Source organism: Massilia yuzhufengensis (assembly GCF_900112225.1).
GTDB classification, from domain to species: domain Bacteria; phylum Pseudomonadota; class Gammaproteobacteria; order Burkholderiales; family Burkholderiaceae_D; genus Telluria; species Telluria yuzhufengensis.
Genome location: NZ_FOLD01000019.1, coordinates 57,672 through 109,265, shown reverse-complemented (window position 1 = coordinate 109,265; position 51,594 = coordinate 57,672). Strand labels below are relative to the sequence as shown.

At 69.1% G+C, this 51,594-nt stretch carries 56 protein-coding genes (1 of these 56 cut by a window edge); 45 read left to right on the top strand and 11 right to left on the bottom strand.

Annotated elements, in window-relative coordinates; all coding sequences use genetic code 11:
* Window positions 1–70: 70 nt before the first annotated feature.
* The 3 genes from BM031_RS16060 to BM031_RS16050 form a co-directional block, all read right to left on the bottom strand.
* Entirely contained in the window at window positions 71–295 is a 225-nt protein-coding gene (locus BM031_RS16060) for a hypothetical protein (RefSeq protein ID WP_091875572.1), read from the bottom strand.
* Between the two features lie 204 nt (window positions 296–499).
* Window positions 500–949: a MarR family winged helix-turn-helix transcriptional regulator gene (locus tag BM031_RS16055; protein ID WP_091875571.1), complete on the bottom strand. Its 450-nt coding sequence runs from the start codon at window positions 947–949 to the stop codon at window positions 500–502.
* 34 nt (window positions 950–983) lie between these two features.
* Window positions 984–2,189: a metal-dependent hydrolase gene (locus tag BM031_RS16050; RefSeq protein WP_229408941.1), complete on the bottom strand. Its 1,206-nt coding sequence runs from the start codon at window positions 2,187–2,189 to the stop codon at window positions 984–986.
* 170 nt (window positions 2,190–2,359) lie between these two features.
* Here BM031_RS16050 and BM031_RS16045 point away from each other — a divergent pair, with 170 nt between their 5' ends.
* The 6 genes from BM031_RS16045 to ccoS all read left to right on the top strand — a co-directional run bounded on the left by BM031_RS16045 (window position 2,360) and on the right by ccoS (window position 9,849).
* Window positions 2,360–3,925: a methyl-accepting chemotaxis protein gene (locus BM031_RS16045; protein WP_091875569.1), complete on the top strand. Its 1,566-nt coding sequence runs from the start codon at window positions 2,360–2,362 to the stop codon at window positions 3,923–3,925.
* Between the two features lie 93 nt (window positions 3,926–4,018).
* Window positions 4,019–4,990 (top strand): oxygen-independent coproporphyrinogen III oxidase, encoded by a 972-nt coding sequence (locus BM031_RS16040; protein WP_091875568.1) that lies wholly within the window; start codon window positions 4,019–4,021, stop codon window positions 4,988–4,990.
* Between the two features lie 62 nt (window positions 4,991–5,052).
* Window positions 5,053–6,510: an oxygen-independent coproporphyrinogen III oxidase gene (gene hemN / locus BM031_RS16035; protein ID WP_091875567.1), complete on the top strand. Its 1,458-nt coding sequence runs from the start codon at window positions 5,053–5,055 to the stop codon at window positions 6,508–6,510.
* Window positions 6,507–7,283, top strand: coding sequence for a sulfite exporter TauE/SafE family protein (locus BM031_RS16030; protein ID WP_091875566.1), 777 nt, complete (start codon window positions 6,507–6,509; stop codon window positions 7,281–7,283). Before hemN ends, BM031_RS16030 begins: the two co-directional genes overlap by 4 nt.
* A complete protein-coding gene (locus BM031_RS16025; RefSeq protein ID WP_091875565.1) occupies window positions 7,280–9,697 on the top strand; it encodes a heavy metal translocating P-type ATPase in 2,418 nt (805 codons plus the stop codon). Before BM031_RS16030 ends, BM031_RS16025 begins: the two co-directional genes overlap by 4 nt.
* 2 nt (window positions 9,698–9,699) lie before the next feature.
* Window positions 9,700–9,849 carry a cbb3-type cytochrome oxidase assembly protein CcoS gene (ccoS, locus tag BM031_RS16020; protein ID WP_091875564.1) on the top strand — a complete coding sequence of 50 codons (150 nt, stop codon included), beginning with the start codon at window positions 9,700–9,702 and terminating at the stop codon, window positions 9,847–9,849.
* Window positions 9,850–9,886: 37 nt separating this feature from the next.
* Here ccoS and BM031_RS16015 read toward each other — a convergent pair whose 3' ends face one another.
* Window positions 9,887–10,285 carry a TraR/DksA family transcriptional regulator gene (locus BM031_RS16015; RefSeq protein ID WP_091875563.1) on the bottom strand — a complete coding sequence of 133 codons (399 nt, stop codon included), beginning with the start codon at window positions 10,283–10,285 and terminating at the stop codon, window positions 9,887–9,889.
* Between the two features lie 154 nt (window positions 10,286–10,439).
* Here BM031_RS16015 and ccoN point away from each other — a divergent pair, with 154 nt between their 5' ends.
* From ccoN to BM031_RS15980, 7 genes are all read left to right on the top strand, one after another.
* Window positions 10,440–11,888, top strand: a complete 1,449-nt coding sequence (gene ccoN / locus BM031_RS16010; protein ID WP_091875562.1) for a cytochrome-c oxidase, cbb3-type subunit I — start codon at window positions 10,440–10,442, stop codon at window positions 11,886–11,888.
* Between the two features lie 16 nt (window positions 11,889–11,904).
* Window positions 11,905–12,519, top strand: coding sequence for a cytochrome-c oxidase, cbb3-type subunit II (gene ccoO, locus BM031_RS16005; RefSeq protein ID WP_091875561.1), 615 nt, complete (start codon window positions 11,905–11,907; stop codon window positions 12,517–12,519).
* 1 nt (window position 12,520) lies between these two features.
* On the top strand, window positions 12,521–12,691 hold the full coding sequence (locus tag BM031_RS16000; RefSeq protein ID WP_091875560.1) for a cbb3-type cytochrome oxidase subunit 3: 171 nt from the start codon (window positions 12,521–12,523) through the stop codon (window positions 12,689–12,691).
* Window positions 12,684–13,619 (top strand): cytochrome-c oxidase, cbb3-type subunit III, encoded by a 936-nt coding sequence (gene ccoP / locus BM031_RS15995; RefSeq protein WP_091875580.1) that lies wholly within the window; start codon window positions 12,684–12,686, stop codon window positions 13,617–13,619. Before BM031_RS16000 ends, ccoP begins: the two co-directional genes overlap by 8 nt.
* Window positions 13,616–14,992 carry a cytochrome c oxidase accessory protein CcoG gene (gene ccoG, locus BM031_RS15990; protein WP_091875559.1) on the top strand — a complete coding sequence of 459 codons (1,377 nt, stop codon included), beginning with the start codon at window positions 13,616–13,618 and terminating at the stop codon, window positions 14,990–14,992. Before ccoP ends, ccoG begins: the two co-directional genes overlap by 4 nt.
* A gap of 18 nt (window positions 14,993–15,010) precedes the next feature.
* A complete protein-coding gene (locus BM031_RS15985; RefSeq protein WP_091875558.1) occupies window positions 15,011–15,517 on the top strand; it encodes a FixH family protein in 507 nt (168 codons plus the stop codon).
* Window positions 15,518–15,598: 81 nt separating this feature from the next.
* Window positions 15,599–15,991 carry a hypothetical protein gene (locus BM031_RS15980; protein ID WP_091875557.1) on the top strand — a complete coding sequence of 131 codons (393 nt, stop codon included), beginning with the start codon at window positions 15,599–15,601 and terminating at the stop codon, window positions 15,989–15,991.
* On the opposite strand, the gene BM031_RS15975 is transcribed toward BM031_RS15980, so the two are convergent.
* Complete coding sequence (locus BM031_RS15975) at window positions 15,978–16,748, bottom strand: ThuA domain-containing protein (RefSeq protein ID WP_091875556.1); 771 nt, start codon at window positions 16,746–16,748, stop codon at window positions 15,978–15,980. The two genes, BM031_RS15980 and BM031_RS15975, sit on opposite strands and share 14 nt — an antisense overlap.
* 209 nt (window positions 16,749–16,957) lie before the next feature.
* Here BM031_RS15975 and BM031_RS15970 point away from each other — a divergent pair, with 209 nt between their 5' ends.
* From BM031_RS15970 to BM031_RS25160, 5 genes are all read left to right on the top strand, one after another.
* Window positions 16,958–18,781, top strand: coding sequence for a DUF885 domain-containing protein (locus BM031_RS15970; RefSeq protein WP_091875555.1), 1,824 nt, complete (start codon window positions 16,958–16,960; stop codon window positions 18,779–18,781).
* Window positions 18,782–18,862: 81 nt separating this feature from the next.
* Window positions 18,863–19,225: a hypothetical protein gene (locus BM031_RS15965; protein WP_091875554.1), complete on the top strand. Its 363-nt coding sequence runs from the start codon at window positions 18,863–18,865 to the stop codon at window positions 19,223–19,225.
* A 95-nt stretch (window positions 19,226–19,320) separates the two neighbouring features.
* Window positions 19,321–19,749 carry a VOC family protein gene (locus BM031_RS15960; RefSeq protein WP_091875553.1) on the top strand — a complete coding sequence of 143 codons (429 nt, stop codon included), beginning with the start codon at window positions 19,321–19,323 and terminating at the stop codon, window positions 19,747–19,749.
* Between the two features lie 47 nt (window positions 19,750–19,796).
* Window positions 19,797–20,630 carry a metallophosphoesterase gene (locus tag BM031_RS15955; RefSeq protein ID WP_091875579.1) on the top strand — a complete coding sequence of 278 codons (834 nt, stop codon included), beginning with the start codon at window positions 19,797–19,799 and terminating at the stop codon, window positions 20,628–20,630.
* Window positions 20,631–20,853: 223 nt separating this feature from the next.
* A complete protein-coding gene (locus BM031_RS25160) occupies window positions 20,854–21,657 on the top strand; it encodes a hypothetical protein (RefSeq protein ID WP_143084612.1) in 804 nt (267 codons plus the stop codon).
* Here BM031_RS25160 and BM031_RS15945 read toward each other — a convergent pair.
* From BM031_RS15945 to fnr, 3 genes are read right to left on the bottom strand one after another with little or no spacing between them, the layout of a single operon-like run.
* Window positions 21,562–22,467 carry a DMT family transporter gene (locus BM031_RS15945; protein WP_091875551.1) on the bottom strand — a complete coding sequence of 302 codons (906 nt, stop codon included), beginning with the start codon at window positions 22,465–22,467 and terminating at the stop codon, window positions 21,562–21,564. The genes BM031_RS25160 and BM031_RS15945 overlap by 96 nt on opposite strands.
* 59 nt (window positions 22,468–22,526) lie before the next feature.
* On the bottom strand, window positions 22,527–23,279 hold the full coding sequence (locus tag BM031_RS15940) for a helix-turn-helix transcriptional regulator (protein WP_091875550.1): 753 nt from the start codon (window positions 23,277–23,279) through the stop codon (window positions 22,527–22,529).
* A 7-nt stretch (window positions 23,280–23,286) separates the two neighbouring features.
* Window positions 23,287–24,051, bottom strand: coding sequence for a fumarate/nitrate reduction transcriptional regulator Fnr (gene fnr / locus BM031_RS15935; protein ID WP_091875549.1), 765 nt, complete (start codon window positions 24,049–24,051; stop codon window positions 23,287–23,289).
* A 170-nt stretch (window positions 24,052–24,221) separates the two neighbouring features.
* On the opposite strand from fnr, the gene BM031_RS15930 reads away from it, so the two are divergent.
* The 19 genes from BM031_RS15930 to BM031_RS15840 all read left to right on the top strand — a co-directional run bounded on the left by BM031_RS15930 (window position 24,222) and on the right by BM031_RS15840 (window position 40,774).
* On the top strand, window positions 24,222–25,634 hold the full coding sequence (locus BM031_RS15930; RefSeq protein ID WP_091875548.1) for a cytochrome ubiquinol oxidase subunit I: 1,413 nt from the start codon (window positions 24,222–24,224) through the stop codon (window positions 25,632–25,634).
* 2 nt (window positions 25,635–25,636) lie between these two features.
* Window positions 25,637–26,656, top strand: a complete 1,020-nt coding sequence (gene cydB / locus BM031_RS15925) for a cytochrome d ubiquinol oxidase subunit II (RefSeq protein WP_091875547.1) — start codon at window positions 25,637–25,639, stop codon at window positions 26,654–26,656.
* Window positions 26,656–26,784, top strand: coding sequence for a DUF2474 family protein (locus BM031_RS15920; RefSeq protein ID WP_091875546.1), 129 nt, complete (start codon window positions 26,656–26,658; stop codon window positions 26,782–26,784). The genes cydB and BM031_RS15920 overlap by 1 nt, the downstream gene beginning before the upstream one ends.
* An 88-nt stretch (window positions 26,785–26,872) precedes the next feature.
* Window positions 26,873–27,553: a TorD/DmsD family molecular chaperone gene (locus tag BM031_RS15915; protein WP_229408940.1), complete on the top strand. Its 681-nt coding sequence runs from the start codon at window positions 26,873–26,875 to the stop codon at window positions 27,551–27,553.
* Window positions 27,554–27,571: 18 nt separating this feature from the next.
* The gene (locus tag BM031_RS15910) at window positions 27,572–27,808 is read left to right on the top strand and encodes a formate dehydrogenase (protein WP_091875544.1); all 237 of its coding nucleotides are present in this window, start codon (window positions 27,572–27,574) and stop codon (window positions 27,806–27,808) included.
* Window positions 27,809–27,848: 40 nt separating this feature from the next.
* Window positions 27,849–30,671, top strand: coding sequence for a formate dehydrogenase subunit alpha (locus BM031_RS15905; protein ID WP_091875543.1), 2,823 nt, complete (start codon window positions 27,849–27,851; stop codon window positions 30,669–30,671).
* Between the two features lie 38 nt (window positions 30,672–30,709).
* Window positions 30,710–31,393 (top strand): formate dehydrogenase FDH3 subunit beta, encoded by a 684-nt coding sequence (gene fdh3B / locus BM031_RS15900; protein ID WP_218147609.1) that lies wholly within the window; start codon window positions 30,710–30,712, stop codon window positions 31,391–31,393.
* Complete coding sequence (locus BM031_RS15895; RefSeq protein WP_091875541.1) at window positions 31,390–31,617, top strand: hypothetical protein; 228 nt, start codon at window positions 31,390–31,392, stop codon at window positions 31,615–31,617. The genes fdh3B and BM031_RS15895 overlap by 4 nt, the downstream gene beginning before the upstream one ends.
* Window positions 31,618–31,630: 13 nt before the next feature.
* A complete protein-coding gene (locus BM031_RS15890) occupies window positions 31,631–32,731 on the top strand; it encodes a formate dehydrogenase subunit gamma (protein ID WP_091875540.1) in 1,101 nt (366 codons plus the stop codon).
* An 8-nt stretch (window positions 32,732–32,739) separates the two neighbouring features.
* The gene (locus BM031_RS15885; RefSeq protein ID WP_091875539.1) at window positions 32,740–33,189 is read left to right on the top strand and encodes a hypothetical protein; all 450 of its coding nucleotides are present in this window, start codon (window positions 32,740–32,742) and stop codon (window positions 33,187–33,189) included.
* Window positions 33,186–33,758 carry a hypothetical protein gene (locus BM031_RS15880; protein ID WP_091875538.1) on the top strand — a complete coding sequence of 191 codons (573 nt, stop codon included), beginning with the start codon at window positions 33,186–33,188 and terminating at the stop codon, window positions 33,756–33,758. The genes BM031_RS15885 and BM031_RS15880 overlap by 4 nt, the downstream gene beginning before the upstream one ends.
* Entirely contained in the window at window positions 33,755–34,195 is a 441-nt protein-coding gene (locus BM031_RS15875; RefSeq protein ID WP_091875537.1) for a DUF3305 domain-containing protein, read from the top strand. The genes BM031_RS15880 and BM031_RS15875 overlap by 4 nt, the downstream gene beginning before the upstream one ends.
* A gap of 11 nt (window positions 34,196–34,206) precedes the next feature.
* Entirely contained in the window at window positions 34,207–34,737 is a 531-nt protein-coding gene (locus BM031_RS15870; RefSeq protein ID WP_177207784.1) for a DUF3306 domain-containing protein, read from the top strand.
* Entirely contained in the window at window positions 34,734–36,401 is a 1,668-nt protein-coding gene (locus BM031_RS15865) for a 4Fe-4S binding protein (RefSeq protein WP_091875535.1), read from the top strand. The genes BM031_RS15870 and BM031_RS15865 overlap by 4 nt, the downstream gene beginning before the upstream one ends.
* A gap of 261 nt (window positions 36,402–36,662) precedes the next feature.
* A complete protein-coding gene (locus BM031_RS15860) occupies window positions 36,663–38,357 on the top strand; it encodes an AMP-binding protein (RefSeq protein ID WP_091875534.1) in 1,695 nt (564 codons plus the stop codon).
* Between the two features lie 399 nt (window positions 38,358–38,756).
* The gene (locus BM031_RS15855; protein ID WP_177207783.1) at window positions 38,757–39,116 is read left to right on the top strand and encodes a GreA/GreB family elongation factor; all 360 of its coding nucleotides are present in this window, start codon (window positions 38,757–38,759) and stop codon (window positions 39,114–39,116) included.
* A 92-nt stretch (window positions 39,117–39,208) separates the two neighbouring features.
* A complete protein-coding gene (gene grpE / locus BM031_RS15850) occupies window positions 39,209–39,574 on the top strand; it encodes a nucleotide exchange factor GrpE (protein ID WP_091875532.1) in 366 nt (121 codons plus the stop codon).
* A gap of 2 nt (window positions 39,575–39,576) precedes the next feature.
* The gene (locus tag BM031_RS15845; RefSeq protein ID WP_091875531.1) at window positions 39,577–40,494 is read left to right on the top strand and encodes a universal stress protein; all 918 of its coding nucleotides are present in this window, start codon (window positions 39,577–39,579) and stop codon (window positions 40,492–40,494) included.
* A 73-nt stretch (window positions 40,495–40,567) separates the two neighbouring features.
* Window positions 40,568–40,774, top strand: coding sequence for a hypothetical protein (locus tag BM031_RS15840; protein WP_091875530.1), 207 nt, complete (start codon window positions 40,568–40,570; stop codon window positions 40,772–40,774).
* Here the strand turns inward: BM031_RS15840 and BM031_RS15835 are convergent.
* Together BM031_RS15835 and BM031_RS15830 are read right to left on the bottom strand one after the other, a co-directional pair.
* A complete protein-coding gene (locus BM031_RS15835) occupies window positions 40,771–41,397 on the bottom strand; it encodes a response regulator transcription factor (RefSeq protein WP_091875529.1) in 627 nt (208 codons plus the stop codon). The genes BM031_RS15840 and BM031_RS15835 overlap by 4 nt on opposite strands.
* Window positions 41,398–41,401: 4 nt before the next feature.
* Window positions 41,402–42,982 (bottom strand): ATP-binding protein, encoded by a 1,581-nt coding sequence (locus BM031_RS15830; RefSeq protein WP_177207782.1) that lies wholly within the window; start codon window positions 42,980–42,982, stop codon window positions 41,402–41,404.
* 136 nt (window positions 42,983–43,118) lie between these two features.
* Between BM031_RS15830 and BM031_RS15825 the strand changes: the two genes are divergently transcribed.
* The 6 genes from BM031_RS15825 to paeA all read left to right on the top strand — a co-directional run bounded on the left by BM031_RS15825 (window position 43,119) and on the right by paeA (window position 48,529).
* Window positions 43,119–43,724, top strand: coding sequence for a hypothetical protein (locus BM031_RS15825; protein WP_143084611.1), 606 nt, complete (start codon window positions 43,119–43,121; stop codon window positions 43,722–43,724).
* A 108-nt stretch (window positions 43,725–43,832) separates the two neighbouring features.
* Window positions 43,833–44,693 carry a hypothetical protein gene (locus BM031_RS15820; protein ID WP_091875526.1) on the top strand — a complete coding sequence of 287 codons (861 nt, stop codon included), beginning with the start codon at window positions 43,833–43,835 and terminating at the stop codon, window positions 44,691–44,693.
* The gene (locus BM031_RS15815; RefSeq protein ID WP_229408939.1) at window positions 44,690–45,319 is read left to right on the top strand and encodes an N-acetyltransferase; all 630 of its coding nucleotides are present in this window, start codon (window positions 44,690–44,692) and stop codon (window positions 45,317–45,319) included. The genes BM031_RS15820 and BM031_RS15815 overlap by 4 nt, the downstream gene beginning before the upstream one ends.
* 113 nt (window positions 45,320–45,432) lie before the next feature.
* Window positions 45,433–45,942, top strand: coding sequence for an SET domain-containing protein (locus BM031_RS15810; protein WP_091875525.1), 510 nt, complete (start codon window positions 45,433–45,435; stop codon window positions 45,940–45,942).
* An 8-nt stretch (window positions 45,943–45,950) separates the two neighbouring features.
* Window positions 45,951–47,144, top strand: a complete 1,194-nt coding sequence (pncB, locus tag BM031_RS15805; RefSeq protein WP_091875524.1) for a nicotinate phosphoribosyltransferase — start codon at window positions 45,951–45,953, stop codon at window positions 47,142–47,144.
* 80 nt (window positions 47,145–47,224) lie between these two features.
* Window positions 47,225–48,529 (top strand): polyamine export protein PaeA, encoded by a 1,305-nt coding sequence (gene paeA, locus BM031_RS15800; RefSeq protein ID WP_091875523.1) that lies wholly within the window; start codon window positions 47,225–47,227, stop codon window positions 48,527–48,529.
* Between the two features lie 29 nt (window positions 48,530–48,558).
* On the opposite strand, the gene BM031_RS15795 is transcribed toward paeA, so the two are convergent.
* Window positions 48,559–50,148 (bottom strand): methyl-accepting chemotaxis protein, encoded by a 1,590-nt coding sequence (locus BM031_RS15795; protein WP_091875522.1) that lies wholly within the window; start codon window positions 50,146–50,148, stop codon window positions 48,559–48,561.
* A gap of 199 nt (window positions 50,149–50,347) precedes the next feature.
* Here BM031_RS15795 and BM031_RS15790 point away from each other — a divergent pair, with 199 nt between their 5' ends.
* Both BM031_RS15790 and BM031_RS15785 read left to right on the top strand, forming a co-directional pair.
* Window positions 50,348–51,097 (top strand): GAF domain-containing protein, encoded by a 750-nt coding sequence (locus BM031_RS15790; protein WP_091875521.1) that lies wholly within the window; start codon window positions 50,348–50,350, stop codon window positions 51,095–51,097.
* A gap of 87 nt (window positions 51,098–51,184) precedes the next feature.
* Window positions 51,185–51,594, top strand: partial view of a DUF4019 domain-containing protein gene (locus BM031_RS15785; protein WP_177207781.1) — the 5' portion only. 46 nt of this gene lie beyond the right edge of the window; 410 of the gene's 456 nt are visible here — the first part of the coding sequence; it begins with the start codon at window positions 51,185–51,187; its stop codon lies off the right edge, out of view.

Here is a 51,594-nt window from a genome sequence, read left to right as displayed (position 1 = left end):
TACCTGGGCTGGCGCAGGGCGCTCGATGGCGGGCGCGTCACGTCTGCCGAGGGATTGCTGCGCCTGGCAATCAAACCCATCCATAGCAAAAGGTGACAGCGCCAAACGATTCGCCGGCGAGTACGCGCTGCGCATAGGGACCGACCGACTCCCACGCCGCTTTCCACACCGCTTGCATCGGCTGCCCGAGGGCGCTGGCGGCCTTGTTGCCGAGCAGGGGCACGTAGGCGTCGTTGAAGAACAGGCTCAGTTCCTCGCCCCAGGCCAGCGAGGCCGGGAAGGCCGACCCCAGCACGATGCCGAGCGCGGTGCGCAGCGCCGCCGGCCAGGTGGCGATGGGGCCGAGCGGGTGCGTGCTCCGGTCGTGCGCGAGGATCCGGGCGCCGGTGGCGCCGCCGTTGGACAGGAAAGCGTGCAGGGGATCAGCCGGGGTCAGGTCGGGTCCGGTGGAGCGGAAGCGGCCATTCTACCGGAGGGGGCGGCGCAGGCCGGGCAAGCACTAATCGGCGCTGCCGTGCAGGCCGCTGTCGACCACCGCCCGCATGGTCGCCAGCAATTCGGCGCCGCGCTCGGCGCCGAATTGCTGCTCGAAGCGGGCCTGCGCGCTGCGCCAGGCCGGCAGGATGGCCTCCACCTTGTCGCGCCCGGCGGCGCTCAGCTCGATGATGCGTTCGCGCCGGTCCTGCTCGCTGGGACGCACCAGCACCAGCGCTTGGCGCACCAGCGGCTGCAGGTTGCGCGCCAGCGTGGTCCGGTCCATCACCATGCTGTGCGCCAGCTGGGTCACGGTGGCCGGGCGCGGTGCGAGCCTGCTGAGGATCGCGAACTGGGTCACGCGCAGGCCGGAACCGGACAGCACCTGGTCGTAGAACGAGGTGAGGTAGCGCGAGGCCTGGCGCAGCGACGAGCAGTAGCACAGGGTGGCGGGAAGGGACTGGTCGGCATTCATGCCGGCAGTATAGCCTTGCCGTCGCCGGCGTGCGTTACCGGCCCAGCAGGTCGGCACGCGGGTAGCCCCAGGCGGCGACCGGCGCGGGACAGGGCGCGCCGGCGCGGGCGGCATAGGGCAGGGTCGAGAAATTCGGCTCGCCCGGGGCGCCGAAGCGGATATCGGTGGCCACGCCGCCGGCCAGCGACGGCACCCGCGCGAAGCGCAGCCAGGCGTCGACGTGGCAGTTGCTGCGCTGTAGGGCGCGCAAGCCGGCCAGGCTGTGGGTCTCGCTGTGCTTCCAGGCCACCGCAGTGCCGGCGCTGCCCGGGACGCCGCCGAAGCGCGCAGGGCAGCTGGACACCGGCGCCATGCCCGGCGCCAGGCTCAGCACGCCGACGCGCACGCCGTACTGGCCGGCGGCCGGGCCCGTGCTGACGGTGGCGAAGGACCAGCACAGCGGATTGGCGGGGAAGGACGATAGCGGGATGTCGAGCACCCGGCTGCCCGGCGCCGCTTCGGCCAGCGCCGCCCGCACCTGGCCGCGCGCGAACTGGCCGGCGACGGCCTGCACGCCGACGAAGCCGGCGCAGGCCAGCACCGCCGCGTGCAGGCCGGCGCGCGTACCCCATAGAAGATAGGCGAGCGCCACCGCGAGCGCCACCGCCGCCAGCCCCGCGAGCGAGCCCCACTGCAGGTAGCCGGACCAGGTAAACAGGACCGGAAGCCCGGTGAACAGCGCCAGCATCAGCCAGCGCAGGGCGCCGCGCCGCGCCAGCGCCAGGGCCACGCCCAGCGCCGTCCAGAACACCGGCTCGACGATGAACACCAGGTCGCCGTACAGCCAGCGCGAATCGAAGGGATGAAAAGGGTGGACCCCGTATACGTTGAGGGCGTCGAAGGACAGGTGCAGCACCATGCCCAAGAGGGCGGTGCCGGCGATGGCGTGGCGGGCGAGGCGGTCGGCCCGCACCAGCCGCCGCGCGGCCGGCCACAGCAGCCAGGCCAGGGCCAGCAGCAGCGCGACCTGGGGCAGGGCGTACAGCAGGGTATGCGTGTGGCCGCGGTGGTGGATCAGGTAGCCGAGCGGCGCCGGCAAGAGCGGCGTGAGGATCAGGTCAAGGTCGGGGAAATTGCTGGCAAGCAGGCCAGTGAGCAGCAGCGCCCGGCGGCGGGTACGCGCCAGCACCGGGTTGGCGGCGGCGGGCAGGGCCCGTTCGACCAGTTCCCCCAGCGCGAGGCCGACCAGCGAATGTGTCATGTTGTCCATGGCGCCAGATTACACCAACGGCAACTTTTGTCGGAAATCCAGGTTTATGAGCTCATCTGACACAACTGGTTTGGCATCTCTTGATCTAGATCAAAAAATATAGCGGTCCCCAAGGTAGAATCGGGCGCTGAATTTTGCCGTGTGGCAACTAGGAGATTGTTTTGAGAAGTAACTTGCCGGTAACCGGTATCGAGTACCTGATGAAAGAAGGCCAGTCGATCGTCTCGACCACCGACACGAAGGGCCGCATCACCTACGTCAACCCGAGCTTCATCGAGGTCAGCGGCTTTACCGAAGAAGAACTGCTGGGCAAGGCGCACAACACCGTGCGCCATCCGGACATGCCGCCGGAAGCGTTTGCCGACCTGTGGGCTACCTTGCAGGGGGGCGAGCCCTGGACCGGGATGGTCAAGAACCGCCGCAAGAACGGCGACTTCTACTGGGTAGTGGCCAACGTGGTGCCGGTCAAGCAAGCAGGCCGCATCACCGGCTACATGTCGGTGCGTACCGCGCCGACGCGCGCCCAGGTGCAGGCGGCAAGCGCGCTGTATCGCCAGTTCCGCGCGGGCGAGGCGAAAGGCCTGGGGATCCGGCGCGGCGCCGTGGTGCGCCTGGGCTGGCGCGCCCGGATCGGGGCGCTGCGCACGCTGCCGCTGTCGCGCCGCCTGGGCATCCTGATGGCGAGCCAGGCCTTGCTGGTGGCGGGCCTGGGCATGACGGCCGAGAGCCTGGCGTGGAAAGTGCTGGCCGGCGCCGGGGTGCTGGCCACGCTGGCCGCCTGGGCCGAGCTGCAGCGCAGCATCGCCGGCCCACTGGCCGGCGCCACCGAGGCGGTCTATGCGCTGGCCGGCGGCGACCTGTCCCACCCATGCGCCCCTGGCGGCAACGACGAGATCGGCCGCCTGCAGCTGGCGGTGCGCCAGCTACACATCAACCTCAGGGCCATCGTCGGCGACGTGCGCGGCAATGTGGCCTCGATCGAACACGCGACCCGCGACATCGCGGCCGGCAACGGCGACCTGGCCAGCCGCACCGAAGCCCAGGCGGCCAGCCTGGAGCAGACCGCCAGCAGCCTGGCCCAGATCGCGGCGGCGGCCGGCAGCAACACCGACAGCGCGGTGCGCGCCGACGCCCTGGTAATGGCGGCGTCCGGCGTGGCCGGACGCGGCGGCGAGGCGGTCGGGCGGGTCGGTGACACCATGGAGCAGATCAGCGCTTCGGCCACCCGCATCGTCGACATCATCGGCCTGATCGACGGCATCGCCTTCCAGACCAATATCCTGGCCCTGAACGCCGCCGTCGAGGCGGCGCGCGCCGGTGAACAGGGGCGCGGCTTCGCCGTGGTGGCCGGCGAAGTGCGCAGCCTCGCACAGCGCTCGGCCGCGGCCGCCAAAGAGATCAAGTCGCTGATCGAGGCCTCGGTGCGCCAGGTCGGCGAGGGCAACGCGCAGGTGGGCGACGCCGGCCAGACCATGCGCGAAGTGGTGGCGCGGGTCGCCGATGCGGCCGCGATCATGCACGACATCACCGGCGCCAGCCGCGAGCAGGGCGCCGGCATCACCCAGGTGAATGCGGCCATGGCGCAGCTGGACCTGATCACGCGCGAGAACGCGGCGCTGGTGGAGGAATCGGCGAATGCCTCGGCCAGCGTGGCGGCCGAGGCGGAACAGCTGGTGCAGGCGCTGTCGGTGTTCAAGCTCGGATCGCACGTGCTGGCGCGCATTTGATTTAAATCAAGGGTTGCAAGGATATCAATTAATAGACTGGGGTCCGGGCTTGCCGCTTTGCAGTGGTGCAAGGCGGCGCACGCTGGAGGACCCATGCACGCCGCAATCCTACCGTCCCAGGCTGCCCCGACAGGCAGCCGCGCCTTCCTCCACGCGATCGCCAGCCTGCCGGCGCAGGACCGGCGCCCGCTTTCGCTGCGCCTGCATGTCCCGAGCCTGCTTTCCTGCGCCGGCGGCGCGGCCACGCTCGACACCTACCTGGCCTACCTGAAGCGCGAGCTGGCGATGCACGCCGTGCTGTTCGCCGGCACCCGCAGCCTCCGGCAGCTGCGCTTCGACGGCATCGGCGCGGCCGGCCTGTCCAACGCCCAGCTGACCGGGCTGCTGACCCACCTGCGCGCCGGTTTCCGTTTCATGGGCGACGACGGCGCCGACGTCGAAGCGGCGGTCGATCCCGGCGGCCTGCCGCAAGCCAGGCTGGCAAGCCTGCGCCGCCAGGGCTTCAACGCCATCCGCTTCGAGTACGGCGGCGCGCCAGGCACGCACCAGGCGCTCCCGCTGCTGGCCGGCGCCGCGCGCGACGCGGGCCTGCGAACAGTTTGCGTGGCGCTGGCCTATGGCATGCCGGGGCAGGGCGTCGGGCAGCTGCGCCGCATGCTCGACGCCACCCTGGCCGCGGCGCCGGACCGGGTGCTGCTGCGCCACCGCCCCACAGCCGGCGCGGCGTCCGGCGCCGCCGCCCAGCGCCTGCGCCAGCATTGCATCGAGCGCCTCGACCGCGCCGGCTACGCCATCACAGGCGCCGGCCAGTTCGTGCGCGCCGGCGCCAAGCCCGACCCCGCCAGCTTCGAGTACTACCCAGGGACCCACCTGGTCGGCTGCGGCGCCGGCGCCCTTGGCGCGGTCGGGCCGGTGCTGTACCGGAACGCCGAAGCGCTGCGCGACTACTACGCCCTGATCGACCGGGACCAGGTGCCGGTGGCGCGGGTGCTGCAGCGTATGCGCCGTGAGCAGACTCGTCCCTATTTGATGCAAGTCAAGGATTTCCAAGACGCCGATCAATAAACTCCCTGCTGTTCGAGCCGGTTTGCATTTCCGCACACCGGCGGCAGCAGGAGTTGATTGACATGCACGCACCAGCCTTCCCGGCCCCCGTCGTTTCCCTCCATGCCGACCCGGCATGCGCGGACCACGACTGCACCCGCGTCGAGTTCGACGCCGACCTGATCGGCCGGCTCGGCAAGTCGGGCCCGCGCTATACCTCCTACCCGACGGCCGACCGCTTCGGCGAGGACTTCGGCTATCGCGACTACCTGCTTGCCGTGGCCGGCCTGCGCACGCGCGGCGGCGCGCGCCCGCTGTCGCTGTACCTGCACATCCCCTTCTGCGACACGGTCTGCTACTACTGCGCCTGCAACAAGATCGTCACCAGGAAGCGCGAGAAGGCGGCCACCTACCTGTCTTACCTGAAGCGCGAAATCAGCATGCAGGCCGGCCTGTTCGCCGGCATGAACGAGGTCGAGCAGCTGCACCTGGGCGGCGGCACCCCGACCTACCTCAGCGACGCCCAGATGGACGAGCTGATGGCGCACCTGCGCCGCAGCTTCCGGTTCGCGCCGGACGAGACGGGCGAATATTCGATCGAGGTCGACCCGCGCACGGTCTCGGCCGAACGGGTGCACACGCTGCGCCGCCAGGGCTTCAACCGGATCAGCCTGGGCGTGCAGGATTTCGATCCGGAAGTCCAGCGCGCGGTCAACCGGGTCCAGCCCGAGGCCGAGACCCGCGCGGTGATCGCGGCGGCGCGCGCGGCGGGCTTCCGTTCGGTGAGCATCGACCTGATCTACGGCCTGCCGATGCAGACCCTGGACACCATGCGCGCGACCCTCGACAAGGTGGTCGCGGCCGACCCGGACCGCATCGCGGTCTACCACTACGCCCACATGCCCCGCCTGTTCAAGCCGCAGCGCCGTATCCTGGAGGCCGACATGCCCGCCAGCGACACCAAGCTGCGGATGCTCCAGCTGTGCATCGAGCGGCTGGGGGCGGCCGGCTACGTGTATATCGGCATGGACCATTTCGCCAAGCCGCGCGACGAGCTGGCCGTGGCCCAGCGCCAGGGCCGCCTGCACCGCAACTTCCAGGGCTACTCGACCCATGCCGATACCGACCTGGTGGCCTGCGGCGTCTCGGCCATCGGCGCGGTGGGGGCGACCTACAGCCAGAACGTCAAGACGCTCGAGGAATACTACGAGCTGCTCGACCGCAACGAACTGCCGGTCGCGCGCGGCCTGAGCCTGGATATGGACGACGCCCTGCGGCGCGCCCTGATCCAGAAGCTGATGTGCCAGTTCGAGGTGTCGATCCCGGCGCTGGAGCTGGCCTTCCCGATCGTGTTCCGCGACTACTTCGCGCCCGAGCTGGCGCAACTGCGGCAGATGCAGGCCGATGGCCTGGTGCGCCTCGGCCCCGAATGGCTCACCGTCACCGGCAAGGGGCGCCTGCTGATCCGTAACATCTGCATGGTATTCGACCGCTACCTGGCGGCGCGCCAGGACCGCCCGCGCCACTCGCACACCGTATGAGCCTGTCGACCCACGGCATCGGCCTGTTACCGGTCTTCCTGGTCGGCCTGTCCGGCAGCGTCCACTGCGCCGGCATGTGCGGCGGCGTGGTCGGCGCGCTGTCGATGGCGCGCACGCGCCCGCGCGGTTTCCCGCTGCCGGTGCGCACCGTGGCGATGCCCGTGCTCTCGCATCCGGCGCTGTTCGCCGCGGCCTATAACGGCGGGCGCATCGCCAGTTACGCCGCGGCGGGGGCGCTGGCCGGCGGCGCCGCCGGCGGCGCGGCGCTGCTCACCGGGCTCCCGGCGCTGCAGGCGGGCGCCTACGTGCTGGCCAACCTGATGCTGGCCGCGCTCGGCCTGTACCTGATGGATGCCTGGCGCGGCCTGGCGCTGCTCGAGCGGGGCGGGCAGGCGCTGTGGCGCCGCGTCGCGCCGCAGCTGGAGCGGCTCGGGCCCCCGGCCACGCCGGCGCGCATGTTCGCCGCCGGCCTGCTGTGGGGCTGGCTGCCGTGCGGGATGGTGTACAGCGTGCTGGTCACGGCCATGCTGAGCGGATCGGCGCTGGGCGGCGCCAGCGTCATGCTGGCCTTCGGCCTGGGCACCTTGCCGATGCTGGCCGCGCTCGGCCTGGCCGGCGCCAGGCTGCGCGGGTGGCTGGGCCGGCGCGGCGTGCGCCAGGCCTGCGGCCTGCTGGTGCTGGCCTTCGGCCTGCTGGGGCTGTACCGCGCCGTCGCCGGGCTGCCGGCCGGCTGGATCGACGTGTTGTGCCTTGTCCCCGGAGCCAATCCATGAGCGCCGTCCTGTCGCAAGTCGCGCCCCCCGTGAAGGCCGGCGCCAGGCAGTGCTACCACTGCGGTGCGGCGGTCGCGGGCGAGGACCGCTGGCAGGCGCTGGTCGACGGAACGGCGCGCAGCATGTGCTGCCCGGGATGCGCGGCCGCCGCCGAGGCCATCGTGGCCGGCGGCTTCGGCGACTATTACACGGCGCGCACCGGCTACGCGCTGTCGGCCGCCGTCGTCGACGAGGCCGAACTGGCCCTGTACGACGCGGTGGACATGCCGGGCGAGGGCACGTTCAGCATCGAGGGCGTGCGCTGCGGCGCCTGCGTCTGGCTGGTCGAACGGCGCCTGGGCCGGCTGCCGGGCGTGCGCCAGGTCGCGCTCAACGTCGCCACCGGGCGCGTGCACCTGCGCTGGGACCCGGCCCTGTGCCGCCCCAGCGCCATCGTCGGCGCGCTGCGCGCGATCGGGTATGCGGCCGCTCCCTACGATGCGCAGCGCCACGGCGAGCAGCTCGAGCGCGCGCGCCGCACCCTGTTCCGCCAGCTCTTCGTGGCGGGCCTGGCGATGATGCAGGTGATGATGTACGCCGTGCCGGTCTACCTGGCCGACGACGGCACCATGGACGCCGACATGGCGGCCCTGATGGGATGGGCCTCGCTCGCGCTGACGCTGCCGGCCGTGTGCTATTCGGCGCTGCCGTTCTTTAGCGGCGCCTGGCGCGACCTGCGGCGCGGCGTGCCGGGGATGGACGTGCCGGTCGCGCTGGGCATCGCGGCCGCGTTCGCCGGCAGCTGCGCGGCGCTCGTTTCGGGGCGCGGCGACATCTACTTCGACTCGATCACGATGTTCATCTTCCTGCTGCTGGGCAGCCGCTACCTGGAACTGGGCGCGCGCCGCCGCGCGGCGATGGGACTCGATGCGCTGCGCGGCGGCGTTCCCGCTTCGGCATGGCGGCTGCGCGGCGACCCGGCCGCGCGCGACGCCGAACTGGTCCCGGCGGCGGCGCTCGTCGTGGGCGACCTGGTGCTGGTCAAGCCCGGGCAGGCGGTGCCGGCCGACGGCAGCGTGGCCGAGGGCAGCAGCGAGCTCGATTTCTCGCTGCTTACCGGCGAAAGCCGCACCCGCCGCGTCGGCCCCGGCGAGCAGCTGCCGGGCGGCGCCGTGAATGCCGGCCAGGCCATCGTGCTGCGCGTGACGTCGGCGGCGCGCGACAGCACGCTGGCGATGCTGGTGCGCCTGGTCGAGCGGGCCGGCATGGGCAAGCCGGCGATCGCCCAGTGGGCCGACCGGGTCGCCGCCTGGTCCGTGCTCGGCCTGCTGCTGCTCACCGCCGCCGTCTACCTGGCCTGGAACCTGGTCGACCCGGCGCGCGCCTGGCACGCCGCGGTGGCGGTGCTGGTGATCTCCTGCCCGTGCGCGCTGTCGCTGGCCACTCCGACGGCGCTGGCGGCGGCCACCGACCGCCTGCTGCGGCGCGGGGTGCTGGCGGTGTCCCCGCACACCCTCGAGACCCTGGAGCGCGCCACCCACATCGTGTTCGACAAGACCGGCACGCTGACGCTGGGCCGGCCGGTGCTGCGCCAGGTGCTGCCGGTCGGCCCGCTCGACGCCGACCTGTGCCAGCGCATCGCGGCCGCGCTGCAGGCCGAGATCGCCCACCCGATCGGGCTGGCGATTCGCAACGCGATGCCCGACCATGGCCTGGCGGCGCGCCATCTCCGGGCCGAGATCGGGCGCGGCATCGAGGGCAGCATCGACGGCGTGCTCTACCGCATCGGCACCGCCGACTTCGCCCAGGAGCTGGCCGGCGGCATGGTGCGCTCGGCGGCGCCGACCGGCACCAGCAGCGCCTGGCTTGTCAGCGAAGGCCACTGGCTGGCGCGCTTCGACCTGGCCGACGCCCTGCGCGACGAAGCCGCAAGCGTGGTGCGGCGCTTCCGCGACAGCGGCAAGACCGTGATCCTGCTCAGCGGCGACGCCCAGGATGCCACCCAGTCGGTCGCGTCCCGGCTCGGCATCGACAGCGCATTCGGGGGCAAGCTGCCGGCCGAGAAGCTCGCGTTCGTGCGCCGGCTGCAGGGGGAGGGGGCGGTGGTGGCGATGATCGGCGACGGCATCAACGACGCGGCTGTGCTGCGCGGCGCCGACGTCTCCTTCGCCATGGGCCGCGGCGCCGAGCTGGCCCAGGTGCACGCCGACGGCGTGCTGCTGGGCGACAGCCTGGTCCCGCTGGCCGACGCCGCCGACACCGCGCGCCGCACCATGGCCGTCATCCGCCAGAACCTCACCTGGGCCTCGATCTACAACCTGGTGGCGATTCCGGCGGCGGCCAGCGGCATGCTCAATCCCTGGTTGTCCGGGATCGGGATGGCGGCCAGTTCGGCGATCGTCGTGCTCAATGCTCTGCGGCTGCGAAAGGACTGAGGATGGAAGCGCTTTACTTGCTCGTTCCGCTCAGCGTGGTGCTGGTGGCGCTGGCGCTGTGGATCTTCTTCGGGGCGGCGGGGAGCGGGCAATTCGAAGACCTGGAGGGGCCCGCCATGCGGGTACTGGTGGACGATGACGATGCGGCGTGACCGCATCCACCGGTAACCGGCATGCCGCCCCGGCGGCCTACATCGACGGGCCGCGCCCCGTGTGCCGGTCTTTCTCCAGCTGCTCCTGGCAGGCGATGCACAGGCGCACGGTGGGCGTGGCCAGCAGGCGATCCTCGGGGATATCCTGCCCGCAGGCTTCGCAAATGCCGGCCCCGCCGGATTCCAGCTTGCCGATCGCAATGTCGATCTCGTGCAAAAGGGCGGACTCGTGGTCGGCCAAATGCTGCTCTATGTCGCTGAGCATGTCCGATTGCGGCGCGTCGTCGGACTGGCCCTGGTGGGCCAGCGGGGCGATGGCCGGGGCTTCGTCGTCCGGCGCGTCGGTGCGCGAGCGCAGGGTCGCGAGCAGGTCTTCACGCGCCTCGTGCAGGCGCTTGCTCAATACTTCCGATACCGATGGGGAGAGGGGCGGCATGGCGTTCTTCCTGTAGTGGGCTGGACAGCGCGGGCCGCCAGCGTTGCTCGATACCTGAGCTGATGCTGAACAATTTGATTCACATCAAGGATTTTTATAGTTCAAAAACCTACCCTCCTGATTGTCAACCATCAAGAATTTTCAGGAGAGTATCTTGGACAGCAGTCTAGTCTATAACTACAAGATCGTGCGCCAGTTTGCCATCGCGACCGTGGTCTGGGGCGTGATCGGCATGGCGGCCGGCGTCTTCATCGCCGCCCAGCTGGCCTGGCCGGCACTCAATTTCGACATCGCCTGGCTCAGCTACGGGCGCCTGCGTCCCCTGCACACCAACGCGGTGATCTTCGCCTTCGGCATCTGCGGGCTGTTCGCCACCTCGTACTACGTGGTGCAGCGCACCTGCCAGGTGCGGCTGTTTTCCGACCGCCTGGCCAGCTTCACCTTCTGGGGCTGGCAGGCGGTGCTGGTGTCGGCGGCGATCTCGCTGCCGATGGGCTTCACGCGCGGCAAGGAGTACGCCGAACTGGAATGGCCGATCGCGATCCTGATCACGGTGGTGTGGGTGGCCTATGCGGTGGTCTTCTTCGGCACCATCTTCAAGCGCCGCGTGCAGCACATCTACGTGGCCAACTGGTTCTTCGGCGCCTACATCCTGGCGGTGGCGATCCTGCACGTCGTCAACGGCGCGGTGGTGCCGGTGTCGGCGATGAAGTCGTACCCGGTCTACGCCGGCGTGCAGGACGCCATGATCCAGTGGTGGTACGGCCACAACGCGGTCGGCTTCATCCTCACCGCAGGCTACCTCGGCATGGTCTACTACTTCATCCCGAAGCAGGCCGAGCGCCCGGTGTATTCGTACCGGCTGTCGATCGTCCACTTCTGGGCCCTGATCTTCACCTACATGTGGGCCGGCCCGCACCACCTGCACTACACCGCGCTGCCCGACTGGACCCAGTCGATCGGCATGGTGTTCTCGCTGATCCTGCTGGCGCCGTCCTGGGGCGGGATGATCAACGGGATGATGACCCTGTCCGGCGCCTGGCACAAGCTGCGCTCGGACCCGATCCTGAAGTTCCTGATCGTGTCGCTGTCCTTCTACGGCATGGCCACCTTCGAGGGGCCGATGATGTCGATCAAGACCATCAACGCACTGTCGCACTACACCGACTGGACCGTGGCCCACGTGCACGCCGGCGCGCTGGGCTGGGTCGGTTTCATCACGATGGGCTCGATCTACTACCTGCTGCCGCGCCTGGCCGGCAGGAAGCAGATGTGGAGCATGCAGCTGGTGGAAGCGCACTTCTGGGTCGCCACCATCGGCATCGTGCTCTACATCGCCTCGATGTGGATCGCCGGCGTGATGCAGGGCCTGATGTGGCGCGCCGTCAACCCGGACGGCACGCTCACCTACACCTTCGCCGAAAGCGTCAAGGCAAGCTACCCGTACTACGTGATCCGCTTCACCGGCGGCCTGCTGTACCTGTCGGGGATGGCGCTGATGGCCTTCAATACCTGGAAGACGCTGGCCGGTACGGTGAACGTCGACGCCCGCATCCCGCTGCCGCACGCGCCGGCCGCCATGCCCGCCCCGTCCCACGCCTGAACCCTGGACTATCGACATGAAATTTTCCCATGAATGGATCGAGAAGAAGCCCTGGCTGCTGATTGGCCTGGTGCTGCTGGTGATCTCCTTTGGCGGCCTGGTCGAGATCGTGCCGCTGTTCTTCCAGAAGTCCACCACCGAGCCGGTGGCGGGCCTGAAGCCCTACTCGCCGCTGCGCCTGGCCGGCCGCGACGTGTATATCCGCGAGGGCTGCTACAACTGCCACTCGCAGATGATCCGGCCGTTTCGCGCCGAGACCGAGCGCTACGGCCACTATTCGGTGGCGGGCGAGTTCGTCTACGACCACCCGTTCCAGTGGGGCTCCAAGCGCACCGGTCCGGACCTGGCGCGCGTGGGCGGGCGCTACAGCGACGAATGGCACCGCACCCACCTCGACAACCCGCGCGACCTGGTGCCGGAATCGAACATGCCCGGCTATCCATGGCTGGCCGGCGCCAGGCTGAACCCGGCCGAGATCATCCCGAAGATGCGCGCGATGCGCCGCGTCGGCGTGCCCTACAGCGACGCCGAGATCGCGGCCGCGCCGCAGGACCTCGAGGGCAGGACCGAGCAGGACGCGCTGGTCGCCTACCTGCAGGGCCTGGGCACGCAGATCAAGACAAGGAACTGACATGGCTCTCCAACAGATATTCGATAACGCAAGCAGCATCATGACCGTGGTCAGCTTCGCGACCTTCCTGGGCATCGTCGGCTGGACCTACCTGCTGCGCCGCGGCAGCGATTTCGACCAGGCGGCGCGGCTGCCGTTCGCCGACGAGGCGGTGGAGGATGGGCATGGCTGATTTCTTCAACGATTTCTGGCACTGGTACGTGGCGATCATCACGCTGCTGTCGATCCTCGGCTGCGGCATCCTGCTGTGGTCGCAGTCGAGCTACCGGGCCAAAGTGGGCGCCGACGGCAAGGTGGAAACGACCACCGGCCACGTGTGGGACGAGGACTTGACCGAACTGAACACGCCGATGCCGCGCTGGTGGGTGGTGCTGTTCTATCTCACCATCGCGTTCGGCCTGGCCTACCTGGCGCTGTACCCGGGCCTGGGCAGCTATGCGGGCAAGCTCGAATGGAACGCCGCCGGCGAATACAAGGCCGAACTGGCGCAGGCCAGGCAGGAACACGGCCCGCTGTTCGCGGCCTTCGCCGGCCAGGACATCAAGGCGCTGGCGGCCGACCCGCAGGCCCAGGCCATCGGCCAGCGCCTGTTCCTGAACTACTGCGCCCAGTGCCACGGCTCGGACGCGCGCGGCAGCAAGGGCTTCCCCAACCTGGCGGACCGCGACTGGCTGCACGGCGGCGAGCCGTCGGTCATCAAGGCCAGCATCATGCACGGTCGGGTCGGCGCCATGCCGCCGATGGGCGCCGCGCTGGGCTCGGACAAGGACCTCGAGAGCGTCGCGCAGTACGTGCGCAGCCTGTCGGGACTGGCGGCCGACCCGATCAAGGTCGCCTTCGGCAAGCCCAAGTTCGGCGCCTGCGTGGCCTGCCACGGCGCCCAGGGGCAGGGCAACCCGGCACTGGGCGCGCCCAACCTGGCCGACAAGGTGTGGCTGTACGGCGGCAGCCAGGAGACCGTGATGGAAACCATCCGCAAGGGCCGCACCAATACCATGCCAGCCTTCGGCGAGTTCCTCGGCGAAGAGAAAGTACACGTACTGGCGGCCTATGTGTGGAGCCTGTCGAACCCGCCGGTGACGATGGCGGCGGCAAAATGAACGCGCCGCGGGAAACGGTGGTGCGCATGTACGCCGCGCGCGAGGACATCTACCCGCGCGAGATCCGCGGACGCTACGCGTCGCTGCGCTGGGCCTGCGTGTGGCTCACCCAGCTGCTGTTCTATGGCCTGCCCTGGCTCGGCTACAACGGCCGCCAGGCGGTGCTGTTCGATCTGGCCGCCCGCAAGTTCCACCTGTTCGGCCTGGTGTTGTGGCCGCAGGACTTCATCTACCTGGCCGCATTGCTGATCCTGTGCGCATACGGGCTGTTCCTGGTGACGGCGGTGGCCGGGCGGGTGTGGTGCGGCTTCGCCTGCCCGCAGACGGTGTACACCGAAGTCTTCCTGTGGATCGAGCGCCGTTTCGAGGGCGCGCGCAGCGCCCGCATCCGGCTCGACCGCCAGCCCTGGACCCTGGAAAAGCTGGCGCGCAAGGGCGGCAAGCACCTGGCCTGGGGCGCGGTGGCGCTGTGGACCGGCTTCACCTTCGTCGGCTACTTCACGCCGGTGCGTTCGCTCGCCGGCGGCGTGGCGAGCTTCGGCCTGGGCGGCTGGGAGCTGTTCTGGATCGGCTTCTACGCGCTGGCCACCTACGGCAATGCCGGCTGGCTGCGCGAGCAGGTCTGCAAGTACATGTGCCCGTATGCGCGCTTCCAGAGCGTGATGTTCGACCGCGATACCCTGGTGGTCACCTACGATGCGGCGCGCGGCGAACCGCGCGGCGCGCGGCCTGCGGGACGCGCGGGCGACTGCATCGACTGCAGCATGTGCGTGCAGGTGTGCCCGACCGGGATCGATATCCGCAAGGGCCTGCAGATCGAATGCATCGGCTGCGCCGCCTGCGTCGATGCCTGCAACAGCGTGATGGACAAGGTGGAAAGGCCGCGTGGCCTGATCCGTTTCGCCACCGAGAATGCACTGGCGCACAAGCTGTCGCTGGCGCAGGTGCGCGCGCGCGTCCTGCGCCCGCGCGTGCTGGTCTACACGGCCGTGCTGGCGGTCTTCGGCACCGCGATGGCAGCCTCGCTGGCGCTGCGCAACCCGCTCAAGCTCGACGTGATCCGCGACCGCGGCGCGATGGGGCGCGAGGTGGAGGACGGCATGATCGAGAACGTCTACCGGCTGCAGGTGATGAACACCACCGAGCAGCCCCAGCGCCTGCGTGTCGGGGTCGAGGGGATCGCATCGGCCCGGGTGGCCTCCGGCAGCGTGATCGAGATCGGCGCGGCCACGACCCTGGCCGTGCCGGTGCGGGTACGCATTGCCGGTGGCGACGGCAAGCCGGGATCGAACCGGATCGCCTTCAACCTGGCATCCGGGGACGGCGGCGCACTGCAGGTCAGCGAAGACGCCAGCTTCATCGTCCCGAAATAAGACAACAAGGAGTACGACATGCATCCGCAATCCGACGCGCCCTGGTACCGCCACCGCTGGCCGTGGTTCCTGATGATCGGCCCGGCGCTGGTGCTGGTCGGCGGGGTCGTGATGACCGTGCTGGCCGTGAGCCGCCCGGACGCGATGGTGGTGGGCGACTACTACAAGCAGGGCAAGGCCATCAACCAGGAACTGCGGCGCGACCGCGCGGCCACCCGGCTCGGACTGGCATTCGAAGCCGCCTATGAGGCCCGGGCGGGGCGCATCAGCGGCCGCCTCACAAGTTTCGGGATCCCCGTCGCCGCGCCTTTCCACATCCGCCTGGCGCATCCGACCCAGCCGGGAAAGGACCGGGTGCTGGAAGCACTGCCGGACGCCCAGGGGCGTTTCAGCGCGCACGCGCCTTCGCTCGAGCCGACGCACTGGCAAGTAGTCGTCGAAGGCGGCGCGCGCGACTGGCGCCTGGCGGGAAAATGGCATCCGGCTGGCCAGCGTGGCCTGGTCATCCTGGCCGACCAGGGCTGAACAGTGAGAATTGACGCAGTTTCCCTGCCGCGCTACCTGCTATCTTGTCGGGAAGATCCCGACATTCACGCTGGAGAGCATATGCGTCATTCATGTTTTATCGCCGCCGCCCTGTGCGGCCTCCTGGCCGCCGGCCCGCTGCACGCCGCGCAGGAGTCGGGCGCGCCCGACAAGCCTGCCGTTCCCGACTACGAGCGCATCGGCCGCTTCATCTACGCCTTCCACCGCACCGGCGCCAACCCGGAAAAACTCAGGGATCCGCTGGTCGCGCGGCGCGCGCCGCCGGAACTGGCCACGCGCGCTGCCGAGCTTGCCGACAAGTTCGACGCCATCGTCAAGCAGCGCGTCACGCTCCCGGACGACGAGCTGAAAGCGACGCTGCGCGAAGCCGAACTGGTGAGCGCCGCCCTGTGGCGCTGGCGCGAAGGCCAGGCGCAGCAGGAGAGCGCCGGCTGGACCGTCAGTCCGCGGTGAAGCCGCGCCCCGTCGCAGCCCAGTAGATGCCGCCGTACAGGTGGTGCATGAACACCGGGTCGCGCCAGGTCGCCGGCAGATGGCCCAGGGCCGTGTAGAACGCGCGCCCGCCGTCGTAGGCCTGGTACCAGCTCACCGGATGGAAGGCGCCCATGCCCCGGCTCTCCATGCCCGGCCGCCTGGTCTCGGGCCGGTAGGTCGATTCGTCGACCGTGAGCAGGTAGTTCAGCTTTGACGTGGCGGGACCGAACTCGTACCATTCCTCGGTAACCAGGCTGCGCGGCGCGAAGCGTTCCATGCCGGGGAAGTTGCGCTCGCGGACCTGCAGCACGGCCGTCTGCACCGCCGGGTGCACGCGGAACATGTGGCCGACCATCCGGGTGTACCACGGCCAGCCGTACTCGGTATCGGCGGCGCTGTGCACGCCCACGAAGCCGCCGCCCTGGCGGATGTAGCGCTCGAACGCGGCCTGCTGGGCCTCGTCCAGGATGTCGCCGGTAGTAAGCAGGAAGACCACTGCCTGGAACTTGGCCAGCTCGGCGTCGTTCATCACGCGGCCGGCGTCCGCCGTCCAGAAGACCGAGAAGTCGTGCAGCTTGCCCAGCTCCTGCACCGCCGTCACCCCGGCGTGCACGGCGTCGTGGTGCCAGCCGGCCGTCTTGGTGAAGACCAGCACCTTGAACTGTTCGGCATGGGCGGGCAGGGCCGCCATCGCGGCGGCGAGCAGCAGGGAAGAGGGGGTGAAAGATAATTTCATTTGTAGTCTTTTGGTGAAATATTATTTCATGGACGTGCGCGCGACGGCGCTCCAGCATCATAGATCAGGAACAGGCGAGGCTGCCCCTCACTGAGGTCTGTACATACCGTTGGCACATTGTTTATCAGATCTGTTCCGTGTTAGATTCCTCCGCACAAAACACGGCGTGCGACGCCGCCATCGACCACGACAAGACAGAGAGACCATCCATGCCATCCTTCCGCCTGCGCAGCGCCATCGGCGCCCTGTTCATTCCCGCCGCCGTGGCCCTGGCCGCGATGCCGGCAGTGACGATTGCGGCGCCGGTGGCGAAAGCCGCCGCCGCCACGCCGAACAAGGCCTTCGACAGCTGGGCCGAGAAGTTCGCCGACGACTGGGTGCGCATGAACCCGCAGGTGGCGACGTCGACCCAGTACTTCAGCGGCGCCGAGCAGGCCAGGCTGGATCGCGAACTGACCCCGCTCACCAAGGCCCAGCGCCAGAAGATGCAGGCGCAAGCCAGGGCCGCGCTGGCGCGCCTGGACAAGTGGATGGTCGGCCCGCTCGACGACAGCCAGCGCATCTCGGCCGCGGTCATGCGCTGGTCGCTGCAGAACGTGGTCGCCAACGAGCCCTTCGAAGACCACGGCTTCATCTTCTCGCAGTTCAGCGGCGTGCAGGTCGGGCTGGTCAACTTCATGACCACCACCCACCCGCTGCGCAACCCGCTTGACGTCGACAGCTACCTGGCGCGCCTGGAGCAGATCGGCGCCCGCATCGATGAAGCGCTGGCGCGCGCCCGCGGCGCCGCCGCGCAGTCGCTGATCCCGCCGCGTTTCATCCTCGAGCGCGCCCAGTTCCAGGTCGACAGCTTCCTGAAACCCGACGCCGCCGGCAACGTGCTGGTCACCTCGCTGGCCCAGCGCACCGAGAAGATGGACGGCCTGGACCCGGCCGCCCGCAGCGCCGCCCTCGCGCGCGCCGCCCGCATCGTCGAGGAACGCATCCGCCCCGCCTACCAGCGCGTGCAGGCATTCATGCTGGAGCTGCATCCGCGTACCGGCGACGTGGCCGGCATCTCGCGCCTGCCCAATGGCGCCGCCGCCTATGCGCGCGCGGTCGAGAACTTCACCAGCACCAGGCTCACGCCGAACGAGATCCACGAGATCGGCCTGCGCGAAGTGGCGCGCATCGAAGGCGAGATGGACCGCCACCTGCGTTCGCTCGGCCTGGTCGAGGGCAATATCGAAACCCGCATGAAGCAGCTCGACGCGCGCTTCCAGCCGAAAGGCGAGGGCGACCCGCGCCCGGCCATCCTGGCCAGCTATGTCGAGATGGTCAAAGACGCCGAACGGCGCAGTGCTTCTCTGTTCAACTTGAAACCGCGCGCATCGGTCGACGTGCGGCGCGAGCCGCCGCTCACCGAGCCGTCGGCCGCCGCCCACTACTCGCTGCCGGCGCCGGACGGCACCCGTCCCGGCATCTTCTGGGTGCCCATGCGCGGCCCGACTTTCGACATGATCCGCATGCGCAGCCTGTCCTACCACGAAGCCGTGCCGGGCCACCACTTCCAGCTGGCGATCCAGCAGGAGCTGACCGGCATTCCGAAATACCGCAGCCAGCGCATCTTCAGCGGCGGCAGCGCCCACTCGGAAGGCTGGGCGCTGTACACCGAGCGCCTGGCGGTGGAGCAGGGCTGGTACGAAGGCGACGTACCCGGCCTGTTGGGGGCGCTCGGCTCGGAACTGTTCCGCGCCCGCCGCCTGGTGGTCGACACCGGCCTGCACACCAAGGGCTGGACCCGCCAGCAGGCGATCGACTACGGCATCGGCGCCCAGGAAGTGGAGCGCTACGTGGCCTGGCCGGGCCAGGCCAACGCCTACATGATCGGCATGCTGCGCATCATCGAGCTGCGCGAAAAGGCGAAGAAGGAACTGGGCGCGAAGTTCTCGCTGCCGGGCTTCCACGACCTGGTGCTGGGCGCGGGTTCGGTGCCGCTGGACGTGCTGGGAGAGCTGGTGGAAGGCTGGATCGCGCGCCAGAAGAAGGCCTGAAGAAAAGCGGGCGGTGTGGGAATGCGTGAGCCTGTGGCGGGCGCCGCTCTGGTATCGTCTGCGCCTTCGACCGGAGACACCATGAAAAAAACCATCGCCACCGCCCTGCTGGCAGCTGCCGCCACCACCGGCTGGGCCGCCCCCGCGGCCCCGCCCTTCAGCGTCACGACGCGCCTGGGCATGTCCACCACCACCTTCTCCTGCGAGACGGCGGCCAAGGCAGCCTGCCATTACCTGATCCTCAATTCGCTGTGCCAGGAAAAGCTGGTGGCGGGCGGTGCGAAGGAACGCAGCTGCCAGTACACGCAGGCGGTGCCGCCGTTCCAGATCAAGGCCGGCGAACGCAAGACGGTGGCGAACCTGCCCGCCGACTACGTCTACACCATGAAACTGGGAGCAGACCCGGCGCCGCAGGACGTGCTGCGTTCGCCGGTCCCGCACTGAGGCGCGCCCGGATCGCCGTTGCCCCGAGGCGGTTTTGACCCTACACTGCTGTTCCACCCGCAGCATGTCATGAGCGTCTTCTCCAGGAGCACAGCATGGAAACTATGGAACTGCACCGCGGCCGCCTGATCGACCACATCCAGCTGGTCGTGCGCGATTTGCCGGCCTCCCAGAAATTCTACAGCGCGATCTTCGAGGTGCTGCAGGTGCCGCTCGGCGGCACCGGCGACAGCTATTTCTGGTTCGACGAGCTGTTCGTCTCGAGCGTGGACAGCGAAGCCGCGCTGGGCGTGCCCACCGGGCGCCACCATCTGGCCTTCCAGGCGCGCGACCAGAAGATGGTGGAGGCCTTCTACCATGCCGCGCTGGGCGCCGGCGGCAAGGACAACGGCCATCCGGGCGAGCGCTCCTATCACCCGGGCTACTTCGCGGCCTTCGTGCTCGACCCGGACGGCAACAACATCGAGGCGGTCTACCACGGCCAGGCCACGCGCAGCGCCCCGTCGGTGAAGATCACGTTCTGAGGCCGGTGGCGCAGCCCGGCGGCGAAAGCCGCTATACTGCGCCGACCATGCGCCTCCAGCTTTTCTCCGACCTGCACCTCGAACGCTACCCGCACTTCGTCCCGGCGATCCGGGACGATACCGACGTAGTGGTCCTCGCCGGCGACATCGGCTCCTACCAGACCGGCTCGCGCCTGGAGACCGACGAGTTCGGGCTCGGGCGGTTCTCGCCGCTGCGGCCCGGCGCGCCGCGCGCGCGGGTGCTGTACATCCCGGGCAACCACGAATTCGACGGACTCGAGTACGACGAGGCCTGGCTGCGCCTGCGCGCGACCTGCGACCGGCTGGGCATCGAATGGCTGGACCGCGAGACCCTGGTGATCGGCCACGTACGCTTCATCGGCACCACCTTGTGGAGCGACTTCGACGCGCTGGCGGTGCAGGAGACGAACCTGACGAAGCTGATGCAGCGGCGCGACAAGGCCTTCCGCGCCGCCAACTACTACCTGTCCAAGAACACCACGCTGAAGAACGGCGAGCCGGTGCTGGCCGAAGGCATCCGCGCCATGTCGCTGGACTGCCAGGAGTGGCTGCGCGGGGCCCTGGCGGCGCCGTTCGAGGGAACGACGGTGGCGGTGACCCACTTCGCGCCGTCCCTGCAAAGCGCCGACCCGCGCTACGGCCTCACGCCCGGCACGGCGGGCTTCTGCAACGCGCTCGACGCGCTGTTCCCGCAGGCCGACCTGTGGATCCACGGGCACCTGCACTGCACGAACGACTACACCGTGCGGGGCAGCGAGGGTGGCCGCGACTGGGCCTGCCGCGTGGTCGCCAATCCGCTGGGCTACCTGAGCAAGGGCGAGCAGGAAGCGTTCCGGCCGGACCTCGTTGTCGAACTGTAGGGTGGTCCGGGCCACGAAAGGCGGCTACGCCGACCGCGCGTCCAGCAAGCGCATGAGTTGCTACTTCTCCGTCAATCTTTGAACGCGCGGTCGGCGAGCCGACCACCCTACGGGTCACGCTGCGGTACCGGCGGCAGCACCCTGCGCTACCTTGCAAGCGCCGGTGGCGCGGCGCGGCACGAGCCGCCATCATGCGCCGGTCTCCACCATCCGGGTCTGCCCCATGCCATCCTTGTCCGTTCGCCGCTTGCTCGCCATGCTGGTGCTGTGCACCGCCCCGCAACTTGCGCTGCCGGCCAGTGCCGCCCCGCGCGTGCCGGCCCCCTTCGAACAGCTGGTGCCGGCCACGCTGGGCGGGGACGGCCTGGCGCTGGTGGAAGTGCGCCGGCGCTGCGAGGACTGCGATCCGTGGCGCGTGCTGGAGTTTCGGGCCAACGACACCGCCACGCCGGCGTGGCGCGAGAAGGTCTCCGTGCGCGCCGGCGTCACCGCCATGTACGCCTATCCCGGCACCGATTATTTTGCCAACGTGAAGGTCGAGCAGAGCATGCCGGGCAGGTACGAGCAGGACAAGGCGCTCGTGATCCAGCACATCGAGCATGACTTTCGCCTCCTGGATGCGCGCGTGGCGTCTTACCTGGGCACCAACGAGGCGGCGCGCGATAAGCTCATGGCACTGCTGGCGCCCGGAACGAGGACCATGGAATACATGCGCGAGACCGTGCGTGGCGTCGACTACGCCAGCTATACCGTCAAGGTGCTGGGCCTGAGCGGCGGCGCCCTCAGCCAGGTCCACTTCTTCGTGCCCGGCCGCGACGTCATCGTTACCGCCTACCTGCTGCAGCAGAAGAACGCGAAGTTCAAGACCATCGACGAATTCCTGCGCATGCGGGCCGGCTTCATCCGCGCCTGGATCGACCTGCTGGCGCCCCTAGCGCCGGTGGGCGCTGGCGCAGGAGACCACGCCGGCGACCAGCAGCACCAGGGCGGCGGCCTCCAGGCTGCCCGGCCAGCGGCGCTCCCATAGGAAGCCGTAGAGCGAAGCGAAGATGGTCTCGAACACGATCATCTGGCCCATCAGCGCCATCGGCAGCGCGCGGCTGGCATGGTTCCACAGGGCGTTGCCGAGCACCGAGCAGAACACCGCCACGGCGGTGACGAGCAGGACGAACTCCAGCCATTCGGCGCCGCTGTGCACCGGCCCCGCGGCATCGAAGGCCGGCACCGCCAGCAGCAGCGCCTGGGCGCCGGTCATCACGCCCACCAGCAGGCTCCACTCATTGGCCGAGACGCCATCGAGCCGCGCAAGCCAGCGCCGGTTGGCCACCGCGTAGATGGTCCACGACGCCAGGGCTCCGACGGCGCACAGCAGGCCCGCCAGCGAACCGGCGGGCGAGCGCCACGCATCCCAGCCGATGCAGGCCAGGCCGGCCGCGCCCAGCGCCATGGAGGGCGCCAGGCGCCGCAGCGGCAGCGCGCCGGGCTCGCGGCTGCCGGCCAGCGTCACGGCCAGCGGCAGCAGGCCAATCACGATCGAGGTCATGGCCACGCCACCCGACTGCACCGCCTGCGCCAGGCACAGGTAGTAGACAATGTTGCCGCTCAGGCTGAGCCAGGCCAGGGTGCGCCATTCGCGCCAGGTAAGCAGGGCCGCCAGCCGGCGCCACGAGCGCGCCACCAGGACCGCAGCGACCAGACCGTAGGCCAGGTAGCGCCCGGCGGAGAGCTGCAGCGGCGAAAAGCCGGGGGTGAGCTTGGGGGCGAGGAACACCAATCCCCAGAAGGCGCCGGCGGCAATGCCGGCACTGATGCCGAGCCGCGTCGTGTGTGTGTGCATCGATCGTCTCCCGAAAGAGGAGATTGTCGGTGCGCCAGCCAGCGATTGCTTGACCGGGGCTACTGCGGCCTTGACCCCGTCTCGCGATATTCGCGCCGGTAGGCGCCGGGCGTGGTGTCCAGCGCGGAGCGCATGGCGCGGGTGAGGGCGCTCTGCTCGGAGAACCCGGCAGCCAGCGCGATCGCCGCCACCGGCTGGTCGGTCGCGGCCAGCCACTCGCAGGCGCGCGCCAGGCGGCAGCCCAGCAGCCACGCGTGCGGGCTGCTGCCGCGTTCCGAGCGGAACAGCGCATGCAGGCGGCTCACGCTCAGGCCCGCCGTGCGCGCCATGCTGTCGGTGGTCCACGGCAGGCCCGGCTCGGCTTCGATGCGCTCGGTCAAGGCGGCCAGGCGCGAGGCCGGCTGCGGCGCGCCCAGCGTCAGGTGGTCGAGCAGCAGCGGCGTCCAGCCCTGCAGCACCGAAGGCGCGAGCGGCTGCGACCCGGCCACGATGCCCATGAATTCGACCAGCTTGCGCGCCGCCGGGCCGATGGCGGTGAAGGGCCGCTCCAGCAACTGCTGCCACGGCCCGGCCGCGAAGGCTTGCGCGCCGACGTCGAGGATGAGCGACGCGTTGGCGCTGCCGCCCACTTGCGAATGCCAGGCGCCCGGCGCCACCAGCGCCCCATGCAGCGGGTCGAGCCGCCCTTGCCGCCCTTCGATTTCCAGCGCCACCTCGCCGCGCACCGGCAGCACGACCTGGGCGTAGTCATGCCGGTCCGCTTCGCGCACACTGCCGTAGCTGCGCAGGTGGAGCTCGAGGTGGGCAAGCATGGCGGCGCTAGTCCATCGGGCTGCAGGCATCGAGACCGGCGGCCAGGGCCTTGAGCTTTACGGGGTCGAGCAGCCTCACTTCGCGCTTGTCCACCTCCAGCCAGCCCTGTTTTTTAAAACGCGACAGCAGCCGGCTGACGCTTTCGATGGTCAGGCCCAGGTAGTTGCCGATGTCCTCGCGCGACATGCGCAGCCCGAAGCTGTCGGGCGAATAGCCGCGCGCCGCGTAGCGCGCCGACAGGTTCACCAGGAACACGGCGAAGCGCTGCTCGGCGCGCATGTTCCCGAGCAGGAGCATGACGTTCTGCTCGCGCGTGATCTCCTGGCTCATGATGCGGTGGAAGTGGCGCAGCAGCGCCGGCACTTCGCCGAACAGTTCTTCCAGCCGCGCGAACGGGATCTCGCACACTTCGCTGTCCTCCAGCGCCACCGCATCGCAGTGATGGGTGCCGCTGATGGCGTCCATGCCGAGCAGCTCGCCGGCCATCTGGAAGCCGGTGATCTGGGCCTCGCCCGCGGCATTGATCTGGTAGGTCTTGAAATGCCCGAAGCGCACCGCGTACAGGTTGCGGAACGGCTCGCCCATCGCGTACAGGCGCTCGTCGCGCGCCAGGCGCCGGCGCCGGCCGATGATCTGGTCGAGCCGGTTGATGTCGGCATCCTCCAGGCCCATCGGCAGGCACAGCTGGAGCATGCTGCAGGCGCCGCAGCTGGCCTTCAGGCCCGGGATGCTGATGGCGGGCGCGCCGGGGAGGGACATGGGTTGGGACATGGCGGGAACTCGTTAATGCGGACGCTACCATTATAGACCCCCTGCGGCGTGCAGCTAAAGGATCGATGCGGTGCCTTCCGACATCATCCAAACGTGCGCGCCACCGCCTATGCTAGATTCCCGACACGGCTGGGGAAGCCCGGCGACGCATCGACCACAGAGGAGCTTGCATGTCCGCTTTGGACCTGGCGCGGATCCAGTTCGCGTTCACGATGTCCTTCCACATCCTGTTTCCAGCGATCACCATCGGCATGGCGAGCTATCTCGCCGTGCTCGAACTGTGCTGGCTGCGTAGCGGGCGCCAGGTGTATGTCGACCTGTATCACTACTGGCTCAAGATCTTCGCCGTCACCTTCGGCATGGGCGTGGTGTCCGGCATCGTGATGGCCTACCAGATCGGCACCAACTGGAGCACCTTGTCCGAGTTTGCCGGCAGCATCATGGGCCCGCTGCTGTCCTACGAAGTGCTCACCGCCTTCTTCCTGGAGGCCGGTTTCCTCGGCGTGATGCTGTTCGGCTGGACCCGCGTCGGCCCCGGCCTGCATGTCGCCGCCACCTGCGCGGTGGCGGCCGGCACGCTCATTTCGGCCACCTGGATCCTGGCCGCCAACAGCTGGATGCAGACCCCGCAGGGCTACGCCATCGAGGGCGGGCGCATGGTGCCCACCGACTGGCTGGCGATCATCTTCAACCCGTCCTTTCCCTACCGGCTGGCGCACATGGTGCTTGCCGCCTACCTCACCACGGCGCTCATTGTTGGCGCGGCCGGCGCCTGGCAGCTGCTCAAGGGGCGCGACAACCCGGCGGTGCGCAAGATGCTGTCGATGGCGATGTGGATGATCCTGCTCGTCGCGCCGGTGCAAGCGGTGGTGGGCGACTTCCATGGCCTCAATACCCTGCAACACCAGCCGGCCAAGCTGGCGGCGATGGAAGGGCATTGGCAGAACGCGCCGGGCGAGGCGGTTCCGCTGCTGCTGTTCGGGATTCCCGACATGCACGCGGAAACCACCCGTTACGCGGTCGGCATCCCGCACCTGGGCAGCCTGATCCTCACCCACAGCTGGGAGGGCCAGATACCGGCGCTCACGGATTTCCCGCGCTCGGAGCGGCCGAATTCCCTCATCGTCTTCTGGAGCTTTCGCCTGATGGTGGGCCTGGGCCTGTTGATGATCGCGCTGGGCGCCTGGAGCCTGTTGCTCAGGCGGGCAGGGCGGATCTGGCGCCAGCGCGCCTTCCTGCGCTTCGCGCTGTGGATGGGGCCGGCGGGACTGGTGGCCATCCTGGCCGGCTGGACCACCACCGAGGTCGGGCGCCAGCCCTGGGTCGTGTATGGCGTGCTGCGCACCGCGGACGCCGTCTCGCCGCATGGCGTGGGCCCGCTCGCGCTCAGCCTGGGCCTGTTCGTGGTGGCCTATTTCTTCGTGTTCGGCACCGGCACCCGCTATGTGCTGCGGATGATCCGCAAGGGACCGCAGCACTTCGAACTGAACCAGCCGGCGCAGGGCGGGCCGGGCGAGCAGCGCACGCCGAGCCGGCCGCTGTCGGCGGCGGACGTCGCCGACGACGAGGGTGGAGGAGGTTGACTATGGGAATCGATATGACCGTCACCTGGGCCGTCATCATCTTCTTCGCCGTCTTCATGTACGTGCTGCTGGACGGCTTCGACCTCGGCATCGGCCTGCTGTTTCCCTTTACGCCCGATAAACGCGACCGCGACACCATGATGCATACCGTGGCCCCGGTCTGGGACGGCAACGAGACCTGGCTGGTGCTGGGCGGGACCGGACTGCTGGCCGCCTTTCCGGTGGCCTACGCGATCATCCTGTCGGGACTCTACCTGCCGCTGGTCTTCATGTTGATCGGGCTGGTGTTCCGCGGCGTCGCATTCGAGTTCCGCTTCAAGGCCAGGGAAGGCGAGCGCCACCTGTGGGACCAGGCCTTCATCGGCGGCTCGGTGGTGGCGGCCTTTTTCCAGGGCGTCGCGCTGGGCGCCTTCCTGGACGGCATCACCGTGTCGGGCCGCAGCTTCGCCGGCGGGGCGCTCGACTGGCTGGCCCCGTTCCCGTTGCTGGCGGGCATGGGCGTGATGGTCGCCTACACCCTGCTGGGCGCCACCTGGCTGGTGATGAAGACCGAGGGCGAGCTGCATGCGCGCATGGTGCAGGTAGCGCGTCCGTTCGCGCTGATGCTGCTGGCCGCCATCGCCATCGTCAGCATCTGGACCCCGCTGCGCGACCCGGCGGTGGCCACGCGCTGGTTCAGCTTTCCCAACATCGTGTTGCTGGCGCCGGTGCCGGTACTGGTGCTGGTCTTCATCGCGCTGCTGCTGTGGGCGCTGCGCGGCAAGGACCAACGGCTGCCGCACCGCCTGCCCTTCGTGGCGGCGCTGGCGCTGGTCTTCCTTGGGTATTGCGGCATGGCGATCAGCATCTGGCCGCACATCGTGCCGCCCGCGATCTCGATCTGGGAAGCCGCCTCGCCGCCGTCCAGCCAGGGATTCGCGCTGGTGGGCACCCTGGTGATCCTGCCGGTCGTCCTGGTGTACACCGGCTGGTCGTACTGGGTGTTCCGCGGCAAGGTCAAGGCCGATGCGGGGTACCACTGATGGCGAGCCGTGCCGAATGGATGCGGCGCCTGGGGTGGATGGCGGCCCTGTGGGCCGGCGGCGTGGCGGCGCTGGCGCTGGTGGCCTACGCGATCCGCGTGATCATGCATGCCCTCGGCATGCGCTAGCGGCGACTGCACAGCCAACCGTGCGCGGCTCGGCCGCGGGGAAGACTACACTTCCCATGAATCTTTGTTAACACAGGAGAGCAGCACCGTGCCCCTTTCCGACGCGCCGCAGGCCGCAGGTTTCGCAGGTATCCCGGCGCATGGCATCGTTCCTCTTCCGCTCTCCGGCGAGGACCAGGCGCGCGCCGACCTGTACGCACTGCTGTCGCGTCTGCTCATGGCGCCGCCCGACGCCGCGTTGCTGGCCGCACTGGCCGGGGCCGACCCCATCCTGGCCGAGGGCGGTGACCACGGCCTGGAACTGGCCTGGGAAAAACTCACGCAAGCCTCCGGCGTCATGGACCCGCACGCGGTCGCCGCCGAATTCGACACCCTGTTCATCAGCATCGGCACGCCGCCGGTCAACCCCTATGGCTCGCTCTACCTGTCCGGCTTCATGAACGACAGCCCGCTGGCCGGCCTGCGCGCCGACCTGGCCCGCTTCGGCGTGCAGCGGGTGCGCGGTGTGGCCGAGTTCGAAGACCACCTGGGCGCCCTGTGCGAGACCATGCGCGTGCTGGTCACCGGCGCCCCCGGCATCCGGCGCCAGCCGCTCGAACACCAGCAGCAATTCTTCGAGGCCCACATCGCGCCCTGGTACGCGCGCTGCGTGGCCGATATCGCGGCGGCCGAAGGCGCCAATTACTACCGGCTGGTAGCGCGGCTGGCCGGCGCCTTCCTCGACATCGAAGCGCAAGCCTTCGTGGTCGGGGAAGCGCTCATCGATTAAACTGAAAGAGGCAAGGGCATGGAACAGCATCCACACAAGCAGGAGCAGTTGCAAGGGCCGGAGGGCACTCCCGACCCGGCGCGGCGCAGCTTCCTGAAGGCCGCGCCGCTGGGCGCGCTGGCCGTGGTGACCGGCAACGCCGGGGCCGTCGAGGCGCCGGTCGCGCCCGTGGCAGCACCAGATCCGGCCGTCAAGCGCGGCTACCACGAAACCGAACACATCCGCCGCTACTACGAGACCGCCGCCTACTGGTGAGCTGAAGCAAAAAACCGATGCGTGACACGGGAGACCCAGCATGTCCTTAGTCAAGACACCCCGCGACAGCGGACTGAAACGGCGCCGCTTCCTGGTCGGGGCCGGGGTGGCCGCCGGCGCCGGCGCCTTCGCCCGCCACCTGCCGCTCAATGTCATCGAACCGGCCACGGCGGCCGACACGGTGGCGGGCGCCCCGGTGCCCACCGAGATCAAGCGCACCATCTGCAGCCACTGCTCGGTGGGCTGCTCGGTCGATGCGGTGGTGGCCAATGGCGTCTGGGTGCGCCAGGAAGCGGCCTTCGATTCGCCCCTCAACATGGGCGCACACTGCGCCAAGGGCGCCTCGGTGCGCGAACACGGCTTCGGCGAGCACCGCCTGCGCTATCCCATGAAGCTGGTGGGCGGCAAGTACCAGCGCATTTCCTGGGACCAGGCCATCAATGAAATCGGCGACAAGCTCATCGAGCTGCGCCAGAAATCCGGCCCCGACGCGCTGATGGTCATCGGCAGCTCCAAGCACAACAACGAACAAGCCTACCTGCTGCGCAAATGGGTGTCGTTCTGGGGTTCCAACAACTGCGACCACCAGGCCCGCATCTGCCACTCGACCACGGTGGCCGGCGTAGCCCAGACCTTCGGCTACGGCGCCATGACGAACTCCTTCAACGACTTGCACCACAGCAAGGCGGTGATGTTTATCGGCTCCAACCCGGCCGAGGCCCACCCGATCTCGATGCTGCACTTCCTGCACGCCAAGGAACTCGGCGCCAAGATGATCGTCGTCGACCCGCGCTTCACCCGCACCGCGCGCTTCGCCCACCACTACGTGCGGGTGCGTCCGGGCACCGATATCCCCTTGGTGTGGGGCATCCTGTGGCACATCTTCAGCAACGGCTGGGAAGACAAGGACTACATCGCGGCCCGCACCTACGGCATGGACGACGTGCGCAAGGAAGTGGCCAAGTGGACGCCCGATAAAGTCTCCGACGTCACCGGCGTGCCGGAAGCCTCGGTGCGCATGGCGGCCGAGATGCTGGCCAAGAACCGGCCTTCGTCGGTGGTCTGGTGCATGGGCATCACCCAGCACCACGTCGGCACCGCCAATGTGCGCGCGCTTTCCATCCTGCAGCTGGCGCTGGGCAATATCGGCGTGCCCGGCGGCGGCGCCAACATCTACCGCGGCCACGACAACGTGCAGGGCGCGACCGACGTCGGCCCCAACGGCGATTCGCTGCCGGGCTACTACGGCATCGCCGAAGGCGCCTGGAAGCACTTCGCCAATGTATGGGGGGTGGACTACAACTGGATCCTGTCGCGCTTCGGCTCCAAGGAGCTGATGGAAAAGCCCGGCATCACGGTGTCGCGCTGGTTCGACGCGGTGAACGAAGAAAACCAGTTCATCGACCAGCCATCGAACCTGCGCGCCGTGTTCTACTGGGGCCACGCGCCCAACAGCCAGGTACGCCTGCCGGACATGAAGGCGGCGATGCAGAAGCTCGACATGCTGGTGGTGGTCGACCCCTACCCGAGCATGACGGCGGCGATGCACGGCCGTACCGATGGTGTCTACCTGTTGCCTGCAGCTTCGCAATTCGAGACCCAGGGCTCGTGCACGGCCTCGAACCGCAGCATCCAGTGGCGCGAACGCGTCATCATGCCGCTGTTCGAATGCAAGACCGACCACGAGATCATGTACCTGCTGGCCAAGAAGTTCGGCTTCCATAACGAACTGTGCAAGAACATCAAGGTGGTGCTCAACGAGCCGGTGATCGAGGACATCCTGCGCGAGATCAACCGCTCCTGCTGGACCATCGGCTACACCGGCTGCTCGCCCGAGCGCCTCAAGCTGCACATGGAGAACAAGCACACCTTCAACCCCACCACCTTGCGCGCCGACGACGGTCCCTGCAAGGGCGACTATTACGGCTTGCCGTGGCCGTGCTGGGGCACGCCCGAAATGAAGCACCCCGGCACGCCGATCCTGTACGACATCAACAAGTCGGTGGCCGAGGGCGGCCTGCCGTTCCGCGCCAACTGGGGCGTGGAGCACAATGGCGTGTCGCTGCTGGCGGCCGACGGTTCCACCAACAAGGACAGCCAGCTCGACGTCGGCTACCCCGAGTTCGACCATATCTTCCTGAAAAAACTCGGCTGGTGGGCCGAGCTCACCCCGCAGGAGCAGGCCCTGGCCGAAGGCAAGAACTGGAAGACCGACCTGTCGGGCGGCATCATCCGGGTCGTCATCGCCCACGGCTGCGCGCCCTTCGGCAATGCGCGGGCGCGCTGCAATGTGTGGAACTTCCCCGACCCGGTACCCGTCCACCGCGAGCCGCTCGCTTCGCCCCGGCGCGACCTGGTCGCCAAATACCCGACCTACGATGACAAGGCCAACTTCTGGCGCGTGCCGACGCTCTACAAGTCGGTGCAGGACGTCGATTACTCCAAGGACTACCCGCTCATCATGACCTCCGGCCGCCTGGTGGAGTACGAGGGCGGCGGCGAGGAAACCCGCTCCAATCCCTGGCTGGCCGAACTGCAGCAGAACATGTTCGTCGAGATCAACCCGAAGGACGCGGTGCAGCTTAATGCCAGGGTCGGCGACTACGTCTGGGTCGAGACCCCCACCGGCGCGCGCCTGAAGATGATGGCGATGGTCACCGAGCGTGTGCCGATCGGCCTGGTGTGGATGCCTTTCCACTTCGGCGGCTGGTGGATGGGCGAAGACCTGGAGCGCCACTACCCCGAGGGCGGCGCCCCCACGGTGCGCGGCGAGGCCTGCAACACCGGCTGGACCTATGGCTACGACGCCGTGACCATGATGCAGGAAACCAAGGTATCGCTGTGCCGCGTGGTGCGCGCATGAGCCCGATGAATCCCGACATACGGTAAGAGGAGACTGACATGGCCGCGAGAATGAAATTCATTTGCGATACCGAGCGCTGCATCGACTGCAACGGCTGCGTCACCGCATGCAAGAACGAAAACGAAACCCCCTGGGGCGTCAACCGGCGCCGGGTGGTGACGATCAACGACGGCATTCCCGGCGAGCGCTCGGTGTCGGTGGCCTGCATGCACTGCACCGACGCCCCCTGCCTGGCGGTGTGCCCGACCAACTGCATCTACCACACCGAAGACGGCATCGTCCTGCACAGCAAGGACCAGTGCATCGGCTGCGGCTACTGCTACTACGCCTGCCCGTTCGGCGCCCCGCAGTTCCCGGAAACCGGCCTGTTCAACCACCGCGGCAAGATGGACAAGTGCACCTACTGCGCTGGCGGCCCGGAACCGGACACTTCGGAGGCGGAATTCAAGAAATACGGCCGCAACCGCATCGCCGAGGGCAAGCTGCCGGCCTGCGCCGAGATGTGCGGCACCAAGGCGCTGCTGGCCGGCGACGCCGACCTGATCGCCGACATCTACCGCCAGCGCGTCGAGACCCGCGGCTACGGCCCCGAGCTGTGGGGCTGGAAGATCGCCTACGGCCGGCCCAAGCGCGGCGGCGACATCAAGGCCAAGGGCGACCTGCCACGTGAAAACCTGATCCCGGGTGACATCCAGAATGCGAAGGGAGGGTTCCCGCAATGACCCGCTCCCGTCTTTCACTTTGGGGCGCGGCGCTGGCGTTGCCGCTGCTGCTGTCCGGCTGCCTGGAAGTCGACCAGCATCCCGGCTGGCTGCGCGGCGAGTTTGCCGGCAAGCCCGACAACCGCCCCTACCAGGTGCGCTTCCACAACGACCGGCTGGCCTGGGCCGCGGCGCAGAACAACCGCAACCAGAAGCAGAACGAGTACAACCGGGCCAACCCGTGACCAGGAGCCGACGATGCCTACCTACCCCGTGCAACGCCATCTTCCTGCGCTCCCGTTCCTGAGAATGCTGCTGGCGCTGCTGTTCGCGCTGATGCTGCCGGCCGCCTTCGCCGGTGTGCCCAACAAGGAAGCCAAGCCCGCCTACGCCGAAGAGCAGACCATGCTCCAGATCGAGGGCGACTCCGTGGTGCGCGAGCCTGGCATGACCAACGCTGCGTCGGGGCGGGTCCACATGGACCGCCACTTCCTGGGCCAGTACGGGTCCACCGAAGCCAACGTCATCGTCCAGCGCGGCGGCAACACCTGGCGCCACCTGCGCAACGGGCCGTTCGCGCTGGTGGCCGGCGTTCTCCTGCTGGTGGTGCCCTTCATCCTGTTCGTGTTCTACAAGACCATCGGGCCGATCCCCGAAGAGCCCAAGACCGGGCGCCGCATCCAGCGCTTCACCGCCTGGGAACGCCATGTTCACTGGGCCACGGCCTATACCTTCATCGCGCTGGCGATCACCGGCATCATCATCATGTACGGCAAGAAGATCATGCTGCCCTGGATGGGGCACGACCTGTTCTCGTGGGTAGCCATCATTTCCAAGTACCTGCACAACTTCGTCGGTCCGCTGTTCATCCTGTGCTCGATCCTGATGTTCATCACTTTCGTGCGCCGCAATTTCTTCAACCGGCGCGACTGGCAGTGGGTGAAGCAGGGCGGTGGGCTGGTGTCGCACAAGCACGTGCCGGCCGGATTCTTCAATGCCGGCGAAAAAGCCTGGTTCTGGCTCGGCGTGACCCTGCTGGGCATCGTGATGTCGGTGTCCGGCCTCATCCTCGATTTCGTCACCTTCGGCCAGACCCGCTGGGTGCTGCAGGTGGCGAATTACCTGCACATCGCCGGCGCCGCCCTGTACATCGCCGCGGCCATGGGCCATATCTTCATCGGCACCTGGGGCACGCCGGGCGCCTACCAGGCCATGCGCGAAGGCACGGTCGACGAATCCTGGGCCCAGGCCCACCACGCGATCTGGTACGAGCAGGTCAGGAACGGCGGCGCCCCCGGCGTGCCGCCGGATGGCGACCTGCCAAGGCGCCCGGCGCCGCGTCCGGGACCGGTCCACTGAGGAATACCATGACAGCATCCCGCATCCTTTCCTATGGCGGCCTGGCGATCGTGCTGGCGCTGGCCGGCTGCGACCGCGGCGGCCATCCCAGCGTCGGCGGCATCGTGCAGACCAAGTACCCGGGCCAGGTCTCGGCCGGCGGGCGCACCAGCGGCGCCATCATCGCGGCCACCGCCAAGCCGGTGACCGACGCCACCTATGCCGGCGGCACGCCGGGCCATGCCGGCGGATCCGGCGGCACCAGCTCCGGCGCCGAGACCGCGGGCACGGTGCGCGAGACCGGCCAGGGGCCGAGCCGCGGCGTGACCCGTCCCGACGGCCCGCAGGCCGGCACCCAGGTGCCCTCCGGCGAGAACCGCCCGGCCGCGCCGCAGCCCGGCACGGCCCCGGCGCCGACCGCCACCAACACCTCGCCGCAGGGCGGGGCCGCGCCCAACACCCTCGGGAGCAAGCAATGAACGCCCGCAAGCTAGTGGCGTGGACGCTGGCCGGCCTGGTGGCCTGCAGCAGCGCCGCATGGGCCGCGCTGCCGAAACCGGCGCTCACGCAGGCGCAGCAGGACGCCGCGGCCGCCAAGAAAGCCGAGGCCGACGCCAAGGCCGCCAAGGACAAGGAGCTGCTGGCCGCTTCCATCGATTCGGTCAGCGCCCGCTGGCGCGCGCAGGCGCCGGCCAAGGGCTGGCGCATCAATCCGCCGGTGGCGATCGTGGCGGCACCCGCCGCACCCGCGGTCGCCGCGCCGGCCGCCGGCACGGTCCCGGCCGGAGTCACCCCGCCTTCCGCCGGCATGCCGGCCGCGGCACCGGCCAATGCTGCGCCGGGCACGGCCGCCGCGGCGCCCGCCACCGGGGCCGCGCCGCTCAGCCGCCAGGCCCTGAATGCCGCCAACGTGCCGGTCAAGAGCGAAAAACTGGGCACGGCCGCGCCGAGCGAGGATGTCAAGCGCAGCCAGACCAAGGCCGTACCGAAGGGCGTGGGCCCGGCGGTCGAGAAGGACAGCACACCCAAGACTGCGAACAAACAATGAAAATGGGAAGCATGCCGGTGGCGATCATCATGCAGCGCCGCACGGTGCAGCACATCTGGGCCGACGAAGCCTGGGCCGCGGTGGGCGTGGTGCCCGACCGTGGCGACCTGCCGCGCCTGCAGGTGCTCAGCGAAAGCCCGGAGCGCGATTATTACCTGGTGTCCGGGCTCGAGCTCGAGCTCTACACCGACGAGAACGACGGCTATTACGAAAACATCGTCGCGCCCGAGTCCAAGGTCTTCGTGCTGTGGCGCATGGAAGAGGGCAGGGCCATCCCCGCCCGGGCCTCGGTGAGCTACGTCGAGGGCACGCGCATGTTCGATTCGGGCGAATCGGCCGACGGCGTCACCATGCCGGGCGAAATTTATTCATGGGTGGCGGGCTACCTGCGCGAGCACTACCAGCCGCGTCCGCGCCGCGGCCACCAGCGCGGATGAGCGGGGCCGGCATGCCTGACGAAGGTTTCCTGCGCCGCTGGGCGCGCCTGAAGTCCACCGGCCCCGAGGACGCGCCGGCGCCGATCGTCCCGCCGGCGCCGATGGCCCCGGCGGCGCCCCCGGTCGACGCCGCCCCCATTGACGGGCCCGGGGAGCCGGCCGAAGCGGCGCCACCCGCGCCGCTGCCGACCATGGAAGACGCCGAACGCCTCACCCCGGGCGCCGACTTTTCCGCGTTCGTCGCCAAGGGCGTCGATAAGTCGGTGCACCGGCTGGCGCTCAAGAAGCTGTTCACCGACCCGCATTTCAATGTGGTCGACGGCCTCGATATCTACATGAGCGACTACAACATCCCATCGCCGCTCACCCCGGCCATGCTGGCCTCGCTCCAGCACGCGCAAGGCCTGGTGGCGCGCCTGCTGGACGACCAGCAAAAGGCGGCGGACGAACTGGCCGCCGCCGAAGGACAGCTTGACAACAACGAGGGGGCGGCGCTGGTACCAGCGCAAGTGCCCCGGTCCACACCACAAGGCAACGCATGAATATCCGCTTCACCGACGCTGTGCCGCTCGACCCGCTGCGCGAGGGGCAGGACGCGCAGGCGCGCGCGGCCGCCATCCTGGCCGCCGACGCGATCCCCGTTTTCGAACCCGGCGTCACGGTCAGCTACCGCTCGGGCGGGCGCACCCTGGTGGTGGGCTCGGCCGAGAACGCGCTGCCCTGGGCCGACCGCCTCGCCGCCGCCTTGCCGGTGACCGTCCTGCTGCTGGACAACCAGGAGACGATGCCGGTACGCCCCTACCCGGTCCACATCTCCCGTACTGTCGCCGTGGCCGGCTGGCTGGGCGCCTTCGAGGCGCGCTGGCAGGCCCCGGGCCAGCCGCTCCAGCAGGGCCGCTTCGACCTCGTGCTCGACCTGGCCCCGAGCCGCCTGATCCCCAGCCACCAGCGCCCGCACGGCTACTACGCCCCCGGCTACGACGACACCGCGCGCGAACAGGCGGCCGATGAACTGCAGGACATGGTGGGCGACTTCGAGAAACCCAAGTATTTCGCGTACAAGGAACGTACTTGCGCCCATGGCCGCAACGGGCAGAAGGGCTGCACCGCCTGCATCGACATCTGCTCGGCCCAGGCCATCCACGGCGACGGCGACAAGATCAAGGTCAACCCCTACCTGTGCGCCGGCTGCGGCGCCTGTTCCACCGTGTGCCCCACCGGCGCCATCAGCTACGCCTTCCCGCCGGCCGCGCTCACGGGCAAACGCATGCAGGCGGCGCTGCGCTCCTACCGCGAGGCCGGCGGCGCGCAGCCGGTGTTCCTGCTGCACGACCCGGACCACGGCGCGGCGCTGCTGGCCCGGCTGGGCGAGGCCATCCCCGGCCGGGTGATCCCGCTGGCGCTGCAGCACACCGCCTCGACCGGCATCGACGTCTGGTTCGCCGCCGTGGCCTATGGCGCGGCCGGCATCGCGGTGCTCATGACGGGCCAGGAAGCGCCCCAGTACCTTGCCGCCCTCGACCAGCAGATGGAGATCGCGCAAGCGGTGCTCGATGGCCTCGGCTACACGGGCCCGCACTTCCAGTTGCTGCGGGTGGAGGCGCCGGAAGAACTGGCGCTGGCGCTGCGCCATGCGCCGCGCGGGCTGGTCCCGGCCCAGCCGGCCGTCTTCCACCTGGCGGGCGACAAGCGCAACACGCTCGACTACGCGCTCGAGCACCTGCACCGCCATGCGCCAGCCCGGCCCGAACAGGTGGCGCTGCCGCCCGGCGCGCCGTTTGGCGCCATCGAGGTGAACCGCAGCGCCTGCAGCCTGTGCATGTCCTGCGTCGGCGCCTGCCCGGCGGGGGCGCTGCAGGACGGGCAGGGCGCGCCGCTGCTGCGCTTCATCGAGAAGAACTGCGTCCAGTGCGGCCTGTGCGCCACCACCTGCCCGGAAAACGCCATCACGCTCACGCCGCGCCTGTCCTTCATGGAGTCGCGCAGCCAGCCGGTGGTGCTCAACGAGAGCCAGCCTTTCCACTGCATCCGCTGCGACAAGCCCTTCGGCACCCTGCAGATGGTCGAGAACATGCTCGGCCGCCTCGGCGCGCACCCGGCCTTCAGCGGCCACCTCGACCGCCTGCGCATGTGCGGCGACTGCCGCGTGATCGACATGATGGAGCCGCAGGGCGAGATGCGGGTGACCACCCTGCGGCGCGGCTGATGCGGACACTGGACCCGCTTCCCGTAGCGTGGGCGGCCCTGCCGCCCACGCGTTCACATCGCGCAAGCATGCTTGCGACAGCATGACGCGTGCGCAGCGCAGCGCCGCCCGACGCGAGCGCACGCCAGCGCACCCGCGGGTTGAACGCGCGGGCGGGAAACCCGCCCATCCTACGACTTCCCACATTGCGCCGAACGGTGGCAGAATGATCACGACAAGGGGCGCTTGTCCCCCGCCATCCGACAGAGACCAGGAGACACCATGACGCCCACCCAGCGCTTCGTCCAGGCGCGCGACTTCCTGCAGCAGCACCGCCTCGACTACGACACCGCCTACCAGGGTTACCAGCCGCCCCAGCTCGACGCCTTCAACTGGGCGCTGGACTTCTTCGACCACCAGGCCAGGGACAACCACGCCCCGGCCCTGTGGGTGGTCGAGGAAGACGGTACCGAGCGCAAGATCTCGTTCGCCGACATGGCCGCGCGCTCCAGCCAGGTGGCGGAATACCTGCGGCTGTGCGGCGTCAAGCGCGGCGACCGCGTGCTCCTGATGCTGCCGAACCGGGTCGAGCTGTGGGAGATCATGCTGGCCGGGATCAAGCTCGGCGCCGTGCTGGTGCCGACCACCATGCTGGTCTCCGGCGCCGACCTGCAGGACCGCCTGGAGCGCGGCCAGGTGAAGCACGTGGTGGCCCAGGCATCGGAAGCGCCCAAGTTCGCCTCTATGGACGGCAGCTTCACCCGCATCGCCGTGGGCGGCAAACCGGAGGGCTGGCACGACTACGAAAGCTGCCGCGACGTCCTGTCGGTGTTCACGCCGCAAGGCGAGACCCGCGCCAGCGACCCGCTGCTGCTGTACTTCACGTCCGGCACCACCGCAAAACCCAAGCTGGTGCTGCACAGCCACCAGAGCTATCCGGTCGGCCACCTGTCCACCATGTACTGGATCGGCCTGCAGCCGGGCGACGTGCACTGGAACATCTCGTCCCCGGGCTGGGCCAAGCACGCATGGAGCTGCTTCTTCGCGCCGTGGAACGCGGGCGCCACCATCTTCGTCTACAACTACGAGCGTTTTTCCAGCAAGGCGGCGCTCGACACCATCGAGCGCTGCGGCGTGACCTCGCTGTGCGCGCCGCCCACTGTGTGGCGCATGATGATCCAGGAAGACCTCGCGGCATGGAAGCCGCCGCTGCGCGAGCTGGTGGGGGCGGGCGAGCCGCTCAACCCGGAAGTGATCGACCAGGTCGAGAAGGCCTGGGGCATCCGCATCCGCGACGGTTTCGGCCAGTCCGAAAGCACCGCGCAGATCGGCAATTCGCCGGGCCAGCCGATCAAGCCGGGTTCGATGGGCCGGCCCTTGCCGGGCTACCGGGTGGCGTTGCTCGATATCGACGACCAGCCGGCCGAGGAAGGCGAGATTTCGCTCTTGCTGAACCCGGTCCCACTGGGCCTGATGAGCTGCTACGAGGGCGACGAGGAAAAAACCGCCAGCGTCATGCGCGCCGGCCACTACCATACCGGCGATACCGCCACGGTGGACGCCGATGGCTACTACTTCTACGTCGGCCGCAACGACGACGTGTTCAAGTCCTCCGACTACCGTATCAGCCCATTCGAACTGGAAAGCGTCCTGATCGAGCATGACGACGTGCTCGAGGCGGCGATCGTGCCCAGCCCCGACGCGCTGCGCCTGTCGGTGCCGAAGGCCTTCGTCACGCTGCGCCAGGGCGTGGCCCCGGGCCGCGAAGTGGCGGCCTCGCTGTTCGCCTTTGCCCGCGAGCGGCTGGCGCCGTACAAGCGGATCCGCCGCATCGAGTTCCGCGAACTGCCCAAGACCATCTCGGGCAAGATCCGCCGCGTCGAGCTGCGCAAGGAAGAAGCGGGCCGCATCGATGCCTCGCGCGAACAGCCGGCCGGGCCGGGCATCGAATACCGCGAGGAAGACTTCGCCGCCTAGCCGCGCCGGGCAGGCCGGTTGACGAAACTCCCAGCTGCTATATACTGGGGCTTGTCCCGCAACCATGGCCTTGTCCGACGTGAGCATACGCTGCATCGATTCATACGGTTTGTGCGGCGCCTTCGATCGAAGGGCGTCGTGCGCGGTTGACGGCATCGCTTTCCCCCACCCTCACAGCCTCCTGCCCCACGGATTGTGCGTATTCCACGCACGCCTGGCGCAATTGTCGACGCGGGATCTCGCCTGCCTTTCCTGAGCTCGGCGAGAGCCGGCGAAGCCATGCTTCCCGGTCTCTCCCGAGCCCCACACCCAAGCATCGTCTGAGCTGGCGCCTTCACGGCGCCCGGCTCCTTCCGTTACTGTGATCCAGCCCCGCGAGGGGCAGGGAAAGGCATGTCCATGTGCTCCAAGCCTGACTTGGGCCAGCACGATGTTGCTGTCCTGAAGAAATCGAACTCTTCCCGGCCGGCGCACGCCGCCGGCCGCGGCCTGGCCGCCAGCGTCCCACCCGAACCGGGCAGGGGAGCGCGCCACGTCGCCCCCGGCGCCACCGTCGAGTACCGCATCAGGGGCGAGCAGGGCACCCGTTCGGTCCTTATTACGTCCGAGCAGGACGCGCGGGTGGAACGCGTGTCGATGCTGGCGCCGCTGGGACGCGGCCTGCTCGGCCACCCGGAAGGAAGCACGGTCGGGATCGCGCTTCCGCTCGGACGCGCGCTGCTGCTCGATATCGTCGCGGTCCGGACGCCGGCGCGCTGACGCGCGCGCCGCCCCGCACGCCGCGCACCCGCGCGGCGGGCCGCGTCACGCCCGCCGCCCACGCCCATTGCCACACTTGAAAGGAAGCGACCATGAGCTTCATCCACGATACCGCGCCCCCGGAACCCGGGCGCATGCCGCCGGCCACGCCGGAGGGCATCGAACAAGGACTTGCCCGCAGCGGGCGCGAGATCGCCGCGCTGCAGGAACGGCTGGACCAGGCGCAGGCCGAGGTCGGCCATGCACGGCGCCGTGCGGCGGCCGACGTCGCGCTGGCGCGCAGCTACGCGCTGCGCGACATGGCGCTGGACCTGCTGCCGCTGCGCGATGCGCTCGAAGCGGCCCTCGCGATCCGCACCGCCGACGCGGCGGCGCTGCGCGCGGGACTCGAACTGGCCTGCCGGCAGTTCGCCGCGGCGCTTGCCCGGCACGCCGGCCTGCCTGGCGAAAGGAGCTGAACATGCAACGCATCCAACGGATCCTGCTGGCGATCCAGCCAGCCCAGCCCGGCGTGGTCGCCCTGCGGGCCTCGCTGCTCGGACCCGCGCTCGACATCGATGCTTTCGATGTGCTCGCCGTCAAGCGCGCCAGCACCGGCATGTTCGGCGCCACCACCGCCTGCAGCCATGTGCAGGTCGAAGGCGGCGCGCTGCGTGCGCTGGTGGATGGCCGGGCGCAGGAACTCGGCGCGCTCGACGTTCCCGGCGCGCTCGACAGGCTGTGGTCGGTGCAGCGCGGCAGCCCGGCCGAGGTGGTCGCGCGCACCGCCGCGCTGATCGGGGCCGACCTGACCCTGGCCGCCGCCGGCGGAGCGCCGCTGGCGCGCTGGCTGCGGCCATCGGCCAATGCCGACCTGGTCCGCCTGTGCCAGGGAGCGGTACTGCTGGTGCATGCCGAGCCGCGCCAGGAATACCGCAGCGTGGTGGTGGCCACCGACTTTTCCCGGGCCTCGATGGGCGCGGCCCGCGTCGCGGCGCAGCTGGCCCCGTCGGCCCGCTTCGTGTTCGTGCACGCCTGCCAGCTGCCCGAGGAAGTGCTGATGCGCGAAGCCGAGTTGCCGGCGCGCCTGATCCGCTCGCACCGCGGCAACCGGGCCGCGCAAGCGCACCAGCGGCTCGACGCCTTCATCGAACTGTTCCTGCATGCGCTGCCGCCCGGTGCGCGCGAAGTGCAGATCGGCGAGCCGGGCCAGGTCGTCAAGGACTGCGCGCGGCGCCATGGCGCCGACCTGGTGGTGGTGGGGCGCGGCGCCAGCCATCCGGGGGCGCGCCTGTCGTGCAGCAACGTCATGCAGCGCCTGGCGGACGAGGCCGGGTGCGACCTGCTGGTCGGCCCCGGCCCCGATGGCCAGGACAGCGGGCAGCGCCTGGCCGCATGAGCCGCTGCCGGCCCGATCGTATCCGGCTCCCCGGGAGCCGCCCATTATCAGCAATCCGCCATTGGAGGCAAACATGAGCAAGAATCGACCCGCCCATTTCGAGCAGGACAGCGCCATGCAGGTGCGCAGCCGCCTGCAGGCGCGCGCGCGGCGCCGCATGGTGAAGGACGTGCTGGCGCGCAGCGCGCAAGGCCGGCGCGTGGTGCTGCGGACCCTGGCGGCGGCGCTGGCCGCGCTGGTTGCCGGCCACCTGGCCTTGGCCGAGCTGCTGGCTGGCTAGGACCCGGGCGCGCGGCGACCTGGCTGCTGCAGGTGCTGGCGCACCAGGTCCGCGATCGAGTCCACGGCAAGCTTTTCCATCACGCGGGACTTGTGCACCTCCACCGTGCGCACGCTGATCCCGAGCTCGTGCGCGATATCGCGATTGTGGCGTCCGGCTACAACCAGTTCCATCACTTCCCGTTCGCGCGGGGTCAGGCTGGCCTCGCGGCGCCGGTATTGCTCGGCCGCTTCGCCATCGCTGGCCTGGCCCTGGTCGCGCGCGAAGGCTTCTTCGATGGCGGCCACCAGCTGCCGCTCCTGCAGCGGCTTTTCCAGGAAGTCCACCGCCTGCGAGCGGAACGCCGCGCGCGCCGAATGGACGTCGCCGTGCCCGGTGATGACCAGCACCGGCAGGCGGCTGCCCAGGTCGAGCAGGGCCTGCTGCAGGGCCAGGCCGTCCATGCCCGGCATCCGGATGTCGAGCAGCAGGCAGCCGCGGGCGTCAAGGGTCCAGGTGCGCAGGAACGAGGCGGCATCCGAGAAAAACGCGGTGCGGTAGCCGTGCAGGCTCAGCAAAAGGCCGAGCGCGTCGCGCACGGCGGCGTCGTCGTCGACGATATACACAGTCTGGCTGGCTGGCATGGGCTTATGTCCTTTCGCCGGCGCCGCTGTGGGCCGGCAGGGTGATCCTGAGGATGGCGTGGCGCCCCGGTTCCACCGACAGCTTGCCGCCGTGGGTTTCGACGATCGAGCGGCTGATCGCGAGCCCGAGGCCCAGGCCGCTCGACTTGAGCGAGACGAAAGGTTCGAACAGGCGCGCGCGGACCTTGCCGGCGATGCCCGGGCCGGTGTCGGCGATCCGGATCCAGACCCAGGCCCCGTCCACCCCCGCGTCCACGGCAATCCGGCGCTCCTCGCCGGCCGGCATCCCGGCCAGCGCCTGCAGGGCGTTCGACAACAGGTTGCGCAGGACGATCTCCAGCTGCACCCGGTCCGCCAGCACGGCCGCGTCCAGCATCGGCCCGACCACCAGCTCCACTCCCTGCGCCGCGGCCTCGGCGGCGAACGACGCGGCGGCGCCGCGCACCAGGTCCGCCAGCGACAGCGGCGCCAGCGTGGTGGTCCCGGTCCGGAAGAACTCGCGCAGCCGCTTGAGCACCTCGGCGGCGCGCTGCGATTCCGCGACCATGGCGCGCACGGCCTGCTGCAGCTGGGCTTCGTTGCCGCCGCGCTGCATCAGGCGTTCGCAGGCGCTGCCATAGATGGACAGGGCGGTCATCGGCTGGTTCAGCTCATGCGCCACGGCGCCCGCCATCTCGCCGGCCGTGGCCAGGCGCAGCGAATCGCGCAATTCGTCGCTGGCGCGGCGCGCCACGTCGACCGCGATCCCGATCAGGAAGCCCGATACGGTCAGGGTCAGCACCAGCATCTGGACGTTGGGCATCTGGGCCGGATAGGCCACCGGCTGAAGGGCAGCCACGGTCACGCCCGCCTCCAGCGCCAGCGCGGCCGTGACGGCGCCGGCCATGCCCTGGCGCGCCGCGGCCCATGCCAGCGGCAGGATCAACAGGTAATAGGCGAGCGAATCGGGCGCCGGCCGGCGCAGCGCAACGGCCAGCACCAGGGCGATCAGGACCAGGTAGGCGGCGGTCTCGCGCACGGCGATGCGGGCCAGGTAGTCGGCGCGCAGGCTGCGCTCGAGCAGGAATTGGCAGACCGGCACGACCACCAGCATGCCGGCGGTCTCGGCGATCGCATAGCGCGTGAAACGCTCGAGCCAGGGCTGGGCCGCCGCCGCCGGCGCCGCCTGCAGCATGGTGGCGTAGGCGAGCGCGCCGGCCATGCTGCCGAGGGTGGCCAGCAGGGCCCACGCCAGCAGCCCGCGGTGGCTGGCGTAGCAGGCGCTGCCCGGCAGCCAGCGCCGCATGGCGGCGCCGATCGCCAGGTAGATCGGCACCGGCAACAGGCCGGTGAGCAGGGACAGGCCAGGCTGGGCCGGCAGTGCGGGCGTGATCGTGGCGGCCAGCATCGCGGCCGCCGCCAGCAGCGGTGCGGACCAGGCCCCGGCGCGCAACACCAGGTACAGCGCCAGGCCGGCGGCCGGGTGCCAGACCGGCGCAATGGTCTGGTAGCGCGCCTCGGGACCGCTGCTCACGTCGAGCGCGATGTAGGCGAGGCAGAAGGCGGCCGCGAGCCAGGCCGGCCGGCCGCTACGGAATTCAGGCATGTCGTTTTCCCCTACGCGCACCACGGATGCGGTGGCCGGCAGGCCCTGATTATACTGTGCAGGCAGGCAGGCCGGCATGGGACCGGCGCTCGTTGCGCCTGCCGTCCCGGCGGCCCTGGCGCCCAAGGAGATTCACGTGTCGGAAACCCTTTCCCCTCGCGCGCCGCGCCGCGCTGGCCTCGCAGCGGCACTGGCCGTGCCCGCGGGGCCGTCCCGGCCCTGGTGGCACGCCTTCCACCACCTGGCATTGGCAAGGACCCTGCTGCGCGCGCCGCGCCAGCCGGTGCTGCTGTTGCGCGCCACGGCGCAGCGCCCGTACCGCCGCGCCTTGTTCGCGCTGCCGGCCGGGCCCCATGCGGCCGCACTGCTGCGGCAGGCTTTGCACACGCTGCCGCAGGCGCACTTCACGGTGCTGGCGGCCTGCCGCGTGGGCGGCGAAGGCAGCATGCGCGCAGCCGGGGTGGGGGCCGAGACGCTCGACGCCTGCCGCCGCAGCGCCGAGCGCGCAACGCGCGCGCGGGTGCGCGCCGTGGTGGCGCAGGCGGGCGGGGCCGGCCATCGGCTGTCGGTGGTGCTCGCGCGCCTGCCGGTGGCCGCGGCGATCGGCGCGCATGCCGTCCGCGCCGCGCCGGACCTGCTGGTCATGGAAGCGGCCCCCACGTCGTGGTGGGGGCGCTGGTGCTGGCTGGCGCGGGTGCGCGCGGCGATGGCCGCCACCGACTGCGACCTGCTGTTGGCCTAAGGGTTTCCCGTACGCCCGCCCCCGAATAGGCAGGCGAAACCCTTTCGCCCATACTGCCAGCCTTCGCATGGCGGCGCTTGCGCCGCCGTCTCCACTGCCTTCAATACCATGGACTTACACAAGAATTTCATCAAGACGAAAGGACCCTGCACGGAGGGATGGCGCTGGTTCCTGAAGCACCACGCCCAGGGCGCCGACTACCAGCCGCTGCTCGACGATCTGGTGGCCGCAGGGCGCGTGGACGATGCCTGCTGGCTGCTGTCCCAGTTCGGCCCCACCAGGGATGTGCGGGTGCTCGATGCGATCGAGGCCGATGCGCTGGTATTTGCCGGAACGCTGGAGGTGGCCGGCGGCATCGAGGTCGGCTCGGTCCTGCGAACCGGCGGCGCCATCCGCGCGGGTGGCGGCATCCGGGCCGGCGCCATTGCGAGCGGCGACACGATCCGCGCCCGCGGCGCGATCATGTGCGGCGGTGCGCTGGAGGCGGGCGGCAAGGTCGAGGCGCTGTGGGGGATCGAGGCGGGCGGCGACGTGCGGGTGCGGGGCAGCCTGCGCGCGGGCTGGGACCTTGCCTGCGGCGGCCGGTTGGAAGTCGATGGCGAGTGCAGCGCCGGCCAGGACATGGCCCTGGCCGGTCCGGCCAGTGCCGGCAAGGGCTTCCGGGCAGGCGGCGGCATCACCGCGCAGGACGGCATCCGTGCCGGCCACGGCATCGAAGCGGCGGCCGGCATCGCCAGCGCGCGGCATATCGACGCCGCCTGGGGCATACGGGCCGGCGCCGGCATCGTCGCGGACGGCGCGATCCGGGCCGGGGAAAGCCTGCGCGCCGGCGCCGAGATCCGTGCCGGCGACGGTTACGGCGTGTATGCCGGCACTGCCGTGCGGCAGGCCTGCTGGGACGCCAGCGCCCAGGTCAGCGCCTGCACGCGGCCGGAGCGGCTGTTCAGCGGCCACTGGGTGGGAGCGTGAACCCGGCACTGGCACTGGCGCCGGCATGGTGGCGCCAGGCGGATCCGGCCGAGCTGCGCATCGACGTCAGTCACCGCCCCGGCGAACTGGTGGACGAACTGGACGACCTGTACCGCCGGATGCGCCAGCCGGGTCACCGCCTGCATGGGCTGGCGCCGGTCCCGGTCGATTTTCCGGGCCTGGTGTTCCGCCACCGCGAGGCCGACGGCGAGCACTATGTCTACGCGGAGGACGCCATGCTGGGCCGGCTGGCTGGCTACACGGTATTCAACCGCCTGGTGGAACTCGGCCGGCGCGCCGACCGCCACCTGCGCGCGCCGCATTCCAAATATGCGCCGGCCTACCAGCGGCGCGGCATCGCGGGCGCGGTCTACCGCTGGTGGCTGGCGGGCGGACGCTGCCTGATCAGCGGCGCCCGCCAGTCCCCCGGCGCCCATGCGCTCTGGCAGGCGCTGGGGCGCACGCACGCCCTGGCCTATGCCGAGCTGCGCGACAAGCGCCTGGCCTACCTGCCGCCGGAAGAGGCGCCGTGGCGCCGCGACGATTTCAGCACGCGCATGATCCTGCTTGGCGCCGGCTGGAGCCTGGAGCGCTTGCGCAGCAGCGCGGACCTGCGCCTGCCTTGACGCGCGGCAGGAAGAGTGCGGCATGCGGGCCGTGATTGGCTCCATAATGGCGGACCAGCCGATTTCCCGGCCTGCCCCCGGCAGGGCGGCCCCGCCTTCCATATAATGATCCGATGAGCCCACGCACACCCTCCGCCGGCGCCAGCGCCAGCTACGAAGTCCGCACCTCCCCAGTCCACGGCAACGGCGTGTTCGCACTGCGGCCCATCGGCGCCGGGGAGCGCATCATCGAATACCGCGGCGAGCGCATCACCTGGGACGAAGCGACCCAGCGCGCCCTTGACGCCGGCGGCCCGATCAACCATACCTTCTACTTCACGCTGGCGGACGGCCGCGTGATCGACGGCGGCCGGCGCGGCAATGCGGCGCGCTGGATCAACCACGCCTGCTCGCCCAACTGCGAAGCCTTCGAAGACGAAGGCCGCGTCTACATCCACGCGATGCACGACATCGAAGCGGGCGAAGAGCTGAACTACAACTACGCGCTGATCTACGACGAGCGCCACACGCCCGCGCTCAAGAAGCTGTTCGCCTGCCGCTGCGGCACGCCCGGCTGCACCGGCACCATGCTCGCCCCCAAGAAGAAAACCGGCAAGCGCGCGCCGAAGCCCGCCACCACCTGAGGATCGCGATGAACCACGTTGTCCGCAGCCTGCTGGAGACCGATCTCTACAAGTTCACGATGTGGCAGGCGCTGCTGCACAGCCATCCGGACGCGGTGGGCGAATACGAGTTCCGCTGCCGCAACGCGCCGGCCTACCCGCTGGCCGAGTTGAAGGACGATGTGGAGCGCGAGCTCGATCACCTGTGCTCGCTGATGTTTACCGAAGACGAAGTGGCATACCTGCGCGGCCTGCGCTTCATCAAGAGCGACTTCGCCGACCTGCTCACGCTGTTCCGCTTCCAGCGCAAGTTCATCCACGTCGAGACCGACGGCCCGCACCTGCGTATCCGCGCCACCGGCCCGCTGGTACACGTGATGGGCTTCGAGATCTTCGTGCTCTATATCGTCAACGAGCTGTATTTCCGCCGCTTCGACCGCGAGCTTGCGATCGCCGAGGCGCGCGTGCGCCTGCAGCAGAAGGTCGACGAGCTGCGCGCCTTCGCGCGCGAGGCGCCGCGCGCCACGCCCTTCGAGTTCTTTGACTTCGGTGTGCGCCGGCGTTTTTCGGGCGAGTGGCACGACGAAGTGGTGGCGACCCTGGCGCGCGAACTGCCGCAGTTCTTCAAGGGCACCTCGAACGTCTACCTGGCCTATAAATACGGCCTGGTGCCCATCGGGACCATGGCGCACGAATACCTGCAGGCCTACCAGGCCTTCGGCGTGCGCCTGCGCGACTTCCAGAAAGCCGCGCTGGAAGACTGGGTGCAGGAATACCGCGGCGACCTGGGCACCGCACTCACCGACGTGGTCGGCATGGACGCCTTCCTGGACGACTTCGACCTGTATTTCGCCAAGCTGTTCGACGGCCTGCGCCACGATTCGGGCGACCCGGTGGAGTGGGGCGAGAAAGCGCTGGCGCATTACGCGCGGCTGCGCATCGATGCGCGCACCAAGCGCCTGGTGTTCTCGGATGCGCTGACGGTGCCCAAGGCGCTGAGCCTGTACCGCCATTTCGCCGACCGCACGATGCTGGGCTTCGGTATCGGCACCAAGCTGACCAACGACACGCCCTTCCAGGCGCTCAACATCGTCATGAAGCTCACGCGCTGCAATGGGCAGCCGGTGGCCAAGCTGTCGGATTCGCCCGGCAAGTCGATGTGTACCGATGAAACCTTCCTGGCCTACCTGAGGCAGGTGTTTCATCACCCGGGGGAGGGTTGAGCCGCGCGCGTTGCCATAAATAATTGCAAAACATATAATGTTGGCAGCGGATTGTCGCTGGGTTTGATTTCGGGTGTCCCGTGAGCTTGTTTCAACATGCAGTGATGATGATTCTCCTGGTGCTGGCGGCGGGTTTCCTGTCATTGACGGAGATCGCCTTTGCCGGGGCGCGCAAGATCAAGCTCAAGCTGCTGGCCGAAGCGGGGGACGAGCGCGCCCTCAAGGTCATGGCGCTCCAGATGCATTCGGCCGAGTTTTTCGCCGCCTCCCAGATCGGACTGAACGCGATCGCCATCCTCGGCGGCATCCTGGGGGAGGGCGCCCTGCGGCCCTTCTTCATCGCCTGGATCGCGCGCGTCTACGATGGTCCCTCGCTCGAGAACATCGGCTTTGCCTCGTCCTTCCTGTTTGTCACCTTCGTGTTCATCCTGTTCGCCGACCTGATGCCCAAGCGGCTGGCGATGATCGCGCCCGAGCGCATCGCGGTGGCGGTCATCCGTCCGGTGCTGGTATTCATCCGGCTCTGCAAGCCCCTGACCTGGGTATTGAATCATCTCGCCAACCTGATCTTCCGGATTTTCAAGGTCGACATGACGCGCGAAGACAGCATCACCTTCGACGAAATCTCTGCTGCCGTCGAGGCCGGCGCCCAGGCAGGCGTACTGCAAAAGCAGGAACAGCACTTCATCGAGAACGTGTTCGAGCTGGAGTCGCGTTCCGTCGCATCGGCCATGACCAATCGCGACAGTATCGTGCACCTCACCCTGACCGAGACCGAAGAGAGCATTCGCCAGAAGATCGCCACGCACTCCAAATTTCCCGTTTGCGATGGCACGATCGACCGGGTGATCGGCTACATCGACACGCGCGACATCCTGGTACGGCTCCTGAACAAGCAATCACTGTTTCAGCTCAATGAATCGAGCATTCGCACCGTCCTGATCATCCCCGACACGCTGACCCTGTCCGAGCTGCTCGACAAGTTCCGCGCCAGCAAGGAGACGTTTGCCGTCGTGATCAACGAGTACGCCCTGGTCATGGGTGTGATCACCCTGAGCGACATCATGCTGACCGTCATGGGGCGCTGGGGCAGTCCGCTCGACGAAGACGACCAGATCATGCAACGCGAGGATGGATCATGGCTGATCGACGGCAGTACGCCGGTCGGCGAGGTCAAGCGCACCGTCGGCATCGAGAGCTTGCCCGAGGAAGACCACTACGAGACCGCCGCCGGCTTCATGATGTACATGCTGCGCAAGGTGCCGAAGCGGACCGACAGCGTCGTGTACCAGGGCGTCAAGTTCGAGGTGCTCGATGTCGACCACTATCGGATCGATCAGATCCTGGTCAGGCATGTGCCGAAAGTCGACAGCGAGGCTGGCTAGCGCGAGGCCGCCTTCGCGGCCTTGCGCAGCTACGAACGAACCAGCCGGCGCTGCTGCAGACTTGCGGGCGCTTCCAGCTGGAAGGTATTGACCACCGCCGCCAGCTCCGCCGCCTGGGTCTGCAGCGACTGCGCCGCGGCCGCGGCTTCTTCGACCAGCGCCGCGTTCTGGACCGTCATCTCGTCCAGGCGCGCGATCGCACCGTCGACCTGCTCGATGTCGGCGCGCTGGGCGCCGGTAGCGCTGCTGATGTGGCCCATGATGTCGGTGACCCGATGCACGCCCTCGACCACCTTGCGGATCGTCTCCCCGGCTTCGCCCACCAGCGCGGCGCCGGTGCCGACCTTGCTTACCGAATCCTCGATCAGCGCCTTGATTTCTTTTGCTGCCGCTGCCGAGCGTTGCGCCAGGTTGCGCACCTCGCTCGCGACCACGGCAAAGCCGCGGCCCTGTTCGCCGGCGCGCGCCGCCTCGACCGCCGCGTTCAGTGCCAGGATATTGGTCTGGAAGGCGATGCCGTCGATGACCGAGATGATGTCGACGATCTTCTTCGACGATGCGTCGATCAACTGCATGGTGGTGACGACTTCCTCCACCGCGGCGCCGCCCTTGACCGAAATGGCGGAGGCATTGGTGGCCAGCGCGCTGGCCTGGGCCGCGTAGTCGGCATTCTGGCGCACCGATTCGATCAGCTGCTTCATCGAGCTGGCGACCTGGGCGAGGGCGGCGGCCTGGGTCTCGGTGCGGTTCGACAGGTCGAGGTTGCCCGAGGCGATTTCGGCCGAGGCCGAGGCGATGGCGTTAGTCCCGCCGCGCACCCTGGTGACAATGCCGCTCAGGCCGTCGCGCATGGCGCTCATGGCGAACAGCAGGCTGGCCGGCCGGGCACGCGCGGTATCGACCGGCTGGTGCAACTCGCCGCCGGCGATGGCGCGCGCCACGCTGGTGGCGTAGGCCGGCTCGCCGCCGAGCTGGTCCAACAGGCTGCGTACCAGCACCAGGCCGACCAGCACGCACAGCGCCACCGACAGCGCGCCCAGGCCGCTGATCCAGTAACGGGCGCCGCTGGCTTCTTCCCTGGCGGCCGTTACTGCGGTGTCGGTGTGCACCTGCAGATTCTTGAGCAGCACATCGATGTCGGCCACGATCTGGCGCCGCAGGGGGCTGCACTCCTCTACCAGGAAGCTACCGAAGCCTTCGAGGTTGCCGCTGGCGCGGAAGGCGCGCGGGCGCTCCAGTTCGCGCGCCATGGTCAGCATCCCGCTGCGGACCTTGGCATACTGCTGGTTATCGGCCAGTACCGGGTCGAGGCGGGCGAGGGCCGCCAGGTACTCGGCCTTGCGCGCATCGACCAGGTCGAGTTCGCGTTTCGCCGCCGCCTCGTCCTTGAAGATATAGGCATTGCGCGCGGCGATGCCGGTCTGGGCCAGCGCTTCGCGCGCGGCGTACAGGGGCTCGAGTTCCGCATTGCGCACCGTGTCGGCGGCCTGCAGCGCGCGCTCGATGCTGTTCACGCGCGATACTGCGAAGACGGCCAGCACCAGCGTCACGGCAAGGATGAGTGCAAAAGCGGAATACAGTTTCGTTGCAAGTCCGGCTTGCTGGAAAAATTTGATCATTTTGTCGAAAAATTTAAGTAACCGTCATTCACAAATAGCGACCTATGGTTTAATTGATGGCCATTTTGCATGTTCAATTACTTTTCATCAACTGAATTTACGTGATGTTCACATGTCAAAAACTCATGTAATTTACTCATGGCAATAGTCAACGACTGGGGTAGATAGGCTATACTGTCGGGTCGATATAGGGTCACCAATGCACAGCAAGAATACCGAAGAGGATGTTATCCTCACTACCAGCGCCGCCGCGCGCATGCTTGGCGTTGCGACCAGTACCGTACAGTTGTGGATGGAAAGCGGCGCCATTGCATCGTGGAAGACGCCGGGCGGGCACCGCCGTACGCGCCGCAGCACCATCCAGGCCATGCTTGATCGTGCCGGGCCGCTCTCGGGCTCGCTCTCCGGCGAATCGGCGCCGCCAGTACCGAGCGACCCTGAATTCCTGCTGCAGGGTACCGAGGATTATCCAGTCGGCCCCGACGAAGCCCGGCGCCTGGCCCTGCTGGCTGCCTCCGGCATGGTCGATTCCCCGCAGGAGATCCGCTTCAACCGCATCGTTCGTCTCGCCGCCACCGTGACTGCGTCGCCGATCGCGCTGGTGTCGCTGCTGACGGCCAGGCGCCAGTGGTTCAAGGCGCGTATCGGCCTGGAACCGCAGGAAACCCCGCGCGAGTGGGCGTTCTGCTCGCATGCGATCCTGCAGGACGCTCCCTTCATGGTCGAAGACGCCAGTACGGACGAACGTTTCCGCGACAATCCACTGGTGCTGGCCGAGCCGCATATCCGCTTCTATGCGGGTGTGCCGCTGCGCGACCGTTCCGGCCTGCCGATGGGCACCCTGTGCGTGATCGATCGCGAGCCGCGCCGCCTGCGCACGGCCGAATTGCAGGCGCTGTGCGACCTGGCCGATATCGCCTCGTCCGAGTTCCAGTCGAAGCGGGCCTAAGGCCGGTGTGACAAAGCGCGATATTGTCGCGCGCCGCGCTGCGGTATGCTGGGCGGGAAAACCCCCCGTCCACTACCGGAGACCCCCATGAGATTTGCCGCCGCAGCCTTGCTGTCCCTTGCCGTCGTGGTTCCGCCTGCCGGCGCGCAGGACGCCGCCGTCGCACCGGCGGCCGACGCGCAGGCATCCAACCAGGCCGCGACCCAGGCGGCCACCTGGGCCGCCACCAGCTGGCTGGCCCTGGCCGACGATGCCAATTATGCCGAGAGCTGGGCCCAGGGCGCGGCCGCCTTCCGCGGCGCCGTCACCCAGGCCCAATGGGAACAGGCCCTGCGCGCGGCGCGCACGCCCTTTGGCGCAGTCAAGTCGCGCAAGCTCGCCTCGGCCCAGTACACCCGCGCGATCCCGGGCGCGCCCGCCGGCGAATATGTCCTGATCCAGTACCAGACCGACTTCGCCAACAAGGCCGGCGCCATCGAGACCGTGGTGCCGATGCG

Excerpts from the sequence above, each read along its gene's own strand:
- BM031_RS15890 (WP_091875540.1), top strand. The coding sequence starts at position 31,631 with ATGCCTACCTACCCCGTGCAACGCCATCTTCCTGCGCTCCCGTTCCTG.
- BM031_RS15790 (WP_091875521.1), top strand. The coding sequence starts at position 50,348 with ATGCACAGCAAGAATACCGAAGAGGATGTTATCCTCACTACCAGCGCC.
- ccoO (WP_091875561.1), top strand. The coding sequence starts at position 11,905 with ATGAAATTTTCCCATGAATGGATCGAGAAGAAGCCCTGGCTGCTGATT.
- BM031_RS15880 (WP_091875538.1), top strand. The coding sequence starts at position 33,186 with ATGAACGCCCGCAAGCTAGTGGCGTGGACGCTGGCCGGCCTGGTGGCC.
- BM031_RS15970 (WP_091875555.1), top strand. The coding sequence starts at position 16,958 with ATGCCATCCTTCCGCCTGCGCAGCGCCATCGGCGCCCTGTTCATTCCC.
- BM031_RS16015 (WP_091875563.1), bottom strand. The coding sequence starts at position 10,285 with ATGCCGCCCCTCTCCCCATCGGTATCGGAAGTATTGAGCAAGCGCCTG.
- BM031_RS15875 (WP_091875537.1), top strand. The coding sequence starts at position 33,755 with ATGAAAATGGGAAGCATGCCGGTGGCGATCATCATGCAGCGCCGCACG.
- hemN (WP_091875567.1), top strand. The coding sequence starts at position 5,053 with ATGCACGCACCAGCCTTCCCGGCCCCCGTCGTTTCCCTCCATGCCGAC.
- BM031_RS16040 (WP_091875568.1), top strand. The coding sequence starts at position 4,019 with ATGCACGCCGCAATCCTACCGTCCCAGGCTGCCCCGACAGGCAGCCGC.
- ccoS (WP_091875564.1), top strand. The coding sequence starts at position 9,700 with ATGGAAGCGCTTTACTTGCTCGTTCCGCTCAGCGTGGTGCTGGTGGCG.
- BM031_RS25160 (WP_143084612.1), top strand. The coding sequence starts at position 20,854 with ATGCCATCCTTGTCCGTTCGCCGCTTGCTCGCCATGCTGGTGCTGTGC.
- BM031_RS15835 (WP_091875529.1), bottom strand. The coding sequence starts at position 41,397 with ATGCCAGCCAGCCAGACTGTGTATATCGTCGACGACGACGCCGCCGTG.
- grpE (WP_091875532.1), top strand. The coding sequence starts at position 39,209 with ATGAGCTTCATCCACGATACCGCGCCCCCGGAACCCGGGCGCATGCCG.
- BM031_RS15830 (WP_177207782.1), bottom strand. The coding sequence starts at position 42,982 with ATGCCTGAATTCCGTAGCGGCCGGCCGGCCTGGCTCGCGGCCGCCTTC.
- BM031_RS16000 (WP_091875560.1), top strand. The coding sequence starts at position 12,521 with ATGGCTCTCCAACAGATATTCGATAACGCAAGCAGCATCATGACCGTG.
- BM031_RS15975 (WP_091875556.1), bottom strand. The coding sequence starts at position 16,748 with ATGAAATTATCTTTCACCCCCTCTTCCCTGCTGCTCGCCGCCGCGATG.
- BM031_RS15820 (WP_091875526.1), top strand. The coding sequence starts at position 43,833 with ATGGACTTACACAAGAATTTCATCAAGACGAAAGGACCCTGCACGGAG.
- BM031_RS15860 (WP_091875534.1), top strand. The coding sequence starts at position 36,663 with ATGACGCCCACCCAGCGCTTCGTCCAGGCGCGCGACTTCCTGCAGCAG.
- BM031_RS15840 (WP_091875530.1), top strand. The coding sequence starts at position 40,568 with ATGAGCAAGAATCGACCCGCCCATTTCGAGCAGGACAGCGCCATGCAG.
- BM031_RS16025 (WP_091875565.1), top strand. The coding sequence starts at position 7,280 with ATGAGCGCCGTCCTGTCGCAAGTCGCGCCCCCCGTGAAGGCCGGCGCC.
- BM031_RS16030 (WP_091875566.1), top strand. The coding sequence starts at position 6,507 with ATGAGCCTGTCGACCCACGGCATCGGCCTGTTACCGGTCTTCCTGGTC.
- BM031_RS15960 (WP_091875553.1), top strand. The coding sequence starts at position 19,321 with ATGGAAACTATGGAACTGCACCGCGGCCGCCTGATCGACCACATCCAG.
- BM031_RS15865 (WP_091875535.1), top strand. The coding sequence starts at position 34,734 with ATGAATATCCGCTTCACCGACGCTGTGCCGCTCGACCCGCTGCGCGAG.
- BM031_RS15910 (WP_091875544.1), top strand. The coding sequence starts at position 27,572 with ATGGAACAGCATCCACACAAGCAGGAGCAGTTGCAAGGGCCGGAGGGC.
- BM031_RS15855 (WP_177207783.1), top strand. The coding sequence starts at position 38,757 with ATGTGCTCCAAGCCTGACTTGGGCCAGCACGATGTTGCTGTCCTGAAG.
- BM031_RS15920 (WP_091875546.1), top strand. The coding sequence starts at position 26,656 with ATGGCGAGCCGTGCCGAATGGATGCGGCGCCTGGGGTGGATGGCGGCC.
- BM031_RS15795 (WP_091875522.1), bottom strand. The coding sequence starts at position 50,148 with ATGATCAAATTTTTCCAGCAAGCCGGACTTGCAACGAAACTGTATTCC.
- BM031_RS15940 (WP_091875550.1), bottom strand. The coding sequence starts at position 23,279 with ATGCTTGCCCACCTCGAGCTCCACCTGCGCAGCTACGGCAGTGTGCGC.
- BM031_RS15885 (WP_091875539.1), top strand. The coding sequence starts at position 32,740 with ATGACAGCATCCCGCATCCTTTCCTATGGCGGCCTGGCGATCGTGCTG.
- ccoG (WP_091875559.1), top strand. The coding sequence starts at position 13,616 with ATGAACGCGCCGCGGGAAACGGTGGTGCGCATGTACGCCGCGCGCGAG.
- BM031_RS15965 (WP_091875554.1), top strand. The coding sequence starts at position 18,863 with ATGAAAAAAACCATCGCCACCGCCCTGCTGGCAGCTGCCGCCACCACC.
- BM031_RS15905 (WP_091875543.1), top strand. The coding sequence starts at position 27,849 with ATGTCCTTAGTCAAGACACCCCGCGACAGCGGACTGAAACGGCGCCGC.
- BM031_RS15955 (WP_091875579.1), top strand. The coding sequence starts at position 19,797 with ATGCGCCTCCAGCTTTTCTCCGACCTGCACCTCGAACGCTACCCGCAC.
- fnr (WP_091875549.1), bottom strand. The coding sequence starts at position 24,051 with ATGTCCCAACCCATGTCCCTCCCCGGCGCGCCCGCCATCAGCATCCCG.
- BM031_RS15895 (WP_091875541.1), top strand. The coding sequence starts at position 31,390 with ATGACCCGCTCCCGTCTTTCACTTTGGGGCGCGGCGCTGGCGTTGCCG.
- BM031_RS15980 (WP_091875557.1), top strand. The coding sequence starts at position 15,599 with ATGCGTCATTCATGTTTTATCGCCGCCGCCCTGTGCGGCCTCCTGGCC.
- BM031_RS15870 (WP_177207784.1), top strand. The coding sequence starts at position 34,207 with ATGCCTGACGAAGGTTTCCTGCGCCGCTGGGCGCGCCTGAAGTCCACC.
- BM031_RS16055 (WP_091875571.1), bottom strand. The coding sequence starts at position 949 with ATGAATGCCGACCAGTCCCTTCCCGCCACCCTGTGCTACTGCTCGTCG.
- ccoP (WP_091875580.1), top strand. The coding sequence starts at position 12,684 with ATGGCTGATTTCTTCAACGATTTCTGGCACTGGTACGTGGCGATCATC.
- BM031_RS15985 (WP_091875558.1), top strand. The coding sequence starts at position 15,011 with ATGCATCCGCAATCCGACGCGCCCTGGTACCGCCACCGCTGGCCGTGG.
- BM031_RS15810 (WP_091875525.1), top strand. The coding sequence starts at position 45,433 with ATGAGCCCACGCACACCCTCCGCCGGCGCCAGCGCCAGCTACGAAGTC.
- cydB (WP_091875547.1), top strand. The coding sequence starts at position 25,637 with ATGGGAATCGATATGACCGTCACCTGGGCCGTCATCATCTTCTTCGCC.
- fdh3B (WP_218147609.1), top strand. The coding sequence starts at position 30,710 with ATGGCCGCGAGAATGAAATTCATTTGCGATACCGAGCGCTGCATCGAC.
- BM031_RS15930 (WP_091875548.1), top strand. The coding sequence starts at position 24,222 with ATGTCCGCTTTGGACCTGGCGCGGATCCAGTTCGCGTTCACGATGTCC.
- pncB (WP_091875524.1), top strand. The coding sequence starts at position 45,951 with ATGAACCACGTTGTCCGCAGCCTGCTGGAGACCGATCTCTACAAGTTC.
- BM031_RS15945 (WP_091875551.1), bottom strand. The coding sequence starts at position 22,467 with ATGCACACACACACGACGCGGCTCGGCATCAGTGCCGGCATTGCCGCC.
- BM031_RS15845 (WP_091875531.1), top strand. The coding sequence starts at position 39,577 with ATGCAACGCATCCAACGGATCCTGCTGGCGATCCAGCCAGCCCAGCCC.
- BM031_RS16050 (WP_229408941.1), bottom strand. The coding sequence starts at position 2,189 with ATGACACATTCGCTGGTCGGCCTCGCGCTGGGGGAACTGGTCGAACGG.